This window comes from Pseudomonas sp. UYIF39, assembly GCF_029963765.1.
Lineage (GTDB): Bacteria > Pseudomonadota > Gammaproteobacteria > Pseudomonadales > Pseudomonadaceae > Aquipseudomonas.
On the sequence record NZ_JALBYU010000005.1, the window covers coordinates 224570 to 281346 of the forward strand.

Below are 56777 nucleotides of genomic sequence, written 5' to 3' on the forward strand. Positions count from 1 at the left end.
GCCAACGCTACGTCTGGGTCACCATGCTGCCAGCGGTGTGGTTGCTGATCTGCACCACCACCGCCGGCTTCATCAAGCTGTTCGACGCCAACCCGGCGATCGGCTTCCTGTCGCTGGCGAAAAAATACAGCGATGCCCTGGCCAACGGTCAGATCCTCGCGCCGGCCAAGGATATTACGCAGATGCAGCACGTGATCTTCAACGCCTACACCAACGCAACGCTGACGGCGCTGTTCCTGTTCGTGGTATTCAGTATCCTGTTCTACGCGCTCAAGGTCGGTATTTCCGCCTGGGGCAGCAAGGAACGTACGGATAAAGAAGCACCATTCCAGGCTCTGCCGGATGCGTAATCGAGGATTGCACCATGTTCAATGACCTGAGTCGCCTCGGTAAGTACCTCGGTCAGGCCGCGCGCCTGATGGTCGGGATGCCCGACTACGACAATTACGTCGAGCACATGCAAACCAAGCACCCGGACAAACCGGTGATGACCTACGAAATGTTCTTCCGGGAACGCCAAGAGGCTCGTTACGGTGGCAAGGGTGGGCCGAAGTGCTGTTGATCCAGTTGTTGGATTAACAGCGATACCTGTGGGAGCGAGCTTGCTCGCGATGGCGGACTGTCAATCAACAGTGATGTTGAATGTTAAGCCGCCATCGCGAGCAAGCTCGCTCCCACATTTGTTTTGTGTTGATACTTTTATTCAGTGAGTCAGGAGATTCAGTTTGTCCTCTCCCATCCCGGTAACAATCCTCAGTGGCTTTCTCGGCGCGGGAAAAACCACGCTGTTGCGCCACCTGCTCAAAGCCGAACACGGCCTGAAAATCGCCGTGATCGAGAACGAATTCAGTGACGCCGGTATCGACACCCAACTGTTGGGCGACGAGCCAGTGCAAGTGATGACGCTGTCCAACGGCTGCGTCTGCTGCACCATCCACACCGACCTGACCAAGGCTTTGTACCTGCTGCTAGAACGCCTGGACAGTGGCGAAATCGCCTTCGACCGTCTGGTGATCGAATGCACCGGCCTGGCTGACCCTGCACCCGTGGCCCAAACCTTTTTCATCGATGAAGAGCTGCGCGAGCGCTACATCCTCGACGGCATCATTACCCTGGTCGATGCGGCGCACGCTGACACTCACCTGACTCAAACCATCGCCCAGGCGCAGATCGGTTTCGCCGACCGCTTACTGGTGAGCAAGCGCGATCTGGTGGACGAGGCGACCTTTACCGCGCTGAGCGAGCGTCTGACCCGCATCAACCGTCGCGCACCGATCCGCGTGGTCGAGCACGGCAAGATCGATCTGGCCGAATTGCTCGACGTGCGCGGTTTCAATCTCAATGCCGACCTGGGTGGTGGCGTCAGCCTGCGCCCGGTGAGCAAAGCGCCGTCCATCGACCGCATTTCCAGCCTGGTGCTGCGCACCGACAAGCCGCTGGATATCGACAAGCTCAGCGAGTTCATGAACGAACTGCTGGAGGACCATGGCAAGCAATTGCTGCGCTACAAAGGCGTGTTGAACATCCTTGGCGAGCCGCGGCGCATGGTGTTTCAGGGCGTGTTGAAGTTGTACGGTTTCGATTGGGATACCGAATGGGCAGAGGATGAAACGCGCGAAAGCGTGATCGTATTCATTGCCGATGATTTGCCGGAAGAGAAGATTCGCGAGGGGTTTGCGCGGGTGGCAGCAACCTGAAGCATTGTCGGCGTCTGCTATGAGCCCATCGCGAGCAAGCTCGCTCCCACATTTGGAATGCATTCCCCTGTGGGAGCGAGCTTGCTCGCGATAGCGATCTAACCGGCAGCACGATCTTGGCTGGATCTCGATCCAGCGTTCAGCAATGTCGCCTCTAGATGATTCAGATGCTGGTTCATTAGTGTCTCGGCCTTCCGAGCATCCCCACGCTCAACCGCATCCAGAATCCCCTCATGCGTCTGCCATGCGCAATAGCCCTCTGCCTTCGCATCAAACTGCGCAATCGCCAATGAAGTAAGCGGCACCAGGCTGCCAAGAAAATGCGCCAAAGGTGCATTCCCCGCCATTTCGGCCAACTGCAAATGAAACTCCCCGGACAACCGAATCGCCGGGCCATGCTGATCGCGCTCCAGACACCGACGCTCACTATCAATCAAGTCGCGCAGACGATTCAGGTCTCGCGGGCGAGGCTGCTGACAGGCCAGTCGCACCAGTGTGAGTTCGGTCAGTCGCCGGGCGTGAAGCGTCTGCCGAGTCTGCTCGACATCTGGCGCGGCGACCCGGGGACGATGGTGGGTGCGAAGGATGATGATCTGCTGATGTGACAGCTGCGTCAGTACCTGGCGGATGCTGCTGCGGCTCACCCCGAATATGTCCCCCAGGCTTTCTTCGGTGAAGCGACTGCCGGGGGCGATGCGCTGTTCGAGAATGGCATCGAATACCCGTGAGTAGAGATCATCTGCCGATGGCTTCCCGGTGTTCGTTCGGGGGAAGGGCAGGGCAGTGAGTGTTTGCGGTGAGGCGAAGCTGTTCATGGCCTGTCTCCAGTTCGAAGCGGACTCAACTGACGAGGTTGTCGTCCGGAATATTCAATTCGATGCCCATCCGCTGACCTTCCCGAAGGATGTGCCGACGCATTTCGGCGCTGGCCTGGGCGCTGTTTTTGCTGCGGATCGCCCGCACCACCGCTTCGTTCTCCTCAAGGCGCTCAGCCAAATGCTCCGGGGAGTTGCGCAGCACGTCGGCGCTTTGCTTGAGGGCGTTGCTGGTCTGTTGCACCACACTCTGGAAAATCGGGTTCGAGGTCAGCGTGAACAGCTCTTCGTGGAACGCGATGTAGGCGTTCACGCCGGCTTCGCTGTCGTTGGCTTCCAGCGCTTCGCGCATGTCCATCAGGGTCAGGCGCAGTTGCCCGACTTCCTTGCTGCTGATCGACTGCGCCACCAGGCCGACAATGAACGGTTCAAGCGTGTAGCGCAGTTGCAGCACGTCTTCCAGGCTCGCACCGGCGACTGCGCTGTCATGGCTTTGGCTGTCGCTGAGATTGGCCTCCAGCACCACCACGCCTTTCCCCGGCATGGAGCGCACCAGGCCGAGAGTTTCCAGCACGATGACGGCTTCACGCAGGCTCGGGCGGCTGATGCCCAGTTGTTCGGCCAGCTCACGCTGCCCCGGCAGCATCTCGCCGGAGCGCCACTGACCACGGGCCAAAGCGGCCCGGAGTTTTTCTACGACTGAATTGACGACGGTTGATGTGGTGATCACTGTTCGCTCCATGAGCATCCAAAACGTTTGATGACCGTGCCTGCCCGTGGGGCAGGCACGGCGATTATTCAGAATTCCTGCTGATGCGCCGGGCCGACAGGCTTTCTCGGCTGGAAGGTATAACCCACCTGGCCGGAAAGAACTTTGTTCGCACGTTGGATATCGATGTCCTTTTCCCAGCGCGCGATGGCCACGGTGGCGACGCAGTTGCCGATCAGGTTGGTCAGCGCCCGGCCGATGCCCATGAACCAGTCCACTGCCAACACCAGCACCAGACCGACCACTGGAATCGCCGGGATCGCCGTCAGTGTCGCCGCGAGAATCACCAGTGCCGAGCCGGGAATCCCGTGGGCACCTTTGGAGGTGATCAACGACACCAGCAGAATGGTCAGCAGGTCGGTCATGGCCAGCGGCGTGCCGGTCGCATTGGCGATGAACACGATGGCGAGGGTCAGGTAGATCGAGAAACCGTCCAGGTTGAACGAGTAACCGGTAGGAATGACCAGCCCGACCGTCGAACTGCCGATGCCCAGATGCTCAAGCTTGCGCATGATTTGTGGCAGCACGGCGTCAGAAGAAGCGGTGCCCATGACGATCAGCAGTTCTTCGCGCAGGTACTTGAGCAATGGCCACATCCGCAGGCCGGACAGACGCATCACCAGGCCGAGAATCAGCGACACAAACGCTGCGCAGGTCAGGTAGAAAAGGCCGACCAGGCTGCCCAGGTGTTGCAACGAGTCCAGGCCATATTTGCTGGTGGTGAAGGCAATCGCGCCGAACACACCAATCGGCGCCAGGCGCACGATCATGCCCATGATGCGGAAGATCACGTGGCTGAGTTCGTTGATCAACCGGGAAATCCCGGAGGCCGCTTCGCCCACCAGATTCAGGGCGCTTCCGAACAGCACCGAAAACAGCAGCACTTGCAGAATGTTGTTGTCCGCGAAGGCGCCGATCACCGAGGTCGGGATCAGGTCCATCAGGAACTGCGTGGTGGTGTGCATGTGCTGACCGCGCTGGGCGATGTCGCCCATGTCGGCAGCGGAGAGCTGTTCCAGATGAATGTTCGCGTCGCTGCCGATGCCGGTGCTGAAGGCGAACACCAGGCCGATCACCAACGCGATGGTGGTCAGCACTTCGAAATAGATCACCGACTTCAGGCCGATGCGTCCGACCTTCTTCAGGTCGCCGGCACCGCTGATGCCGCTGACAACTACGCAGAACACGATCAGACCGATGAGCATCTTGATCAGTTTGATGAAGCCATCGCCGAGCGGTTTGAGCTGGGCGGAGTATTCAGGAAGGGTCAGCCCACAGACGATGCCGAGCACCAGTCCGAGAACCACTTGGAGGAAGATTGAACGCGAGCACCATCTGAGCATGGGAGGAATCCTGGTCGGTGTCCTAGCTGCCGACGCTTAAGCGCATCAGATTCAGGACTTAATTATTGTGGTCTTACCGGTATGTCCAGTGCAGGCGCAGTCTAGGCGCTGTTTTTGGGTGATCGCAAGCAAATTTTGAGTGATTGGCATGACCGGTCTTACCAGTTGGGCGCAATACCCCGACCTTGAGCCTTTCCGTTGTTTAAAAAAATCGCGGACGAAAAAAAACCGGCCATCACTGGCCGGTTTTTCATTGCTGCGGTTTTGCGGGCTGATTAGGCGCCGTATACCGGCAGCTTCTTGCAGATGGCCTTGACCTTCTCACGAACGGCGTCGATCACCGCTTCGTTGTTCAGGTCCGCCAGGATGTCGCAGATCCAGCCGGCCAGCTCTTTGCACTCTGCTTCCTTGAAGCCACGAGTGGTCACCGCCGGAGTACCGAAGCGCAGACCGGAGGTGACGAACGGGGAGCGTGGATCGTTTGGCACGGAGTTCTTGTTCACGGTGATGAACGCTTTGCCCAGAGCGGCGTCGGCGTCTTTACCGGAGATTTCCTGCTTGATCAGCGACAGCAGGAACAGGTGGTTTTCAGTACCGCCCGAGACCACGTCGAAACCGCGCTCGATGAACACGCCGGCCATGGCCTTGGCGTTCTTCACCACTTGTTGCTGGTAAGTCTTGAACTCAGGCTGCAGTGCTTCCTTGAAGCAGATCGCTTTGGCGGCGATCACGTGCTCCAGCGGGCCACCCTGGGCGCCCGGGAATACCGCGGAGTTCAGCTTCTTCTCGATGTCGGCGTTGGCGCGAGCCAGGATCAGGCCGCCACGTGGACCGCGCAGGGTCTTGTGCGTGGTGGTGGTCACGACGTCAGCGAAAGGCACCGGGTTCGGGTAGACGCCAGCGGCGACCAGACCGGCCACGTGGGCCATGTCGACGAACAGGTAGGCGCCAACTTTGTCGGCGATTTCGCGGAAGCGCGGGAAGTCCAGAATCTGCGAGTAGGCAGAGAAACCAGCCACGATCATTTTCGGCTTGTGCTCAACGGCCAGACGCTCGACTTCGTCGTAGTCGATCAGGCCGTTGCCGTCGATACCGTACTGAACGGCGTTGTACAGCTTGCCGGAGGAGGAAACGCTGGCACCGTGGGTCAGGTGACCACCGTGCGCCAGGCTCATGCCCAGGATGGTGTCGCCCGCTTGCAGCAGAGCCAGGTAAACGGCGCTGTTGGCTTGCGAACCGGCGTGCGGCTGAACGTTGGCGTAATCAGCGCCAAACAGTTCTTTTGCACGGTCGATGGCCAGTTGCTCGACCACGTCGACAAACTCGCAACCACCGTAGTAGCGCTTGCCCGGGTAACCTTCGGCGTACTTGTTGGTCAGTACCGAGCCTTGAGCTTCCATCACCGCAGGGCTGGTGTAGTTTTCCGAAGCGATCAGCTCAATGTGCTCTTCCTGGCGCTGAGCTTCTTGCTCCATGGCGGCAAAGAGATCGGCGTCGTACTTGGCAATAGTCAAATCACGGCTGAACATGGCGGTCCTCAAGGATCGGGGGCAGAAAAGGGGGGCATTCTAACCCATCGGGTTTTGGAAGGCATATGAAAGGACATCATGTCGCAGACAAGTGGGCTTCATGACGGGATCAGCGGTGATCATGCCGGCCTCATCGCGAGCAAGCTTGCTCCCACATTTGGAATGCGTTCCCCTGTGGGAGCGAGCTTGCTCGCGATAGGGCCATCAGCAGCGCTGAAGATTTCAGTCGAACATGAAGAGCGCATCATTGCTGAACTGCGCCTCAAACCGGTTCGCCGGCATCGGACGGCCGAACAGATACCCCTGAACCTCGTCGCAACCATGCTCACGCAGGAAGTCGAGTTGCTCTTGGGTTTCCACGCCCTCGGCGATCACCGCCAGATTGAGGCTGTGGGCCATGGCGATGATCGCGCGGGCAATCTGCGCATCCTGCTCGCCCGACGGCAGGCCGTCGACGAAGGTGCGGTCGATTTTCAGCACGTCGATCGGGAATTGCTTGAGGTAGTTGAGCGATGAGTAACCGGTGCCGAAGTCGTCGACCGCAATGCTCAGGCCGAGATTTTTCAGCCCGGCGAGAATCTGCATCGCTTCGCTGACTTCGCGCATCAGGATACTTTCGGTCAGTTCCAGCTCCAGGCACGCCGGCGGCAAGCCGGTTTCCTTGAGGATATTGGCGATTCGCGTCCCGAGTTGGCCGTCGGAGAATTGCCGGGCCGAAATGTTCACTGACACCTTGGGCACCCGGACCTTGGCCTGATGCCAGGTCTTGAGCTGACGGCAAGCCTCACTGATCACCCAGTCGCCGACATCCACCACCAGGCCGAGCTCTTCGAGCACCGGAATGAAGTCTCCCGGCGGCACCAGTCCACGTCGCGGATGGCGCCAGCGCAGCAAGGCTTCGGCGCCGGTCAGGCGCTTGCCATCGCCGCTGAACTGCGGTTGGTAATACAGCACAAATTCGTCTTGCTCCAAGGCATGACGCAAGTCGCTTTCCAGCTCCAGACGCTCCAGCGCGCTGGCGTTCATGTCGGCCTGATAGAACTGGAAGTTGTTCTTGCCACGCTCTTTGGCGTGATACATCGCGGTGTCGGCGTTTTTCATCAGCTGGCTGAGTTCGTTACCGTCCTGAGGGCTCAGGGCGATGCCGATACTGGCGGTGACGAAGAACTCGCGGCCTTCAAGCACGAACGGTTTCACCAGGCTGGCGAGAATTTGTTCGGCCACATGAATCGCCCGGTTCAAGGCAATTTCACGGTTGGCTCGCGGTTGCAGCAGCAAGGTGAATTCATCGCCACCCATGCGCGCCACGGTGTCGTCATCATCGACACAGCCGAGCAGGCGCGTGGCCATTTCCTTGAGCATACGGTCGCCGGCGGCGTGGCCGAGGGAGTCGTTGATCGGCTTGAAACGGTCCAGGTCGAGGAACATCAGCACCACCCAAGACTTCTGCCGTTCGGCCGATTGCAGCGCCGAGTGCAGGCGATCCTGAAACAGTGTGCGGTTGGGTAGGTGGGTCAGGGCGTCGTAATAGGCGAGGCGGTGAATCCGCTGCTCACTGGCCTTGCGTTCGCTGATGTCGCTGAAGAAGCACACGTAGCTGGCCAGATCGCCTTCGTCGTCCAGCACCGCCGTGATCCCGACCCAGGCCGGGTAATGCTCGCCATTGCGTCGTTTGAGCCAGACTTCGCCTTCCCATGTGCTGTGCTGATGCAGTTGCTTGAGCACATAACGCAGATGGGCTTCCTGCTGATCGTCGACGGTCAGCATGTTCGGCAACTGGTCGAGCACCTGTTCCACCGCATAACCGCTGACACGGCTGAAGGCTTCGTTAGCCTGGACGATGTAGCCGGCCGGGTCGGTGATCAGGATCGCCGAGGTCGAGTGCTCAAATACGGTCGCGGCCATGCGCAGGTCTTTTTCGGCCCGGCGTTGCTGGCTGATATCGCGACCGACGCCCAGTACGCCTTCGAAGGCACCGTGTTCGTCCCAGACCAGCACCAGCCGCAATTCGATCGGAATCTTGCGCCCGTCGGCCCGCAGACAGTCGAACAAAAACAGTTGGGTCTGCACCTGGCTGCGCAACAGCGCCAGTTGGTCGGGTTTGTTCAGCGCTTTACTGACCCGGTCCATCAGGTGGTAAATGCCGGTCAGCTGTTGCGGGTTGGCGATGGTCGATTGCCAGCCGTTCTGGAAAATCCAGTCGGCGTCGTAGCCCAGCACGGCTTGCACCGACGGGCTGACGTAGTTGAGCGCCATCTTGCTGTCGGTCGAGAAAATCACGTCACTGATGCTTTCGGCGAGCATCCGGTAACGCTGCTCGCTGTCGCGCAGGGACTCACTGGCTTCGATCTGTTCGGTGATGTCCTTGGCCACGCCGATGATCCGCGTGACCTGATCGTGCTTGTCCCGCGCCAGCGCCTGTTCGCGGATGTCGAAGCGCCGCCATTTACCGTCCCTGTGGCGGAAGCGCAGCTGGCATTGCATCAATTGTCTGTAACCGGCCTGGCGCTGGGTTTGGCGCGAGCGGTGGTAGAAGTCGGCATCTTCGGGGTGCAGCAGAATTTCCCAGAAATACTCGCCCATCTGGTGCAGTTCGGTTCGGTTGTAACCGAGCGTCTGGCCCAGGTGGTGGTTGCTGAAAATCATTCGCAGGCTGATCACATCTTGCACGTACAGATGATCCGGCACGGTGCGTACCACGTCGGACCAGAAACCTTCACGCTCCAACAGCGACAGTTCGACGAGCTTGCGGCTGGTGATGTCGGTGATGCTCAGGATTACCGCTTTATAGTCGTCCACGTCTTCCGGCAGACGCAGGACCAGCCACAAGTGCTGGTCGCGGCCATTGGCGTCCTGCAGTTTGATTTCCAGTTCAAGCTGTTTCTGCTGGTTGAGCACCGCGTCGAGCACTTGATCGCCGATGGCAGTGCCGTCCTGCGGGTTGCCGTTGATCAGCAGTTTCCAGGCTTGATCGCAAGCGTTGACGTTGAGCAGTTGCAGGGCGACCAGGTTGACCTCGGTGATGCGCAGTTCCTGCAGCAGTTGCTGGCGTTGTTGCGGTGTATCGAGCCAGGCCTTCAGTTGTTCGCTGCTGTGCAACTGAGCCTTGTCGAAGAGGCTTTTGAGCCCGGACACGTCGAGTACACACAGGGCGACGCCGGTGCCTTCGAAAATATCCTGGTAGCGTCGACGGCCTTCGTGCACCTGGCGCTGGCGGCGGCGCGTGTTCAGCAGGGCGATGAACGGCAGGAGCGAGAAGGCCAGGCCCAGAAGGCATTTGCCGATGAAGGCCGGCAGCAGCTGTTCGATCACCCGTTGCCGGTCGAACAACCCGCGCAGTTGCAAGTCGCTGCTGCTCAGGGGCACGGTCAGCACGCTGTTGGCCAGCTCATCCGGTGTCAGCACCGCCGGAGTGGTCGAAGGCTGCCCATCGTCGCGGCTGATGATCTGGTGATTGACGCGGTTTTCCACCACCCACAGCGGGCGAATACCGGTTTCGTTTTGTTTGGTCAGTGACGAGAAAAATGTCGGCCTCAGGCGCAGAGCCCAGTAGCCGCGGGTGCTGCCGCTGGCTTGATGCAGCAGCAGATGCACCACGGAGCCGTCATTGGCGTTGCTGAAGTAATGGGCCTGGGCGTGACTGCGCCGGACCAGTTCGCCCAGATACTCGGCGTCGTCGCTGTCGTCGGCACTGTCATTGAGGACTTTCCCGGAAGGGCTGAGCAGCGCGAGGCTGCGCAGGTCCGGCAAGGACTTTTGCAGTTTGCGCAACAGCGCCTGCTGTTCGTCGGCGCTTTTCGGTTGTTCGACGATTGGTAGCAGGTTGAGGGCGATCTGGGCGTTGAGCGCCATATTCAGGCTGACTTGCGAGGCCAGATCGGCGGTGTAGTCGATGGTGTACTGACGCTGGTTTTTCTGGGTTTCGCGCAGCTGATCCAGCAACTGCCAGAACAGCAGAGCGAGCAACAACAGGACGAGCGTCGCCAGCGCGCCCTTCAAGGAGCCGCGCAGGGGTGAGCCGGTCGCAGGATTGAGTGCGCTCACGGAAGAAGGGGGAGAGACATTAGACAAACTGTAATCCTGCGGTTTGGCTGGACTGGCGCGACGTGCACTATAAGCCGGACGCCCGGAGGGCGGCTAGCATGCCTTGAGTTGTGGCAAAGTGCCAGTCCCGCTCGGCTGGACTGCCTTCCGTCAATCAGGTAGCTTTGCCGGTTACGCGGGAGCGTTCCAGCTCTTAGAATTTGGCTTTTTCAGCGCGCACGCATTGATACCCATCAATCGGCCGACGCGCACGGCCTGGCCGGGCATCGCCCGCGCCCCAATCATTCATCGTTCACTGACCCTAGGTTCTCCATGGCTCAATACGTATTCACCATGCATCGGCTGGGTAAAGTTGTTCCGCCGAAGCGGGAAATCCTGAAAAACATTTCGCTGTCGTTCTTCCCGGGCGCCAAGATTGGCGTACTCGGCCTTAACGGTTCGGGTAAATCCACCCTGTTGAAAATCATGGCGGGCGTCGACACCGAGTTCGACGGCGAAGCCCGTCCGATGCCGGACCTGAACATCGGCTACCTGCCGCAAGAACCGATCCTGGACCCGACCAAGACCGTGCGTGAAGTGGTCGAGGAAGCGGTCAGCGTGATCAAGAACGCCCAGGCTCGTCTGGACGAGGTCTACGCGGCCTACGCTGATGAAGATGCCGACTTCGACAAACTGGCTGCTGAACAAGCCAAACTCGAAGCCATTCTGCAAGCCAGCGATGGCCACAACCTGGATCGCCAACTGGAAGTCGCTGCCGATGCGCTGCGTCTGCCGGCCTGGGATGCCAAGGTCGAATTCCTGTCCGGTGGTGAGAAGCGCCGTGTGGCCTTGTGCCGCCTGCTGCTGTCCGCACCGGACATGCTGTTGCTCGACGAACCGACCAACCACCTGGACGCCGATTCCGTCGCCTGGCTGGAGCACTTCCTGCACGATTTCCCGGGCACCGTGGTCGCGATCACGCACGACCGTTACTTCCTGGACAACGTTGCCGGCTGGATCCTCGAGCTCGACCGCGGCGCCGGTATCCCGTACGAGGGCAACTATTCGGGTTGGCTTGAAGCCAAGTCCGATCGTCTGGCTGCCGAGTCCAAGCAGCAGTCGGCTCACGAAAAAGCCATGAAGGAAGAACTGGAGTGGGTGCGCAAAGGCGCCAAGGCCCGCCAGTCCAAATCCAAGGCTCGTCTGCAACGCTTCGAAGAAATGCAATCGCAGGAATTCCAGAAGCGCAGCGAAACCAACGAGATCTACATCCCGGCTGGTCCACGCCTGGGCGACAAGGTCATCGAATTCAAGAACGTTTCCAAGGGTTATGGCGATCGCGTGTTGATAGACAACCTGTCGTTCTCCATGCCTAAAGGCGCCATCGTTGGCGTGATCGGCGGTAACGGTGCCGGTAAATCGACCCTGTTCCGCATGCTGATGGGCAAGGAAACACCGGATTCGGGCAGCATCGAAGTCGGCGAAACCGTGCAACTGGCGTGCGTCGATCAGAGTCGCGAAGACCTGGACGGCAGCAAGACAGTGTTCCAGCAAATCTCCGACGGTTCGGATCAGATCCGCATCGGCAACTACGAGATCCCGTCGCGCACCTACGTCGGTCGCTTCAACTTCAAGGGCGGCGATCAGCAGAAGTTCGTCAAGGACCTGTCCGGTGGTGAGCGCGGTCGCTTGCACCTGGCGCTGACCCTGAAAGAGGGTGGCAACGTCCTGCTGCTCGACGAACCGTCCAACGACCTCGACGTTGAAACCCTGCGTTCCCTGGAAGAAGCCCTGCTGGACTTCCCGGGCGCTGCCATTGTGATCTCTCACGATCGGTGGTTCCTTGACCGCGTCGCGACTCACATCCTGGCGTACGAAGACGACTCGCAAGCAGTGTTCTTCGAAGGTAACTACACCGAGTACGAAGCTGATCGCCGCAAACGCCTGGGCGAAGCCGCGACTCAGCCGCACCGTGTACGGCACAAGAAACTGGCCTGATTTCAGGTTGGTTGCATGAAAAAACGGAGCCTTCGGGCTCCGTTTTTTTATGGGGTTTTTTAGTGAGACCGCGGCGCGGCCATCGCGAGCAAGCTCGTTCCCGCAGGGATGTGCGTTGGCTACAAATCTGAAGCCCACTGAAGATCTACTGTGGGAGCGAGCTTGCTCCGGGCGGCGTTCCGACGATGGCGGCCTAAAGGTCAACCAACTTCGATGCCCAATACTTCAATCACCAAATCCCCCACCGGCCGCTTCCACAGCACCTCATCCCCGACCTGCGCACCCAGCAACGCCCGCCCAAGCGGCGAACCCCAATTGATCAGCCCGCTCGCGGCATCCGCCTGATCCTCGCCCACCAACTGCACACGCTGTTCATTGCCCTGATCATCGGCAAAGTTCACCCAGGCGCCCATCTGCACCTTGTCGGTCGAAGAGGCCGGTACAACCAGCTGAGCGCTTTGCAGTCGCTGATTGAAATACCGCCAGTCACGCTCAAGGTCAGCCTGGCGCTGTTTGTCTGCCAGTTCACCCTTCGCACTCTGTTCATTGAGCAGGTTTTGCACCTCAGCGACTTTCGCCTGAAGCTGCGCAAGGCCGGCGGGCGTGACGTAATTGGGCTGCGCACTGACTTGCCGTTCGACGGGCTGATCGGCTTGCGCGGCGGCGTTATCTTCATTGACGAAGGCACGACTCATGGTTTTCTCCCGTTACAGGGTTTGGGCCATGGTTGCAGGCTTTTAGTTTCGGCGGATGTCTGTGGGCGACTTATTGCGAGCGAAAAGCACGAGCGGCGTCCTGATCCTTTTGCTGCTGCCAGGCTTTTTCGCGTTCGTCCCAATGGTGGCTGCGGTAGTCCTCGCGGTCCTGGTTTTCCAGCATCGCCTGGCACTGGCGGAAGCCATCGCTCCAGCCCTCGGCGTACTGCTTGTCCTTGAGGTAACGCGGGACGTTTTTGCGAAATTCACCGGTCATCGCTCCGGCAGCCTGGCGGCCACTGCTGCAACCGTCATCGAAGCCATCGGCGAAGGCCGGTGGATAACCCTTGGCGATCAGATCTTCGTGGGTTGTCTGGCAACCCGCAATCAACATCAGCAAACCCACCACGCCCACGCAACGCCACATTTCAGACTCCCGGACCGTCAACGGCCAGTATGAGCAGTTTAGGAGTGGATTCGTGAGGCGGTTGTGAAAGGGCTGTGACTAATCTGTTGGCGTTGCGGCCAGGCGTGCGTGTTCAGACAATTCCTGTTCGATGAATGCGGCGATCATGGCGCGATAAACCTGCTCCGTTACCTCCGGGTTCGCGCCTGCGTTCTCAGCCAATGCGCGAACTTTGGCTATGACCTGCTCGACCCGCGCCGGGGCTTTTACTGCCTGAGTGTCCTTCTTGAAACGCGCAGCCTGCGACACGTAAGTACCGCGTTCGGCCAGCAGGGTAACTATCTGACGATCCAGTCGATCAATGTTTTGGCGAACGTCTTCGAGGGAATTGCAGGTAACGACCATGTTGTTCGAGCTCCATGTTTCTACAGGGGACGGGTTAGTAGTGATACCACTTCACCTCAAGCATCACTTCGTTCTCGGGCGAAGCCAGGTGGCTGAATTCTCGCTGGGCACTTAGGCGCAAACCCAGGTTGCGCGACAATTCCCACTGCTGGTTCAGACTCACGCTACGGCGCACTTCGCCGTTGGTGAAAAAGTCGCCCTTGGCTTCCAGGCTGAAGTTGCCCAGCGGGTTTCTCCACAGCAAACCGCTGTTGAAGCCCGCCGCTGGCGCGATGAAGCCGGCAAAATCGTTGTTGTGTTCAATGCGCACGGTGCCCAGAGCAAAGCCGAGCATGTCGTCGCCCAGTTGCCAGGTCCCGCCGCCACCGCCATTGACGTGGCTGACCAGGGTTTCGTCGTCATGCTTGCCCGGCACGCGCTCCAGGCCACCGGTGACTTGCCACGAGAGTGGTTGCAGCAATTCATTGCGCGGGGTCAGCGAGCGGATGGTCGCCAGGTCCAATTGCTGCAACTGCCAGTGATTGGCTTCGTACTGGCGCAGTTTCATTTGCAGGATTTCAATCTGTGCGCCGAGGGGGAAGCTCTCGGCGTTGTCGTTGAGGTCGTGATAAGCCATGCGCAAGCCATACTCGCCAAACGCCTTGTCGCCTCGAGTGCCGATACCGGCCTGCCAGGTGCGCGATTCATGGCCGTCCTCGGGCAAGCCGGGTTGCGGGATGTCCAGTTCCGGCGCAGGGTTCTGGTTGATCGCCCGCAGCAGTTCGAAGCTGCGCTGCGCCCGCTGCGGGTCACGTTCCTGACCGTTGGCGCGATAGCGCTCCAGGCGATAGGCGGCGTCGATAATTAACGCCTGACGATCCTTGGGTTGAGCCATGAACGCCGGCTCTTGCAGTTGCTTCTGGTCGGCGCTGACTTTCAGCACCCACTCCTGTTCTTCATGGGTCAACGGCTCGGCGCGGCTCAGCAGTTCACGTTCGCGAGACGGTCGATACTGAATGGATTCCACCAGTCCGGCTTCTTTCACCGCTTTGACGGTGTCCGTAGGAATCGCGGTCAGCGGGAATTGTTCGGTCAATCGCAGGCTCGGGCGGGCTACTTGCAGCAATTCCAGCAGACGATAAGAGCAGTTTTCGTCGAAGAAAAAATAGTCGAACTGGATCTGCTTGAGCTCCCAGACGTGCTCGACCATCCGTTCGGTTTCTGCCTGGGTCAGATTAAGGCGGTACTCCCACAGATCGCGGTTCTCGAGACTGCGGTACTCCGAGAGTTTTTCCTGATAAGGCACCAGGGCAAACAGACCAGGATAGCCGCCCATCAAGCCTTTCCAGGCATACAAGATGCTGTTGTCCGAGCCTTCGATGTATGCGCCGAAGTTGATTGCATAACTGAGCAGGGCGGTTTGATCGCTCTGTACATTGGCCTGGTCGATGCGCAGCAATGTGTGGCCGAACATCGATGACGGACTGTTCAGATACGCTGCCGGGAAAATCATCACCGCACTGTGGGGCGAAACATCCTTGAACCATTGCTTGAATTCAGTGCAGGGAAGCTCCGGCAGATCGGTCAGGTTGAGCTGTGCTTTGAGCCAGCGGGCGCGGGCCGGGTAGACGCATTGCGCATGTTTTTCGCCAGCACTGGCCGGGGCGTACAGCGCTTGTACGGTCGCCGCCAGCTCGCGGTCAGGATGTTCATTGCCGTCGGTGGCGAGGAAGAACTTCTTGTCGCTGACATAGCTGCGCCAGCCGCCGAGTTTGGCGGTTTCGTAGTGGCCCAGGGAAATCCAGAAGGGGTCATTGGCCAATTGCTGCAAACGTTGATTGTCGATTTTGGGCGTGGCAGACAGCGGGGCGCAGACACAGAGCGCCAGCCAGGCAAGGCGTTTGAGCATAGTGGGCAACTTAAGTCGAAAGAAACAAAGACCCAAAGGGGCAGGCCAAAAGGGCCAGGTTCAAAAAATAAAACCCGCCCCGAAAAGGAGCGGGCGGTTCGAGCTTAAGCTTGAGTGGCGTACTTGGCCAGACGCGGATCGCTCTTCAGAACGGCCAGGGTGTTGGTATGCACGTCGTCAGCGGTCACGTCAGCCTTGCTGAAGATCTGCTGGAAGTGCTCATGAGTGACGGCGGCGAAATGCGCACGGTCTTCCGGCGCCACGCCCAGTACCACAGCGTAAGTGGTCAGCGCTTCGCCCTGACCCTTGGCCATGTCTTCAGACAGCTCGTTCATCATGCCATTCATGGCAATCCAGGATTTGCCGCCATAGGTCAGCGACGCATTAGTCGCGCAACCGTTGGTACCGGAGGTCATACCGAAAGTTGCGTTGCCGGAAGTGCCGTTGGTGGTGGATGCCAGGAAGTGAGCAGGGGTGCCACGCTGACCTTCGAACAGCATGTTGCCCCAACCGCAATCCGGGCCGCCTGGCGCTTGAGCCATGGCATTGAGGGAAACAACGGTGAAGAGAGTACCGAGAAGAATCCGTTTCATAGCTTTGTTCTCTTTATGTGCATACCAATGGACAAGGGGTCTGGCCCAATCCGGCGCCAGTGGGCCAGTTATTAATCCAGCCGCGCAGTTTGGAGTTTAGGCACGATCCCGGGGTTCCGTGATTTTTTGCAAAACATTCGTTGTAAACATTGATTTGGGCCCGCCCCGCTTAGGGATGTCGCTTTGTCTATGCTTTGGCTAGAGGCGCGCCTTGCAAGTGAGGTATGGGCAGCGCCAGAATGCCGCTATCTGCCCCGCCTGATGTAAGGAAGCCCGATGCCTGATCCTGTTGCTGCCAGCTTGCGTCTAGCGCCCGAAGCGCTGACCCGTCCGTTTTCCGCTGAACAGTTTAGCTTCTCTACCACCAATGATTTGGAGCCCTTCCGCGGTGTGCTTGGCCAGGAGCGTGCGGTCGAAGCCTTGCAGTTCGGTGTGGCGATGCCACGCCCCGGTTACAACGTATTCGTCATGGGTGAGCCCGGCACCGGCCGGTTTTCGTTCGTCAAACGTTACCTGAAAGCCGAAGGCAAACGCCTGCAGACCCCGGCGGACTGGGTCTACGTCAACAATTTCGATGATCCTCGCGAACCTCGTACCCTGGAGTTGCCATCGGGTACCGCCGGTGCCTTTATCGATGACATCAACGGCTTGATCGACAACCTGCTGGCGACTTTTCCGGCCGTGTTCGAGCACCCGTCCTACCAGCAGAAGAAAAGCGCCATCGACCGCGCCTTCAACCAGCGTTACGACAAGGCGCTGGATGTGATCGAGCGCCTGGCGCTGGAGAAGGATGTTGCGCTGTACCGCGACAGCACCAATATCGCCTTTACGCCGATGAGCGAAGGCAAAGCGGTGGACGAAGCCGAATTTGCCCAGTTGCCGGAAGTCGATCGCGAGCGTTTTCACGACGACATTTCGTGGCTGGAAGAGCGGCTGAACGAAGAGCTCGCCAGCCTGCCGCAGTGGAAGCGTGAGTCGAGCAATCAAATGCGTCAGCTCAACGAAGAAACCATCACCCTGGCCTTGCAACCCTTGCTCGCGCCGCTGTCGGAAAAGTACGCGGAAAACGCCGGCGTTTGCGGTTACCTGCAAGCAATGCAGGTATATCTGCTCAAGACCGTGGTCGAGCAACTGGTGGACGACAGCAAGACTGACGCCATCGCCCGCAAGCTGCTGGAAGAGCAATACGCGCCGAGCCTGGTGGTCGGTCATCCGTTCAGCGGCGGTGCGCCAGTGGTCTTTGAGCCGCACCCGACTTACGAAAACTTGTTCGGCCGCATCGAGTACACCACCGATCAGGGCGCGCTCTACACCACGTATCGACAGTTGCGTCCGGGTGCGCTGCACCGCGCCAACGGCGGCTTCCTGATTCTTGAAGCGGAAAAAATGCTCAGCGAGCCGTTCGTGTGGGATGCGCTCAAACGCGCGCTGCAATCGCGCAAACTGAAAATGGAATCGCCGCTGGGCGAGATGGGCCGTTTCGCCACCGTGACCCTGACACCGCAACACATTCCGTTGCAGGTCAAAGTCGTCATCATTGGCGCCAGGCAGCTCTACTACACGCTGCAGGACCTCGATCCGGACTTCCAGGAGATGTTCCGCGTCCTGGTGGACTTCGACGAAGACATCCCGATGGTCGACGAAAGCCTTGAGCAATTCGCCCAGTTGCTCAAAACCCGCACTTCCGAAGAAGGCATGGCGCCGCTGACCGCTGGTGCGGTGGCGCGTCTGGCGACTTACAGTGCTCGCCTGGCTGAGCACCAGGGGCGTTTGTCGGCGCGGATCGGTGATCTGTTCCAACTGGTCAGCGAGGCGGATTTCATTCGCCAACTGGCCGGTGACGAAATGACCGACGCCGGGCACATCGAACGTGCGCTCAAGGCCAAGGCCACGCGGACCGGTCGCGTCTCGGCGCGGATTCTCGATGACATGCTGGCCGGGATCATCCTGATCGACACGGACGGCGCGGCGGTGGGCAAATGCAACGGGCTGACAGTGCTGGAGGTTGGCGACTCGGCGTTCGGTGTGCCGGCGCGGATTTCCGCCACGGTTTATCCGGGCGGTAGCGGCATCGTCGACATCGAGCGCGAGGTCAACCTCGGTCAGCCCATTCACTCCAAAGGCGTGATGATCCTCACGGGGTATCTGGGCAGCCGATACGCCCAGGAATTCCCGCTGGCGATTTCCGCGAGCATCGCCCTGGAGCAGTCCTACGGTTACGTCGACGGGGATAGCGCATCGCTGGGCGAGGCTTGCACGCTGATTTCGGCGCTGTCGAAAACCCCGCTCAAACAGTGTTTTGCGATCACCGGTTCGATCAACCAGTTCGGTGAAGTGCAGGCGGTGGGTGGGGTCAACGAGAAGATCGAAGGCTTCTTCCGACTCTGCGAAGCGCGCGGGCTGACTGGTGAGCAGGGCGCAATCATTCCCCACGCCAACGTTGCCACGCTGATGCTCGACGAGAAAGTGCTGACGGCGGTGCGCGCCGGGCAGTTCCACGTCTACGCCGTGCGCCAGGCTGATGAAGCCCTGAGCCTGTTGGTCGGGGAGCCGGCCGGTGCGCCGGACGCCGATGGCCAGTTCCCTGAAGGCAGCGTTAACGCGCGGGTGGTGGAACGCTTGCGGGTCATCGCAGAAATGATCAGCGAAGAAGACCTCAAGGAAGCCGAGAAAGAGATGGCGCAGGAAGCTTTGGTGGAGACGAAGCCCGCTTAAAAGGTGATCGTTCCCATGTTCTGCGTGGGAACGTTCAGTGCCATCAGTCTGGCGCCAATATTCACACAATGACCATTCGGCGCCTTCTGGTCTCACTTGACGTGCTAGTCAGACTTTTCTTCTATTCTCAGCTCAAGGATATCGACAGTAATCACTGGATCGAGACAGCCCTCCCGTGGGGGCTGAATACCGGATCTACCGAGGGTCGCCGCCATGTCGCGCAACCTCTGCCTCACCCGTCAATGCCTGGGTCTTGTGACCCGTATCGAGTGTGCCATCCGCCCATTGGCGGGGGATACGGGCATGTGGACCTTACTTTTCGCCGCTGGAATGGCTGGCGAACAACCTTCTGCCATCAAAGCCCAAGGCCCGTTTCATGGCCCCTTTGTGGCTGAGTCGATCCTCGACACTATCGTTGAAAGTCTCACCCTGCACGGCTATGAGCTGGCCGACGATCCGCAAATCTGGTGCCTGCACCTGCAAGCTCAGCTGCGGGAAATCAATGGTGGTCGCTGCCGCAACCCTGGTGGTTTCGAGTTTCGGCCCGAGCACTGAACAGGCTATTGAGCAAGGTTGGACGTGTCCGCCTTGTCGAGTTTGACCTCGAAACCATATTGCACGGTGGCGAGATCGGTTCGTTGATAGGTTTCCAGACGGGCAGGCTGCCCGTAGAAATAATGCACCCCCAATAATGCCGGGCCTTCTGCGCTCGCATCGTGGCTGACCGCCAGAATCTCCTTCAGATAATTGCCGCTGTCGTCCTTGGCGAAGAAACGCCAGTCCTGGGCGGGAAACTGCTTCAGATCAACCACCAGCGCATTGCCTTTGAGCACCAGCCCTTTGGGCAACTGGTGGGCGTCGATGGTTTTCTTTTCGACGGTGGCGAGAAACAGCGGCATGGAGCCCACCGCGTAAGCGGGGGTTTCTGGAAACAGGTTCAAGTCGTAGGTGATGGTGCCGCGCAGGGGATTGACCTGGTAAGCCTCTGGCGGCAATTCGATCGGCTCATCGCGTTTGCCGTTACCGTCCTCGGTAAAGAAACTTACCGGGCTTTCGCCTGGACTGAAAGATGTGCCCAGCAGCTCATCATTGAAGCTTTTGGGGTGATCGAATTCGATACGCGCGGCGCTGGGGTCTTCGACCGACTGGCTGATGCTGACGCTCTTTTTCAGTTGTTCCTCGTCAAGCGTTGCGCCCTTGAGCCAGGTCGGGGCCTGGTCGTCGTACACCACCACCGGCAACGTCAGTGGCTGGATGGCTTTTGCCGTGGTGTGTGGGTCCAAGCGACGGACTGGCAAGTTCAGGTCCTTGCGGGTCACTGTGGCGGTAGAAAAGTCCAGTACGCTGACCTCAAGAGTTTCGATCGGCCCGTTGAAGTACACCTTTGAATAATGGTGGATCTGCTGCTTCTCAAAGGCGTGCTGCTCTTCATCGATCTGTTTCTCGAAGCTCTCGCTCCAGGTTTTCTGCTGTTGCATTTTCGCCAGTTGCTTTTGATAGAAGGCTATTTGTGTATCGGTTTCGTTGATCGAGCCTGAGCGCGAGAGGAATTGCCCGGTGCTGTCCTTGGCCTGGACGATCAGCGGGTTCAACGGCGTTTCGCTGACCTCGGGGGCCAGTGGCGCGCTGTTGTTGAATTCGATTTCGGCGTAGTTGTTTGCGAGGTTCAGCAGGGTGACGCTGAGGTTGTCGTTGGTGCGAGTCTGGCCAACGTCCTTTTTCGTCAGGTCGAAGCTGAAGAGCCGGCGTGGCGCGATGACTTCCACCTTGCCTTGCAGGCTCACCGGTTGAGGCTGGTTTTTTTTGTCCACGTCCAGGCCGTCGATGAATGGATAGGTCACCGTCAAATCATCGGGGTTGGTCAGGTTGGAGCTCGACGGACTGAGCTGAATGCCCGGATCGGTTTCCGACCATTCCGGCTGAAACGGGATGATGCGTTTGTTGCTCAAGGTTACCGATTGCCATTCAAGGCCATGGGGAAAGAGAAACGCGGCCGGAATGTTGAAGTTGAAAGGGAACACCGGTTGCAGATCGGTCAGGTAGTCGGAACTGGAGTCTTTGTGCAGCACGAACAGACCGTTGATGTACGTGTCGACCAAGGCTTGTGGAGTGGGGTAGTGCTTGAGGACGGCGAGGGCGTCTGCGCCATATTCTGTTTCCACCGGTTTGCTGTCGAGCTTGAGTTGCGCACGCTCGAGCAACAACAGTGAGCCGCCGAGTTCAGCCACGGCTTCCTTGAGTTTTGGGTCCTGAATCGCATCCAGAGACTTCTCGAACTGCGCAGTCTTTTCCTCGAGGCTGACCTGGCGCTTCTCATCGCTGGGTGAGCAGGCGCTCATCAGCAAAGCCAGGCAAATGCCGGCGCTCGTTAAAGGCAATCGCACATCCATTTCCCGTCTTCCTGTCCGATGTCGCTGAGCTGTCAATGCTTTGGACACTAGCAGAAAAATCTTGTCACACATGCGCAGGTTGCGGATTTGCCAACGGTTTCTGGCTGCTTCTGGGTATAGACAGGTGGCTGTTATACTCGCGGCCATTTCCAGGCCTTGTGTGAGATTTAATGGAACGCTTTATCGAAAATGCAATGTACGCCAGCCGCTGGCTGCTGGCGCCGATCTACTTCGGTCTGTCCCTCGGGCTGCTGGCCCTGGCGCTGAAATTCTTCCAGGAAGTCTTCCACGTCATCCCTAACGTGTTCTCGATGGCCGAGTCGGATCTGATTCTGGTGCTGCTCTCGCTGATCGACATGGCGTTGGTAGGCGGTTTGCTGGTGATGGTGATGATTTCCGGTTACGAGAACTTCGTTTCTGAACTGGACATCGACGACGACAAGGAAAAGCTCAACTGGCTGGGCACCATGGATTCCTCTTCATTGAAGATGAAGGTGGCCGCTTCCATCGTGGCCATTTCGTCCATCCACCTGCTGCGGATTTTCATGGACGCCAAGAACGTCGATCCCGAGCATTTGAAGTGGTACGTGATTATCCACATGACCTTCGTGATTTCGGCGTTTGCCATGGGTTATCTGGATAAGCTGACCAAGCACTGATCGCTTTCCATCGCTGTACCAAACCGCCCGTCTGTTGCGAAACAGACGGGCGGTGTCGTTTTTGGCTTGTACTTTGATGCGCCGAGGCCTATGCCTGTAAGGATATTGGCTCGCCATTGCGTGAGGTGCGTTTATGGACCTGAAAGAGTTGAATGCTTATGCCATCGCCGGGAAGGTTGATGAGCTCAACCTGATCTCGATGGAAGGGGGGATCTACCTGTTGGAAGCGCGGATGCATGGCGCGGCGTATCCGCTGAGTGATAACCACGGCCAGATGTTTCATCTTCGTTCGGTCGAGCATGCGCGTGAAGTACTTCATGCCTTTCCCAGCTTGCCGTTCAACCTTGTGCATACCTCGGTTCATGACGAAATGTGCGGGCTCGGTGCCAGTGCCGGGGAAAATCTGAAGGTGCCGATCGCCTTCCGTTGAGCCTTGCAGCGCTGACGCACTCTCATCAACGCGACGGCATCTGTGCTAGTCTGCTCGCCCTTTTGGTTCCGGGCGCTCCGGGACGCGCTGTGCACGCACGGCAAGTTCCAGGGCCGTCCGCACAGCGGAGCAGTGTCATGTCCGAAGTAAATCTGTCCACCGACGAAACCCGCGTCAGCTACGGTATTGGCCGTCAGCTGGGCGATCAACTGCGCGACAACCCGCCACCGGGCGTTAGCCTGGACGCGATCCTGGCAGGCCTGACCGACGCTTTCGCCGGCAAGGAAAGCCGTGTGGGTCAGGAAGAAATGTCCGCAAGCTTCAAGGTTATCCGCGAAATCATGCAAGCTGAAGCAGCAGCCAAAGCTGAAGCAGCTGCTGGCGAAGGCCTGGCATTCCTGGCTGAAAACGCCAAGCGTGACGGCATCACCACCCTGGCTTCCGGCCTGCAATTCGAAGTGCTGACTCAAGGTGAAGGCGCCAAGCCTACCCGTGAAGATCAAGTGCGTACTCACTACCACGGCACCCTGATCGACGGCACTGTGTTCGACAGCTCCTATGATCGTGGTCAGCCTGCAGAATTCCCGGTTGGCGGCGTGATCGCTGGCTGGACCGAAGCCCTGCAACTGATGAACGCCGGCAGCAAATGGCGTCTGTACGTGCCGAGCGAACTGGCTTACGGCGCTCAAGGCGTTGGCAGCATTCCGCCGCACAGCGTACTGGTATTCGACGTCGAACTGCTCGACGTTCTGTAAGACCGTAACCCTGTAGGCGCTTTGCCCCTACAGGGTTTTTCAGCGTTTTTCATATTTCGATCTTGTGGTGCAGTTCGCTTGTCGGGCGCAATGCCCGTGCATAGCAGAACAGAAACAGATTGCGCACCAGTTCCTTGAGCACCACCGGCTCGCTGGAACTCAAGCCGTTGACGTCCAGATCGCCCTGATCCTGCAGCTCGTTCAAGGCTTCTTCTTCAAGCACCGCACAGACTTCCCCGGTTTCCCGATGCAGGATCCTGAGGCAAGGGTGTGGGCGGTCCAGCCAGGCGTCGATCAAATAAGTCATGGGTCTCATCTCCATTGATGGGTTTCAATGAGAATAATTCGTATTCATCAAATAGCAAGGACCTATTGGCGGTTTGTGTTTTTTTAAGGGCAAAGGTTGCGTAAGGTCAAAACGGCTGGCGTTTGGCTATTGCGAGGGATTGTTGGGCGACGCGGGGGAGGGTGAAGCACCATCCCACGCAGGGCGCGGGATGGAATGCAGCAGGCTCAGACTTTTCTGACGAACTCGGATTTGAGCTTCATCGGGCCGATGCCGTCGATCTTGCAGTCGATGTCGTGATCACCACCGCACAGGCGGATGTTCTTGACCTTGGTGCCGACCTTGACCACCAGCGACGTGCCTTTGACCTTGAGGTCCTTGATCACGGTGATGGTGTCGCCGTCCTGAAGGACGTTGCCGACCGAATCCTTTTTCACGGTGTCATCGGACACTGTTTCGGCTTCGCCGCTGGCGGACCACTCGTGGGCGCACTCAGGGCAGATCAGCTGGGCGCCGTCTTCGTAGGTGTATTCGGAATTGCATTTTGGGCAGGGTGGCAACGTGCTCACTAAAGCTCCTTGGATTGAGGATCGCTAAAAGTCGCACATTATATAGGGTTTTAGGCGGAGGAGGGGTGACAGCGAAAGATCGCAGCCTCGTACGAGCTGCCGCAGGCTGCGATCTTTTGATCTTGCTGTAAAAATCAGTGCGTACGGGCGACCGCAAACTCGCTCAGCTCGACCAGCGCATCGCGGTATTCGCTGGCAGGCAGCGCATCGAGGCACTTGATCGCACGGGCGACGTAGTCACGGGCCAGTTGTGCGGTGTAATCCAGCGAACCTGAGGCTTCCACGGCTTCGCGGATGCTTTCCAGGTCTTCGATGCCGCCTTTCTGGATTGCCTTGCGCACCAGTGCAGCCTGCTCCGGCGTGCCTTCGCGCATGGTGTAGATCAGCGGTAGGGTCGGCTTGCCTTCAGCCAGATCGTCACCGACGTTCTTGCCCAGGGTTTCGGCGTCGCCTTTGTAGTCCAGCAAGTCGTCGACCAATTGGAACGCCACGCCCAGATGATCGCCGAATGTACGCAGGGCTTCTGACTGTTCTGATGTCGCTTCGCAGAGCGCTGCAGCACTGTGGGTCGACGCTTCGAAGAGCATCGCGGTCTTGCCGCGGATGACTTCCATGTAGGTTTCTTCGGTGGTGCTGGCGTCACGAACCTTGGACAGCTGCAACACTTCGCCTTCGGCGATGATGCGCGTGGCTTGCGAAAGGATCTTCATTACCGGCATGGAGCCCAGTTCGACCATCATTTCGAAGGACCGCGAATACAGGAAGTCGCCCACCAGCACGCTAGGGGCGTTGCCCCACATGGCGTTGGCGGTCGAGCGGCCACGGCGCATGCCGGACATGTCGACCACGTCGTCATGCAGCAGGGTCGCGGTGTGCAGGAACTCGATGGTTGCGGCCAGCAGGCGCAGGTCATCGCCTTCGCGACCCAGAGCCTTGCCACACAGCAACACTAATAGAGGGCGCAGGCGTTTACCGCCAGCCGAGGTAATGTAATCGCCGATTTTCGATACCAGCGGCACTCGGGAAGTCAGCTGCTTCTTGATGATGCCGTCGACGGCGCTAAAATCGTCCGCCACCGCGCGGTAGAAAGCTTGGGGTTGCATCAGCGACAGTTGCTCCAGAAGGGTTGCGCGGCATGCTAGGACCCACGTCGGCGGGTGTCAAGGTACGATGGACGGCCTCTTGCATCGCCCCGGCAGCTTGCGTACAATCGCGCACCCTGAACTTCCTGGGCAGCACCTGCCTTACGCAATTGCAAACAGGCCTTCCAGCCCAATGCAGCCATGCCAGCCAATACCTCTTCTTATAAAGAGCTGGGTGAGCAGGATTATCGGAGAAATACCATGTCGTACGCAGTAATTGTTACTGGTGGCAAGCAATACAAGGTCGCCCCAGGTGAATACCTGAAGATCGAAAAACTGGAAATCGCTACTGGCGAATCCGTTACTTTTGATCGCGTTCTGTTGGTCGCCAATGGCGATGACGTGAACATCGGCGCTCCAGTTGTTGCCGGCGCTACCGTTGTGGCTGAAGTGATCTCCCAAGGTCGTCACGATAAAGTCCGCATCATCAAGTTCCGTCGTCGTAAGCACCACATGAAGCGTATGGGCCACCGCCAGTGGTACACCGAGATCAAAATCACCGGTATTCAGGCTTAATTTCAGCCTAATTCCTCACTAGGAGAATTGACTCATGGCACACAAAAAAGCTGGTGGTAGTACCCGTAACGGTCGCGACTCAGAAGCCAAACGCCTTGGCGTGAAGATGTATGGCGGCCAGGTTATCATTCCGGGCAACATCATCGTGCGTCAGCGCGGCACCCAATTCCACGCCGGTTACGGTGTTGGCATGGGTAAAGATCACACTCTGTTCGCTAAAATCGACGGCGTGATCAAGTTTGAAGTAAAAGGCGCTTTCAACCGCCGTTACGTGAGCATTGTCCCGAAGACTGCAGTCGTCGCGGCATAATTACGTAGTTGCTGGAAAAGCCCTGTCTCGCGACGGGGCTTTTTCGTTTGTGGGGTGAGTCTCTTGCAAAGCTGTTTGTGATGGGCGAAAGCAGCTGGATTTTCGGTCGTTGCTTGAGGTCGCTGCGCTCATTTTTGCAAGAGTCTTATGTCTTAGTGTTTTTCGGCTCGTCCGTATGACGAGAGGCGTTTTGTTATGAAGTTTGTTGATGAAGTATCGATTCGAGTAAAGGCCGGCGACGGCGGCAACGGTTGCATGAGCTTCCGTCGCGAGAAATTCATTGAGAACGGTGGTCCGAACGGCGGTGATGGTGGTGATGGTGGCTCGGTCTACATGATCGCCGACGAAAACCTCAACACCCTGGTGGACTACCGTTATACCCGGCACTTTGATGCCGAGCGTGGTTCCAACGGCGGCAGCACTGACTGCACCGGTAAGAAAGGTGAAGAGCTGGTCCTGCGTGTTCCGGTCGGTACTACCGTTATCGACTCTGCCACTCAGGAAGTGATCGGCGACCTGACCAAGGCTGGCCAGAAACTGCTGGTGGCTCACGGCGGCTGGCACGGTCTGGGTAATACCCGTTTCAAATCCAGTACCAACCGTGCTCCGCGTCAGACCACTCCGGGCAAGCCGGGTGAGGCGCGTGATCTGAAGCTGGAAATGAAGGTATTGGCTGACGTCGGCCTGCTGGGCTTGCCAAACGCTGGCAAAAGTACCTTCATTCGTTCGGTGTCGGCCGCCAAGCCGAAAGTCGCCGACTACCCGTTCACCACGCTGGTGCCGAACCTGGGTGTGGTCAGTGTCGATCGCTGGAAAAGCTTCGTGGTCGCCGACATTCCGGGTCTGATCGAAGGTGCTTCCGATGGCGCAGGCCTGGGGATTCGCTTCCTCAAGCACTTATCGCGTACCCGTCTGCTGCTGCACCTCGTGGACATGGCGCCACTCGATGACGCCAGCGCTCCGGATGCGGCTGAAGTGATCGTCAGCGAATTGACCAAGTTCAGTCCGTCTCTGGCTGAGCGTGATCGTTGGTTGGTGCTGAACAAGTGTGACCAGATCCTGGAAGAAGAGCACGAAGAACGCGTCAAGGAGATCGTTGATCGCCTGGAATGGACCGGTCCGGTCTACGTGATCTCGGCCATCTCCAAGCTCGGTACCGAGCGTCTGTGCCACGACATCATGCGTTACATGGAAGACCGTGCTGATCGCCTGGCTAACGACCCGGTTTACAAAGAAGAGTTGGCCGAGCTCGATCAGCGCATCGAAGACGAAGCCCGTGCTCAGCTGCAGGCCCTGGATGACCAGCGTGCCCTGCGCCGTAGCGGCGTGAAGTCGGTCCACGACATCGGCGACGATGATTGGGACGAAGAAGATGTGGATGACGAAGACGGTCCGGAAATCATTTACGTGCGTGACTGATTCGTTGCAGTAAACTTAAGCGCCGCTCAATCGAGCGGCGTTTTAGTATCTGGAAATCGATCGTTGGTCACGAATAACCACGATTAACGTCACGGGCAGTGCCAGGTCGCGCTGTCCTCAAGCTAAGGTTGAAGATGATGCGGAGCAAGGTGACAGGTGCGCAGCGTTGGGTCGTGAAGATCGGCAGCGCTTTGCTGACGGCGGACGGCAAGGGCCTGGATCGCGCGGCAATGAGTGTTTGGGTCGAGCAGATGGTGGCTTTGCATGAGGCTGGCGTCGAACTGGTGCTGGTGTCCTCCGGGGCGGTGGCGGCCGGCATGAGTCGCTTGGGCTGGACCGTGCGACCCAGTGCGATGCACGAGTTGCAGGCCGCTGCCGCCATCGGTCAGATGGGATTGGTGCAGGCCTGGGAGTCGAGCTTTGCCGAGCATGGCCGACATACCGCGCAGATTCTCCTGACCCACGACGACTTGTCCGACCGCAAGCGCTACCTGAACGCCCGCAGCACCTTGCGCGCGTTGGTCGAGCTGAAAGTTATTCCGGTGATCAACGAAAACGACACCGTGGTCACTGATGAAATTCGTTTCGGCGACAACGACACGCTCGCGGCGCTGGTGGCCAACCTGGTCGAAGCTGACTTGCTGGTGATCCTTACCGATCGCGATGGCATGTTTGACGCCGATCCGCGCAATAACCCTGACGCCAATCTGATTTACGAAGCGCGCGCTGATGATCCGGCGCTGGATGCGGTGGCGGGCGGCACGGGTGGTGCACTGGGTCGTGGCGGCATGCAGACCAAATTGCGTGCTGCGCGGCTGGCGGCTCGTTCCGGTGCGCACACCATCATCGTTGGCGGGCGTATTGACCGTGTGCTGGATCGCCTTAAGGCGGGCGAGCGCATCGGCACCTTGCTGTCGCCTGAGCGCGGCCTGTTGGCAGCGCGCAAGCAATGGCTGGCCGGGCACCTGCAAACCCGCGGCACGCTGGTGCTGGATGCTGGTGCGGTGACGGCGCTGTCCAAAGGCAACAAAAGTTTGCTGCCCGTGGGTGTCAAGCTGGTCCAGGGCAGCTTCCGTCGTGGCGAGATGGTGGTTTGCGTGGCGCCGGACGGTCGTGAAATCGCCCGAGGCCTGGCCAACTACAGCGCGCTGGAAGCACAAAAAATCATCGGTCAGTCGTCTGAGGCGATTGTCGGTCTGTTGGGTTACATGGCGGAGCCGGAACTGGTTCATCGCGATAACCTGATCCTGGTCTGAGGGAGTACCTGAATGCGCGTGGCAAAAGGATTGTTGGGTCTGTTGTTGGCGATGCCGCTGCTAGCCTCGGCCGAGGAGATTGGTCAGGTGTCGACGGTGTTCAAGTTTGTCGGTCCGAACGACCGCATCGTCGTCGAAGCGTTTGATGATCCAAAGGTCGAGGGCGTGACCTGCTACCTGTCGCGAGCCAAGACGGGTGGCGTGAAAGGTGGTTTGGGATTGGCTGAAGATCGCGCGGAAGCGTCTATCGCTTGTCGTCAGGTCGGGCCGATCAGCTTCAAAGGCGAGCTGAAGGATGGTGACGAGGTGTTCAAGGAGCGCACGTCGCTGGTGTTCAAGACCATGCAGGTAGTGCGATTCCTCGACAAGAAGCGCAATACGCTGGTGTACCTGGTCTATAGCGATCGTGTGATCGAGGGTAGTCCGCAGAATGCGGTGACGGCGATTCCGATTTTGCCGTGGGCGCAGGCTCAGTAAGCTAAAGAAGATCAAAAGTGTGGGAAGGGGCTGTCCCTTCCCATTTTTTTGCGCTGGGTTTGCTAAATCGCAGGCAATAAAAAACCGACCCTAGGGTCGGTTTTTTAACAAGCTTATCGCTTATGCGGCAACAGCAAGGTTCAGAGCCTTGACGTGACCGTTCAGGCGGCTCTTATGACGAGCAGCCTTGTTCTTGTGGATGATGCCTTTATCGGCCATACGGTCGATAACTGGCACGGCCAGAACGTAAGCAGCTTGAGCTTTTTCAGCGTCTTTTGCGTCAATGGCTTTAACTACATTCTTGATGTAGGTACGAACCATGGAACGCAGGCTGGCGTTGTGGCTGCGACGCTTCTCAGCCTGTTTTGCACGTTTTTTGGCGGAAGGTGTGTTGGCCACCGTCGAGCTCCTCGAAAGACTTTTTAGGAAATAGCAAACAAAATAGGCCGCGAATCATGCCGATGAGTTGATGTCTTGTCAAGGGCGGTTGAGACGTTCCGCTAAGTGGTAGGTATAAAGAGGCGGGATATTTATTTCCGGCGCTTGACCTGTAAACTCGCGAGCTTTGGCTCTGTGCTGCTGCGGCGCGGAGTATCGCATAAGTAGGCGCTTTGTTCGCCTGCTGTTTATCGACAGGCACAAACTCTTTCAATGAATCTGCTCAAATCGTTGGCCGCCGTCAGCTCTATCACGATGCTTTCCCGGATTCTGGGGTTCGTTCGTGACACCCTTATCGCACGTGCATTTGGCGCAGGGATGGCGACTGACGCCTTCTTTATCGCCTTCAAACTGCCCAATTTGCTGCGGCGTATCTTCGCTGAGGGGGCATTTTCCCAGGCATTTGTGCCAATTCTTGCTGAATATAAAAGCCAGAAGGGCGAGGAGGCGACGCGAACCTTCGTTGCCTACGTCTCGGGCCTGCTGACGCTGGTGCTGGCGTTGGTTACCGCGTTGGGCATGATCGCTGCGCCGTGGGTCATCTGGGCGACTGCGCCGGGTTTCACTGATACGCCGGAAAAATTCGAGCTGACGGCCAGCCTGTTGCGCGTGACCTTTCCTTATATATTGCTGATCTCCCTGTCTTCATTGGCCGGGGCGATCCTCAATACCTATAACCGCTTTTCGGTGCCGGCCTTCGTGCCGACCCTGCTCAACGTCAGCATGATCATCTTTTCGGTGTTCCTGACGCCGTACTTCGATCCGCCGGTCATGGCGCTGGGCTGGGCAGTGCTGGTGGGTGGTCTGGCGCAATTGCTCTATCAGCTGCCGCACCTGAAAAAGATCGGCCTGCTGGTGTTGCCACGACTGAACCTGCGTGACAGCGGCGTCTGGCGGGTCATGAAACAAATGCTGCCGGCGATTCTCGGCGTCTCGGTTAGCCAGATTTCGCTGATCATCAATACCATTTTCGCCTCGTTCCTGGTCGCCGGTTCCGTGTCCTGGATGTACTACGCCGACCGGTTGATGGAATTGCCTTCCGGCGTTCTGGGCGTAGCGCTGGGCACAATTCTCCTGCCGACCCTGGCCAAGACCTACGCCAGCAAGGATCGCCAGGAATACTCGCGAATCCTCGATTGGGGGCTGCGCCTGTGCTTCATGCTGGTGTTGCCGTGCTCCCTGGCGCTGGGGATTCTCGCCGAGCCGCTGACGGTTTCTTTATTCCAGTACGGCCAGTTCAGCGCGTTTGACGCCTCCATGACCCAACGGGCGCTGATCGCTTATTCGGTCGGTTTGCTCGGGATTATCGTGATCAAAGTGCTGGCGCCGGGCTTTTATGCGCAACAAAACATCCGCACACCGGTAAAAATCGCGATTTTCACCTTGATCGTTACCCAATTGTTCAACCTGGTGTTGATCGGCCCGCTGGCCCACGCCGGTCTGGCGCTGGCCATCAGCATCGGCGCATGCATTAACGCCGGGCTGCTGTTCTATCAACTGCGCAAGCAGCAGATGTATGAGCCGCAACCGGGTTGGGCGAAGTTCGGCTTCAAGCTAGTGATTGCAGTGTTGGTGATGTCTGCTGTGTTACTGGTCGGAATGCATTTCATGCCAGCCTGGGATCAGGGGCATATGCTGGAGAGGTTCCTGCGTCTGGGCGCATTGGTCGTTGCCGGCGTGGTCGCTTATTTCGGCATGTTGCTGTTGATGGGCTTCCGTTTGCGCGACTTCAATCGCAAGGCCTTGAGCTGAGGTCGCGGCCTCGATAAACACGGGCGAGCCGGCAGTTTTGTCGGCTCGATCACTTTGGGTTACGGTGTTGCCTGTCGTCGGCCGCCGGGTGTGGTTATAATCGACCACTTTATGAGCAAGAAGCGCGTTATGCAGCTGGTTCGAGGCCTCCACAACCTGCGCCCCCAGCATCGGGGCTGTGTCGCCACTATTGGCAACTTTGACGGTGTTCACCGTGGCCACCAGGCTATCCTGGCGAGGCTCCGTGAGCGTGCGCTCGAGTTGGGTGTGCCAAGCTGCGTGGTGATTTTTGAGCCGCAGCCGCGAGAGTTTTTCGCCCCTGATACGGCGCCGGCCCGTCTGGCCCGGCTGCGGGACAAACTGCAGCTGCTGGCCGAGGAAGGTGTCGACCGGGTCCTGTGCCTGGCCTTCAATCAGCGCTTGAGCAAGCTCAGCGCCGCCGAATTCGTCGACACCATTCTGGTGGACGGCCTCGGTGTGCAACATCTTGAGGTCGGTGACGATTTTCGTTTCGGCTGCGACCGGATAGGAGATTTCGATTTCCTGCAACAGGCCGGCGTCCTGCAAGGCTTTACCGTCGAAGCGGCGCAAACCGTCGAGCTGGACGGTATTCGCGTCAGCAGCACCCAGGTCCGCAATGCCCTGGCCGCTGCCGATTTTGCCCTGGCCGAGCGCCTGCTCGGTCGTCCGTTCCGGATTGCCGGGCGGGTCCTGCATGGCCAGAAGCTGGCGCGCCAATTGGGTACGCCCACGGCCAACATACAACTCAAGCGTCGTCGCGTGCCGCTGACCGGGGTTTACCTGGTCAACGTCGACATCGACGGCAAGACCTGGCCAGGCGTCGCCAATATCGGCGTGCGGCCAACCGTTCAAGGTGATGGCAAAGCCCACCTCGAAGTGCATCTTTTAGATTTTGCCGGCGATCTGTATGACCGGCGTTTGACGGTGGTTTTCCACCACAAGCTGCGTGAAGAGCAGCGTTTCGCCTCTCTGGAGGCGCTTAAGACGGCGATCAATGCGGATGTTGCCGCCGCCCGTGCCCTGTCGCACCTAGCGCCAATCGCTAATGAAGAGCCTTAAATGACCGACTATAAAGCCACGCTAAACCTTCCGGACACCGCCTTCCCAATGAAGGCCGGCCTGCCTCAGCGCGAACCGCAGATTCTGCAGCGCTGGGACAGCATTGGCCTGTACGGTAAGTTGCGCGAGATTGGCAAGGATCGTCCGAAGTTCGTACTTCACGACGGTCCTCCGTACGCCAACGGCACGATCCACATCGGTCATGCGCTGAACAAGATTCTCAAGGACATGATCATCCGCTCGAAAACCCTGTCGGGTTTCGACGCGCCGTATGTTCCGGGCTGGGACTGCCACGGTCTGCCGATCGAGCACAAAGTCGAAGTGACCCACGGTAAAAACCTGGGCGCGGACAAAACCCGCGAACTGTGCCGTGCCTACGCCACCGAGCAGATTGAAGGCCAGAAGTCCGAATTCATCCGTCTGGGCGTGTTGGGCGACTTTGCCAACCCGTACAAGACCATGGATTTCAAAAACGAGGCCGGTGAAATCCGCGCCCTGGCTGAAATCGTCAAGGGCGGTTTCGTGTTCAAGGGCCTGAAGCCTGTGAACTGGTGTTTCGACTGCGGTTCTGCTTTGGCTGAAGCGGAAGTCGAGTACGAGAACAAAAAGTCATCGACCATCGACGTGGCCTTCCCGATTGCCGATGAAGCCAAACTGGCTGCCGCTTTCGGTCTGCCGTCGCTGGGCAAACCTGCCTCGATCGTGATCTGGACCACCACCCCGTGGACCATCCCGGCCAACCAGGCGTTGAACGTTCACCCGGAATTCAACTACGCCCTGGTCGACGTTGGCGACAAGCTGCTGGTGCTGGCTGAAGAACTGGTCGAGTCGTGCCTTGCCCGTTACAGCCTGGAAGGCTCGGTCGTTGCGACCACCACCGGTAAAGAGCTGGAACTGATCAACTTCCGTCACCCGTTCTACGATCGCTTGTCGCCGGTTTACCTGGCCGAGTACGTTGAACTGGGCGCTGGTACCGGTGTGGTTCACTCCTCGCCAGCCTACGGCGTAGACGACTTCGTGACCTGCAAGAAGTACGGCATGGTCAACGATGACATCATCAATCCGGTACAAAGCAATGGCGTTTACGTGCCGTCGCTGGAGTTCTTCGGCGGCCAGTTCATCTGGAAGGCCAACCCGGCCATCGTCGACAAGTTGACCGAAGTGGGTGCGCTGCTGCACACCAGCATCATCGAACACAGCTACATGCACTGCTGGCGTCACAAGACCCCGCTGATCTACCGCGCCACCGCGCAGTGGTTCATCGGCATGGACAAAGAACCTGTGACCGGCGACACCCTGCGCAAGCGGGCGATCAAAGCCATCGAAGAGACCAAGTTCGTCCCGGCCTGGGGCCAGGCGCGCCTGCACTCGATGATCGCCAACCGTCCGGACTGGTGCATCTCCCGTCAGCGTAACTGGGGCGTGCCGATCCCGTTCTTCCTGAACAAGGAAAGCGGCGAGTTGCACCCACGTACCGCCGAGCTGATGGAAGAAGTCGCCAAGCGCGTCGAAGTCGAAGGCATCGAAGCCTGGTTCAAGATGGACGCCGCCGAGCTGCTCGGTGACGAAGCGCCGCAATACGACAAGATCAGCGACACCCTGGACGTCTGGTTCGATTCGGGCACCACGCACTGGCACGTTCTGCGCGGTTCGCACCCGATGGGCCACGAGACCGGTCCACGTGCCGACCTGTACCTGGAAGGTTCGGACCAACACCGTGGCTGGTTCCACTCGTCGTTGCTGACCGGTTGCGCCATCGACAACCACGCGCCATACCGCGAGCTGCTGACTCACGGCTTCACCGTCGATGAGTCGGGCCGCAAGATGTCCAAGTCCCTGGGCAACGTGATCGCGCCGCAAAAGGTCAACGACACCTTGGGCGCCGACATCATGCGTCTGTGGGTCGCTTCTACCGACTACTCGGGTGAAATGGCGGTTTCCGAGCAGATCCTGCAGCGCAGTGCGGACGCTTACCGGCGTATCCGTAACACCGCACGCTTCCTGCTCTCCAACCTGACCGGCTTCAACCCGGCCACCGACATCCTGCCGGCCGAAGAAATGCTGGCGCTGGACCGTTGGGCCGTGGACCGCACCCTGCTGCTGCAACGCGAGCTGCAAGAGCACTACAGTGAATACCGCTTCTGGAACGTCTACTCCAAAATCCACAACTTCTGCGTGCAGGAACTGGGCGGTTTTTACCTCGACATCATCAAGGACCGTCAGTACACCACTGGCGCCAACAGCAAGGCGCGCCGTTCGGCGCAAACCGCGCTGTACCACATCTCCGAAGCCCTGGTGCGCTGGATTGCGCCGATCCTGGCGTTCACCGCCGACGAACTGTGGGAATACCTGCCGGGCGAGCGTAACGAATCGGTGATGCTCAACACCTGGTACGAAGGCCTGACCGAACTGCCGGCAGACGTCGAGCTGGACCGCGCCTACTGGGAGCGGATCATGGCGGTGAAGGTCGCGGTCAACAAGGAAATGGAAATCCAGCGCGCGGCCAAGGCCGTCGGTGGCAACCTGCAAGCCGAAGTGACGCTGTTCGCCGAAGAAGCGCTGAGCGCCGACCTGGCCAAGCTGAGCAACGAACTGCGCTTCGTACTGATCACCTCGACCGCCACCGTTGCACCATTCGTTCAGGCGCCGGCCGATGCCGTGGTCACCGAAGTCAGCGGTTTGAAACTGCAAGTGGTCAAGTCGAGCCACGCCAAGTGCGCCCGTTGCTGGCATTGCCGTGAAGACGTCGGCGTGAACCCGGAGCATCCGGAAATCTGCGGTCGTTGCGTCGACAACATCAGCGGCGCTGGCGAGGTTCGTCACTATGCCTAATGCGGCTGGCCGTTTCGGACGGCTGAGCTGGCTCTGGTTGAGTTTGCTGGTCCTGGTTATCGACCAGGCCAGCAAGTTCTACTTCGAAGGCAAGCTCGAGATGTACCAGCAAATCGTGGTGATCCCCGATTTGTTCAGCTGGACTCTGGCCTACAACACGGGCGCAGCGTTCAGCTTCCTGGCCGACAGCTCCGGCTGGCAGCGCTGGCTGTTCGCCCTGATCGCGGTCGTGGTCAGTGCGGTGCTGGTAGTGTGGCTCAAGCGTCTGGGGCGCAACGAAACCTGGCTGGCCGTCGCTTTGGCGCTGGTGCTGGGTGGCGCGCTGGGCAATCTGTATGACCGCATAGCCCTGGGCCATGTGATCGATTTCATTCTGGTGCATTGGCAGAACCGCTGGTATTTCCCGGCGTTCAACTTTGCCGACAGTGCAATCACTGTCGGTGCCGTAATGCTTGCGCTGGACATGTTCAAAAGTAAGAAAACCGGAGAAGCCGTTCATGACTGAACAGGTATTGGCTGAGCAACGCATCCGCCAGAACACGGAAGTCACTTTGCACTTTGCACTGCGCCTGGAGAACGGCGACACCGTCGACAGCACCTTCGACAAAGCCCCGGCGACCTTCAAGGTCGGTGACGGCAACCTGTTGCCAGGGTTCGAAGCAGCGCTGTTCGGCTTCAAGGCTGGCGACAAGCGTACGCTGACGATTCAGCCGGAGAACGCTTTTGGCCAACCCAACCCGCAGAACGTACAGGTCATCCCGCGCTCGCAGTTCAAGGACATGGAGCTGTCGCCTGGCTTGCTGGTGATCTTCAACGATGCGGCTAATACTGAGTTGCCCGGTGTGGTGAAGGTATTCGATGACGAGCAAGTGACCATCGACTTCAACCACCCGTTGGCCGGCAAGACATTGACCTTTGACGTCGAGATCATCAACGTCAAATCGCTGTAAACACTTCGCCCGACTCTGGTCGGGCGGGGTCAGCATTCTTTCTGCGCGCAAGACACGAGGCACAGCATGCAAATCAAACTCGCCAACCCCCGTGGCTTCTGCGCCGGTGTGGACCGGGCGATCGAAATCGTCAACCGCGCCCTGGAAGTCTTCGGGCCGCCGATCTACGTGCGCCACGAAGTGGTCCACAACAAATTCGTCGTCGAAGACCTGCGTGCTCGCGGGGCGATCTTCGTCGAAGAACTGGATCAGGTGCCGGACGACGTCATCGTCATCTTCAGTGCCCACGGTGTTTCCCAGTCCGTGCGCACCGAAGCCGCCGGTCGTGGCCTGAAGGTGTTCGACGCCACCTGCCCGCTGGTGACCAAGGTACACATCGAAGTGGCACGCTACAGCCGCGACGGCCGTGAATGCATCCTCATCGGCCACGCCGGTCACCCGGAAGTCGAAGGCACCATGGGCCAGTACGATGGCAGCAATGGTGGCGCGATCTATCTGGTCGAAGACGAGAAAGACGTCGCCGCCTTGCAGGTGAACACCCCTGAAAAACTGGCGTTCGTGACCCAGACCACCCTGTCCATGGACGATACCAGCCGCGTCATCGACGCACTGCGTACGCGCTTCCCGGCGATCGGTGGTCCACGCAAGGACGACATCTGCTACGCCACGCAAAACCGTCAGGATGCGGTCAAACAACTGGCCGACGAGTGTGACGTGGTACTGGTGGTCGGCAGCCCGAACAGCTCGAACTCCAATCGCTTGCGTGAACTGGCCGAGCGCATGGCCACCCCGGCCTATCTGATCGACGGCGCCGAAGACCTGCAAAAGAGCTGGTTCGAGGGTGTCGAGCGAATCGGCATCACCGCTGGCGCCTCCGCACCGGAAGTCCTGGTGCGTGGCGTGATCCAGCAGTTGCAGGCGTGGGGCGCTACCGGTGCCGATGAACTGGCCGGTCGCGAGGAGAACATCACCTTCTCCATGCCTAAAGAATTGCGCGTCCGCTCCCTGCTTTAACGCTTTTGCCACCTGGGCACAGCGCCTGCTCAGCCTTATGGCTGCGCAGGCTGACGCGGCCGGTCGCGGCCAGCACCACCTGGAGCTGAGTGACCGGTTCGCGGGCTGCGCAAATGTGCAATGTCCCCGCTTGAAAGGCCCGTCCGGGCATCTGTGGCTCGCCAATACTGTTGAAACGTATGTATCGCCTGACCGGCCAATTGCCGACAATCGGCACCTGAGTGCCACTCGCGCGCTCAACCAGCAGCGGATTGCTGTTGTCCTCCGCCCCTTTACCGCTGATATCCAGAATGATCCGCCAGCCCTGGCTCCAGTTGCCGTTGATGGCGTGAATCACGACGCTCTGGTTGCGTGTGATGGCAACGGTTCTGGCGTTGCGTATACCGCTGATAAGCGACTGTGCCATCTGCTCGCGATGGTTCGATTCAGTCATTGCAGCAAATGCCGGACTGACCAATAGCAGAACAATCCCGACAATTGTCAGTCCCATGAGCAGTTCGATCAGGCTGAAACCTCGCTGATGCATGTCATCTCCCTCCCTGGAGTGCTGCGGCCCGCGCGATCCTGGCGCGAGTAATGGCAAAACAACCGAACATCTGCCGGTCGAATGTTCTAGCGTGTAGAAGCAGGTATAGCCGACGGCAACGGAGGGCACCGATGGATCATCGTACAAAAGGTTTCACGCTGATCGAGTTGCTGATCGCGCTCGCGGTATTTCTGATCTTGATCACTCTGGCCGTACCGGCGTTTACTCGTTCGGTGCAAAGCACCAAGGCCGACACCGAAGTAGGCGATCTGCAGCGTGGTTTGAATTTCGCCCGACTTGAGGCGATCGACCGGGGCATCACCACCCGGCTTCGTCCGACGACGGAGGGAGGCGCCTGGACCGGGGAGCTCTCGGTTTATGACGGTACTGGCAAATTGGCCAATGTATTGCGGGTTGTTCCAGCGATGAGCAGCGGGGCGAGTCTGACGCTAACCTCAGGAGTGACCGCCATCGATTTCAACAACCTTGGCGGGTTGTCGGCACCGTCCACGGCGGTGGTGATCAGCTACGTACAGGGAGCGCAAAACAGAACGCTGAATGTGTGTTTGAACGGACGAATTCTATTGGGTGGAAGCTGCGGATGAGGGGATGGAGCAAGCGTGCACAGGAGGGCATGACGCTGATCGAAGTCTTGGTTGCGTTGTTGATTCTGAGCGTGGGGCTGTTGGGCGCGGCAGCGATTCAGCTCAATGCGCTGAAGTACACGGACAGCGCGCGGATGACCAGCCAGGCGAGTTTTATCGCCTACGACATGATGGACCGCATTCGCGCCAACACCGGTGCCGACTACACCGTCACACCACCGACCTCAGGCAACCTGAGCGTCGCCCGGGATCAGGACCTCTACGACTTCACCACCAACATCGTTAGTTTCGGCGGCGCCACGGCCACCGGCAGCGTTACGCTCAATCAGCGGGTGTACACCATCACCATCACCTGGGATGACTCGCGGGCTGCGAACATCGCCAATTTGCGGCGCAGTTTCGTTCTGACCAGTCGCGCCACCGTCGATCCGGTGCCGACGCCATGAACCAGTCCAGCAGAGGTTTCGGCCTGATCGAGTTACTGATCGCCCTGGCATTGAGTTTGGTCGTGGTCCTGGGCGTGGCACAGATTTTCATCGCAGCCAAGAACACCTATGTCAGCCAGAACGCCGCTGCCGCCATGCAGGAAGATGCACGGTTCGTGCTGAGCAAAATGATTCAGGAAATCCGCATGGTCGGTATGTTCGGATGTCTGGGGGCGGTCACCGATTCAAGCTCGGCGGGTGACTTCAATGCCAGCCAGACAACGCCGATCAGTTGGGACAACGCCAACCTCAAACTGACCCTGGTGACTGCGGATGTCGGCGGCGGCGGGGTGCCGACCTGGACGGTGGTTTCCGATTGTCGGAACAATGCAACGGCCTACACGGGCGTCCGAGTTCCGGCGCCGGGAGAGCTGGCGTTTCCGATCCGGCGCTTGATCTACAGCTTCAGCAACAATCAACTGCTGATGGGTGTCGGTACCGGCACGCCGACTCAGGCGGTGCTGGTGAACAACGTCAGTGCCTTCAACGTGAGCTTTGGCCTCGCCAGTTCCGCCACTGATGTGGCCGCCTCCAGTTACAGCAGCAACCCCTCTGATCCGGCGCGCATTCGCAGTGTTCGCCTTACATTGACCCTCACCGACCCGAACAGCCGGGTACACAATCAAACCTTCAACGTGGTTGCCGCTCTGCGCAACCGCTTGCCGTGAGGGGAGGGCCGATGAGTATTTCTCCCGTGACCCCTCACGCCCAGCGGGGCATGGCGCTGCTGGTCAGCCTGGTGTTTCTTCTGTTGCTGACACTGATCGGCCTTTCATCGATGCAAAACGCCACCCTTCAGGAAAAAATGGCCGCCAGCGTGACCTTGCGTAATCAGTCGTTCCAGGGCGCCGAGTCGGCGTTGCGCGTGGGTGAAAGCGCGGTGCAACTGGATACATTTTCGTTGCCGGTCTGCAGCGGCACCACCCAATGCGCGCCACCAGCCGAGTCGTCGACCATCACCGGCGCCGGCTTCAATTCCACCTCGGGGGTGACCTGGATCGCCTCCGGCAGCGGTTTTTACGGGGTGCAGAACATCGGCACCACCTTGACTGCCGTGAATGTGCCGAGCAACACCTCGACAACGCTGTACCGGGTGACCGCTGTCGGCATCGCGGGCAACTCGCGCAGTGTGGTGGAGAGTATCTATGCGAAATATTGAGGCGCGCACAGGTTGGCGCCATCGGTTGTTGCAGTTGTTCTGCGGCGCGGTGTTGAGCCTTTATCTGGCAGCGCCGACTTACGCCTTCACGCCCTCGGATTCGCCGCTGTTGAACGCCGCCGCCGTGACCCCCAATGTGATGCTGTTACTCGATGACTCGGGGAGTATGAACAACATTATCTGGGCGGCAGGCTTCGACCCGACAATCGCGCGCACTCCGGTGACTATTTGCCTCTCGAATGGTTCTTGCTTGAGAGGGCGGGAACTTGACATGACCGATAGCAATATTTCCTTGTCGAGTTTGACTCGGGGAACCTGTTCGAAAGGATGGTACGGTTTTTATAACAACAGTTTCCTCGGTCTGGATTCACTCTGTCTGAAGCTTCCCGATCCGGTAGGGGGGGAGGACACGCGGTATACGGCAAATTACTTGTCCTTTCTGATCAGTCTGGCCAACAAATCAGATCGGAATTTCACTGATGGCTCGATCCCCAACGATTACCGGATGAACGTGGCGCGCAACGTTTCCACGATGTTGGTGGCCGGCAACCGCGATCTGCGCATCGGCCTGTCGACGTTCAATCTGGCGGTCGGCAACCACAAGAATGACGGCGGTTATATTGCCCGTTCGGTCAGTGATATGTCGGCGGTCAGCGGCGTAGTGACCCAGGCTCAGGCCAATACCAACTACAACGCACTGATCGACGCGATCAATGAACTGAGCGCGGAAGCCAATACACCGCTGGCAGAAGCCTATTACGAAATCACCCGCTATTTCCGTGGCATGGCGCCATACAACAACTCGACGCCCACCACCTATACCAGTCCGATTCAGTACCGTTGCCAGAAAAATTACGGGGTGGTGATTACCGATGGTCTGCCGACCTACGACCGAACCTTTCCCACCGGCGATCCGCTGGGTGGCAGCCAGTTGCCGAACTGGGACGGTGTCAGCAATAACGATGGCGCCAACCTCTCCGGCGACGATGAGGGCGACACCCTGTACCTGGATGACATCGCCAAGTTCGCCTTCGACATCGACATGCGCACCACCGGCACCGATTCTGCTAGCAAAAGCTGGGACGCAGCGGATTTTCCAAAGCAGAACATGAACACCTACACCGTCGGTTTCGCCACTGCGAACCAGATGTTGTCGGACGCGGCGACTTACGGGCAGGGCAAGTATTACCAGGCGACCGACAGTGCAGGACTCAACAGTGCACTGTCGTCGGCGCTGAGCGACATCACCTCCAAGGGCGGCTCCGGCGGGGGCGGCGTTGCCAGCGGTAGCATTCTGGCCAGCGGTTCGAGTTATTTCCAGACCAGTTACGATCCCAAGGATTGGCGCGGCACGATCAAGTCCTACGGATTTACCTCCGCTGGCGCGGTCAACACCGCCTCGGTGTTGTGGACCACTGATACCGCCATCGTGCCCGGCGCCACGGCGCCGACCTATCAATCCTGGAACACCTTGAATAATGCGGCCGTGACGCTGGCCTACGCCAGTTTTTCCCCTGCCCAGCAAACTTCTCTCAGCCAGAGTTTGCCCACCGGCATCACCGGCAGCGATCTGGTGGAGTGGAGCAAGGGCACCAACAAGGCCGGCCTGAAGGTGCGCAGTGTGCTGCTTGGCGACATCATCAATTCGCCGTTGGCCTTGGCATCGCCCACAGATAAAACCGCGTCCGATCTGTCAGGCGACACCACTTACAGCACGTATCTGGCAACCAAAGCGGCAAGCATGAACGCCAGTCTCGTGGTGAACGCCAACGACGGCTTTGTAAACGTCATCAGCACGGCCAACGGCACACGGCGTTACGCATTTATGCCGTCCAGTGTGTTGCCGTCACTGCGCTACATCGCCGACCCGACTTACATAAACGGGGTGAGCCACAAGTTTCTGGTGGACGGCCAGGTGGGCGTGTTCGATGCCCAGTTCAACAGTGCCTGGAAAACCTTCGCGTTGGGCGGGACAGGGGCGGGGGGGCGAACCTTCTATGCGCTGCAACTGTTCGACGCATCGGCCGGTAACGTAACCAAGGCGTTGTGGGAGATGAGCGCACCGGCCACAGCAAATACGGCGAACGTTTTCAATGATCTGGGTTATGCCTACGCACGACCGGAAGTGGCACGCTTGGCCGACGGTCGATGGGCCGCATTCATCTCCAACGGTTATGGCAGCAACTCAGGTGTGGCAGCGTTGTACGTGGTCGACATTCGCGACGGCACGCTGATCAAGAAGATAGTGGTCGACGGCGCCGAGACGACCAACGGCCTGTCGTCGGTGAAGCTCAGGGTGAACTCGCAGAATGTGGTGCAGGCCGCTTATGGCGGCGATTTGAAGGGGAGGCTGTGGAAGTTTGATTTGAGCGCCACTGCCCCGGAGTCGTGGGATCTGGCATTTTCCCGCAAACCGCTGTTTACCACCGCAGGTGGCGTCACCCAGCCGATTACCGCGCAACCATTGCTGGCGGATAATTTGTTGGGAGGGAAGGAAGTGTTTTTCGGCACCGGTAAATTCAATGAGACTGCCGACAAGACCAACAAAGACCTTCAAGCTTTCTATGCCGTGTGGGATGCGGAAGGTGGCTCCGGGCAAATAACAACGTCCAGCTTGCAGTCGCAGTCGGTGACTGGCGTGTTCTCGGGTAGCAGTGGGCAATTCATCACCACCAGCCAGAATGACGTTACCTATCCGGCGAAAAAAGGCTGGTACCTGCCGCTGGTGTACAACAACGTGCTAACCGGTGAGCGGGTGATCAATCAGGCCAGTCTGGCGGCCGGCCGGATTGTTTTCACCACTGCCAGTGTGGACACCACCGATCCTTGCGCCAGTTTCGGTTCCGGCAAACTGGTCGAGCTGGATGCATTCAGCGGTAAGATGCTCAATTACGCGGTGCTCGACAGCAACGGCGACGGGCTGGTCGATAACAAGGATTCGATTTCCAGCGGGGTGATTTTCACCGGTGGTATTCCGACGCTGAACGCGATCGTCAACAATGCGTCCCGCAAGATTGTGAACGACTCCAGCGGTGGCATCAGCTCCCTGGTGGAGAAACCCGGCGGTGGCGGCAGCCGTCGCATCATGTGGCGACAAATTCAGTAAGTGAGAGTTGAGGCATGCGCAGATCCAACCGAGGTTTTACCCTGATCGAAATCATGATCGTGATAGCGATCATCGGGATCGTCATCACCATTGGCTACCCAAGCCTCACCGAGTATGTGAACAAGGGCCGTCGAACTGAAGTGGCCGGGCTGCTCTCCGAGCAGGCGCAGATCCTCGAGCGTTTTTATTCGCAGAACAATGTCTACACCAACGTTGCCGGTCTGAGCCCAGGCAATGACTTTTACACTATTACCCAGACACTGACCGATCAGACCTTCCTGCTGACGGCCGTGCGCAAGCCCGGCAAGGCCATGGCCGCTGACAAGTGCGGTGATTTCACCATCACCAACACTGGCGTCAGAAGCATGGTCAATGCGACGGCCGCGACCAAGGATTGCTGGGGTCGCTGAGTTCTTTTTTTGGGTGCCTTTTTGTGCCCTCTGTCTATTTAACGGTTGGATCAGAACATGACCAGGCAACAGCAAGTGGTGATTGTCGGCGGCGGCGTGATTGGCCTGCTGACAGCGTTCAATCTCGCGTCCGAAGTGCAAAGCGTTGTGCTGCTGGATCGCTCGAACGTCGGTCAGGAGTCGTCCTGGGCGGGTGGCGGCATCGTTTCGCCACTCTACCCGTGGCGCTACAGCCCGGCGGTCACCGCGTTGGCGCATTGGTCCCAGGATTTTTATCCACAGCTGGGTGAGCGACTGTTTGCAGCCACCGGTGTCGATCCTGAGGTGCATACCACCGGGTTGTACTGGCTGGATCTGGATGACGAGGCCGAGGCGTTGGCCTGGGCCGAGCGGGAAAACCGTCCGTTGCGGGCTGTGGATATCTCGGCGGCTCACGACGCGGTGCCGGTGCTGGGGAGCGGTTTTTCCCGGGCGATCTACATGGCCGATGTGGCCAATGTGCGTAATCCGCGGCTGGTGAAGTCCCTCAAGGCTGCGTTGCTGGCGCTGCCGAACGTGACGATTCATGAGCAGTGTGAAGTCAGCGGGTTTATCCGTGAAGGCGCTACGGTGGTCGGGGTGCAGACCTCGGCGGGAGCGATTTATGGCGATCAGGTGGTTCTGACTGCGGGCGCCTGGAGCGGTGATTTACTCAAAAGCCTGGGCCTGGACCTGCCGGTCGAGCCGGTGAAAGGGCAGATGATTCTCTACAAATGCGCAGCGGATTTCCTGCCGAGCATGGTTCTGGCCAAGGGGCGTTATGCGATTCCTCGGCGTGACGGGCACATTCTGATCGGCAGTACGCTGGAGCATGAAGGCTTCGACAAGACGCCGACCGAATCTGCCCTGGAGAGTCTGAAGGCGTCGGCTGTGGCGTTGATTCCTGCACTGGCGGATGCCGAGGTCGTGGGGCACTGGGCCGGGTTGCGACCGGGTTCGCCGGAAGGTATTCCCTACATCGGTCGGGTGCCAGGGTTCGAAGGGCTTTGGCTTAATTGCGGGCATTACCGTAATGGCTTGGTGCTGGCGCCAGCGTCGTGTCAGTTGTTTGCGGATGTGATGCTGGGGCGTGAGCCGATCATTGATCCGGCGCCGTATGCGCCGGCTGGACGGATCTGAGACTCAATCGAGCCCCAGTTTCTTGAGCCTGTAGCGCATCGACCGAAATGAAAGATTCAACCGCTGAGCCGCCGCCGTGCGGTTCCAGCGGGTTTCTTCCAGGGCCTGGAGGATAAGGTTGCGTTCGATGTTTTCCAGGTAGTCTTCCAGGTTGTCGATCTGCGTCAGGTCCGGCACACCGCCTTCCGGGTTGCAGTTGCCTTCGGCCAGTCGCAGGTCGCTGGCTTCAATTTGTTTGTTTTCGCACAACGTGTGAGCCCGTTCGAGCACGTTCTCCAGTTCCCGCACGTTGCCGGGAAAGCGATAGCTTTTCAGCGCGTCGAGGGCTTGGGGGTGGAGCTTTGCGGCGGGCTGGCCAGTGCTGATAGCCAAGCGTTTGAGCACGTGGCAGGCGAGGGATTCGATGTCGTCACGGCGTTCGCGCAAGGGCGGCACCCGTAGTTCGATCACGTTCAACCGGTAGTACAAATCCTGTCGAAAGCGTTCGGCGGCGACTTCGGCGTCGAGGTCTTTGTGGGTGGCGCAAAGGATACGCACATCGACCACGGTTTCCTGTTGCTCACCGACACCGCGAACGGCTTTTTCCTGTATTGCCCGTAGCAGTTTGACCTGCATCGCCAGCGGCAAATCAGCCACTTCGTCGAGGAACAGGGTGCCGCCATGAGCCGCCTGGAACAGTCCGGGTTTGTCTTCGACGGCACCGCTGAAGCTGCCTTTGCGATGACCGAAAAATTCGCTTTCCATCAATTCTGACGGAATCGCCCCGCAATTGACCGGGATAAAGGGGCGGCGCGCGCGCGGTCCTTGCTCATGGATCAGTCGCGCGACCAACTCCTTGCCGCTGCCGGATTCGCCGCTTATGTATACCGGAGCCTGGCTGCGGGCCAGTTTGTCGATGTGTTTGCGCAAGGCGCGCATGGGCGGTGAATCACCCAGCAGCCGGCGATCGATGGCGACGCCAGTGCCGCCCGGCGCAGGCAACCGAAGCGCGCTGCTGACCAGTTCCCGCAGGCGAGTGAGGTCCACCGGTTTGGTCAGGAAGTCGAAGGCGCCGGCCTTGAGGGCGTTGATAGCCGTTTCCAGGCTGCCATAAGCGGTGATCATTGCCACCGGTACGAGTGGGTGGCGTTGCTGGATGTGTTGCACCAGCTCAAGGCCGGTGCCATCCGGCAGGCGCATGTCGGTGAGGCACAGGTCGAAGGTCTCTCGCGACAGCAGGGCCTGGGCTTCGCCGAGGTTGCGGGCACTGAAGGTGTCGAGTTTCATCCGGCCCAGGGTGATTTCCAGGAGTTCGCGGATATCCGGTTCGTCGTCGACGATCAGGACTTTTTGCCGTGGGCTCATGTTCAACTTTGTTTCCGTCCGTGAGCAAAGGTGATGCGAAAGCAGCCGCCGCCTTGGCGTGGTTTGAAGTCTAGGCGGGCCTGGTTGCTTTCGCACAGCTCACGGGACAGATAAAGCCCCAGGCCGGTGCCTTGGGTGCTGGTGGTGAAGAACGGTTCGAACAAGTGCACGTGATGCTCCGGTGCCACACCGGGGCCGTTGTCCAGGATCTCGAGGACCGGCAGCTGGCTGTCCGGTTCGACGAACAATTCGAGCCAGACCTGCGCCACGTCGTGATTCAAGGCGCTATGGCGCCAGGCGTTACGCAACAGATTGTCGAGAATCTGGGTCAGTTGGTCTGGATCCATCAGGGTTTTGAAGTCTCCTGAGCCGATGCGCAGATGAATCTGCTGATGCTCGGCCGCCCCCTCGCGGGTTTCGTTGAAGTACTGCTCCAGCCACGGCTTCAGATCAAGCCGTTGCGCTACGGTTTGCTGGCGGCGGGACAGTTGCAGGACGTTTTCGATTACCCGATTCATTCGCTGAGAGTGGTCTTGAATAATCTGTGTCAGACGTCGATCCGCGCGGTTCAGTTCCTCTGATTCTTGCAATAGCTGCGCGGCATGACTAACGGCGCCCAGTGGATTGCGGATTTCATGGGCGATACCGGCGGTCAGGCGACCGAGGGCGGCGAGCTTCAATTGCTGGGCTTGTTGAGCGATTTGCGCGAGGTCTTCGAGAAAGACCAGGGTCTGGTGGTGTGGGCTTTGGTCCAGAGCAATGAAGCTCGGTTGCAGCTCCAGACCACTACTGGCGACTTTCAGGCTCTGGGGGCGCAGCGTCGGATTGCTGAGCCACAGTTGCAGGCGTTCGACCAGGCTGGGTAAGTAGTCGTCGATCAGCTGGCCTGCCAGATTCTCCCTGCCCAACAGGTTCAAGGCGCTGTGGTTGGCCAGTTGAACCCGCCGCTTGTCGTCGAGTACCAGGATGCCGGTGCGCATGCGTTGCAGGATCAGTGCGTTGAGGGCTTCGAGGCCGACGACTTCGCTGGCCCGTTGTTCGGCGAGGGTTTCGCTGACCTCCAGACGTCGGATCAGCCCTTGCACCAGCAATGCCGCAGCAAAACACAAGGCGCCGAGTGTGCTGACTTGCAGGTAATCGTTGGGGGTGGCGTGATGGCTGAAACTCAGGAGGAAGCTCAGCCCGACGATGCCGAGTGCGCCAACGGCGGCAATCAGCAGGCCGATGCGCCCTCGCAACAAGGTGTTACTGATGGCGACCGATACGATCAGCAAGTTGCCGATGGCGCTGGCCACACCGCCGGCGGCGTAGAACAGACCGCACAGCAGCAGGACGTCGGTCAGCGCCAGGCTGAACAGTTGCGCCGGGCGCCGGGTGTTCCCGAGAAATACCACCAGCAGGATATTCAGCACCAGGTAAAACCAGCTGCCACTGCGCAGCAGGTCGTCATTGCTGAACGTCAGCAGCTGGTTGTCCATGTTGCTGGAGATCAACAGCACCAGGGTGATGCCGATGCTCAAGCGGTAAAGGTGATAGAGGCGCAGCAGTCGCTGGGCCTGTTTGCTGCCGGGACTGGAGGTCTCAGCGATCACTGGAGCCCGGGCCTTGCTCAAGATGAGCCTGGCTGCAATACCACTGTTGTTGAAGGCTCAGCGCGCGGTCGCGTGGCAGGTGTACGCCGCAATGGGCGCAGCGGACCATGGGCGCCGCCTCCAGCTCGGCAGGGGACTTGGGCACGGAAGCCTGGCCCTTGAACTTGCGCCAGAACCATACCGCAGCGGCAATCAGGGCGATCCAGAACAGTAAACGAAGCATGATGAGCTGCTATTCGACGAGTGATGAGCCAGTTTAGCCAAGGACATGACCAGCGCACAGCGTAATAATCGAGCCCATAAAAAAGGAGCCTCGAAAGGCTCCTTTTTGTACAACCCGATGTGTCAGTCAAACACGCCGAAGGTCATGTAGCTGAACCACGAGCGGTCGCTGTTATTGGCTTCGGACTCGTGTTGCTCTTCTTCGATCACGTCGCCATTTTCATCTTTAGGCTTGAGATCGTTCGGAATCGCGTCCTTGGCGTCCTGGAATTGCTTCTGCACGTCCTGGTTGGCGCGGGTTTCGCCCGGCGGCAGTGGCGGACGGGATTCGATCAGGCCCAGGGTCGCCTTGCTCAACCATGAACGGTTGTCGGCTTCGGCCACCGATGGCACGAACTGACCGTCCACCAGGCTTGGGTGCTTCGGGTAGTTGAGTTTCAGGGTTTCCAGGCTGGTGGCGGCCAGTTCGTCCAGGTGCAGACGCTGGTAGGCCTCTGTCATCACCGCCAGGCCGTCACCGACCGAAGGGGTTTCCTGGAAGTTTTCCACCACGTAGCGACCACGGTTCGCGGCGGCGACATAGGCCTGACGGGTCAGGTAGTAGTCGGCAACGTGAATCTCGTAGGCCGCCAGCAGGTTGCGCAGGTAGATCATGCGCTGCTTGGCGTCCGGCGAGTAGCGGCTGTTGGGGAAACGGCTGGTCAGCTGGGCGAACTCGTTGTAGGAGTCGCGAGCGGCACCCGGGTCACGCTTGGTCATGTCCAACGGCAGGAATCGCGACAGCAGGCCGACGTCCTGATCGAAAGAAGTCAGACCCTTGAGGTAATACGCGTAATCCACGTTCGGGTGCTGCGGGTGCAAACGAATGAAACGCTCGGCAGCAGACTTCGCAGCCTCTGGCTCGGTGTTCTTGTAGTTGGCGTAGATGAGCTCAAGTTGAGCCTGATCGGCGTAGCGACCGAAAGGATAACGCGACTCCAGCGCCTTCAGCTTGGCTGTGGCGGCAGTGTAGCTACTATTGTCCAGATCGTGCTGAGCCTGCTGGTACAGCTCGACCTCGCTCAGGTTTTCGTCTACGACTTCCTTCGATGAGCAAGCAGCGGTCAATGCGAGGATGGCGATCAGCAGCAGGTGTTTCACTTGCATGGCGGCTTGCGTCCCTATGACGGCCGCTGTCTTGGGCGGGGCCGTCCTGTTATGATGAGCGCCCCGTTGAATAGCCTCGGGGCAAAAGACGCCGTATTTAACCACAAGCGCGCAGCCGAAACCAAAGGCTGTGCCGACGCCTAGTCTGAGCATGTCCGATAAAATTGAACTTCGCGCAGAGGTGCCGTCCGAATTGGGCGGCCAACGCCTCGATCAAGTCGCCGCACAATTATTCGCTGAGCACTCGCGCTCGCGCCTTTCCGCCTGGATCAAAGACGGCCGCCTGACTGTGGATGGGGCGGTTATCCGCCCGCGAGACATCGTTCATGGTGGTGCCATTCTTGAACTCACTGCCGAGCAGGAAGCTCAGGGCGAATGGATCGCTCAAGACATCGAGCTGGACATCGTCTATGAAGACGACGACATCCTGGTGATCAACAAACCCGCGGGTCTGGTGGTGCATCCTGCCGCCGGTCACGCGGATGGCACCTTGCTCAACGCCTTGCTGCACCACGTGCCGGACATCATCAATGTGCCCCGCGCCGGTATCGTGCATCGCCTGGACAAGGACACCACCGGTCTGATGGTGGTGGCCAAGACCATTCAGGCGCAGACACAGCTTGTCACGCAATTGCAGAGCCGCAGCGTAAGCCGGATCTACGAGTGCATCGTGATCGGTGTGGTGACTGCCGGCGGCAAGATCAACGCGCCGATCGGTCGTCACGGCCAGCAACGCCAGCGCATGGCCGTGATGGAAGGTGGCAAGCAGGCCGTCAGCCATTACCGCGTGCTCGAGCGTTTCCGCTCCCACACTCACGTGCGGGTGAAGCTGGAAACCGGTCGTACGCACCAGATTCGTGTGCACATGGCCCACATCAACTTCCCGTTGGTCGGAGATCCTGCCTACGGCGGTCGCTTCCGCATTCCGCCGGCAGCCAGTGTGACCATGGTCGAATCGTTGAAGGCGTTCCCGCGTCAGGCGCTGCATGCGCGGTTCCTGGAACTGGATCACCCGACCACCGGTAAACGCATGAGCTGGGAATCGCCACTGCCGGACGATTTCGTCTGGTTGCTGACGCTGCTCAAGCAAGACCGCGAGGCGTTCATCGGATGAGTGACTGGCTGATTCCCGACTGGCCTGCGCCTGCCGGGGTGAAAGCCTGCGTTACCACCCGTGCGGGCGGCGTCAGTCTGGCGCCGTTCGACAGCCTCAACCTCGGCGATCACGTCGATGACAGCCCCGAAGCTGTTGTCGAAAACCGCCGTCGCCTCACCGATCATTTCTCTATTCAACCGGCCTGGTTAAAGCAGGTTCACGGCATTGCCGTGGCCCACGCAGACCCAAGCCTTACGGCCACTGCCGATGCCAGCTGGACGGCAACGCCCGGTATTGCCTGCACGGCGATGACCGCGGATTGCCTGCCGGCATTGTTCTGCGACCGTGCAGGCACTCGCGTCGCGGCGGCCCATGCCGGTTGGCGCGGGTTGGCGGCGGGTGTGCTGGAAGCAACCCTCGACAGCCTGGCCGTGCCGCCAGAAAACGTGCTGGTCTGGCTCGGTCCGGCCATTGGCCCGCAAGCCTTTGAAGTCGGTCCTGAAGTGCGCGAAACCTTCGTCGAGCAATTGCCCGAAGCCGCCAAAGCCTTTGTGTCGAGTGCCAATGCTGGCAAATTCATGGCTGACATCTACGAGCTGGCGCGTTTGCGCCTCGCCGCTCGCGGTGTCACCGCTGTTTATGGTGGCGGTTTCTGCACCGTGACCGATCCACGCTTCTTTTCTTACCGCCGCAGCCCACGCACTGGTCGGTTTGCCTCTTTGATCTGGCTCGAAGACTAAGCTTCGCTGATCTACATCAACTGAACGACGCTTGAAACTCCCAGAATCGACCGCATCTAGTGAGGTATCTGGCAGGTTTCTTCATTCAGGATGATTTATAGGTCCGGCCTGCTCAAAAGGAAGGTGACCCATGCGTATAGACCGTTTAACCAGCAAGTTGCAGTTAGCCTTGTCCGACGCCCAGTCCCTGGCCGTCGGCCTCGATCATCCGGGTATTGAGCCAGCGCATTTGATGCAAGCCATGCTTGAACAGCAGGGTGGTTCGATCAAACCCCTGTTGATGCAGGTGGGCTTCGACGTCAACAGCCTGCGTAAAGAGCTGACCAAAGAGCTCGACCAACTACCAAAAATCCAGAACCCGACCGGCGACGTCAACATGTCACAGGATTTGGCGCGCCTGCTCAACCAGGCCGATCGCTTGGCCCAGCAGAAGGGCGACCAGTTCATCTCCAGCGAGTTGGTGTTGCTCGCCGCCATGGACGAGAACAGCAAGCTCGGCAAATTGTTGCTCGGTCAGGGCGTCAGCAAGAAAGCCCTGGAAAACGCGATCAACAACCTGCGTGGTGGTGAGGCCGTCAACGACGCCAACCACGAAGAGTCGCGCCAGGCACTGGATAAATACACCGTCGACCTGACCAAGCGTGCCGAAGAAGGCAAGCTCGATCCAGTGATCGGCCGTGACGACGAAATTCGCCGGACCATTCAGGTCCTGCAACGCCGTACCAAGAACAACCCGGTGCTGATCGGTGAGCCTGGCGTGGGTAAAACCGCCATCGCCGAAGGTCTGGCCCAGCGCATCATCAACGGCGAAGTGCCGGATGGACTGAAAGGCAAACGCCTGTTGTCCCTGGACATGGGGTCGCTGATTGCCGGTGCCAAGTACCGTGGCGAGTTCGAAGAGCGCCTCAAATCCCTGCTCAACGAACTGTCGAAGCAGGAAGGGCAGATCATTCTGTTCATCGACGAACTGCACACCATGGTCGGCGCCGGTAAAGGCGAAGGCTCGATGGACGCGGGTAACATGCTCAAGCCTGCATTGGCCCGTGGTGAGCTGCACTGCGTCGGCGCGACCACGCTCAACGAGTACCGCCAATATATAGAGAAGGATGCGGCCCTCGAACGGCGCTTCCAGAAAGTGTTGGTGGACGAACCTAGCGAAGAAGACACCATCGCGATTCTGCGTGGCCTGAAAGAGCGCTACGAGGTTCACCACAAAGTGGCGATCACCGACGGCGCGATCATCGCCGCGGCCAAGCTCAGTCATCGCTACATCACTGACCGTCAGTTGCCGGACAAGGCCATCGACCTGATCGACGAAGCAGCTAGCCGCATCCGCATGGAGATCGACTCCAAGCCGGAAGTGCTCGATCGTCTGGAGCGTCGACTGATTCAGCTGAAGGTGGAATCCCAGGCGCTGAAGAAAGAAAGCGACGAAGCCGCGATAAAACGTCTGGAAAAACTCCAGGAAGAAATCGTCCGCCTCGAGCGTGAATACTCGGACCTGGAAGAAATCTGGAACGCGGAAAAAGCCGAAGTCCAGGGTTCTGCGCAGATCCAGCAGAAAATCGAACAGTCCCGTCAGGAACTGGAAGCTGCCCGGCGCAAAGGCGACTTGAACCGCATGGCCGAGCTGCAGTACGGGATCATCCCGGACCTGGAGCGCAGCCTGCAAATGGTCGACCAGCATGGCAAAAGCGAAAACCAGTTGTTGCGCAGCAAGGTGACCGAAGAAGAGATCGCCGAAGTTGTGTCCAAGTGGACCGGCATTCCGGTGTCGAAAATGCTCGAAGGCGAGCGCGACAAGCTGATGAAGATGGAAAGCCTGTTGCACCAACGTGTGATCGGCCAGGACGAAGCGGTGATTGCCGTTTCCAATGCCGTGCGGCGGTCCCGCGCCGGTTTGTCCGACCCGAATCGCCCGAGCGGTTCGTTCATGTTCCTCGGCCCGACCGGTGTCGGTAAAACCGAGCTGTGCAAGGCGCTGGCCGAGTTCCTCTTTGATACGGAAGAGGCGATGGTGCGGATCGACATGTCCGAGTTCATGGAGAAACATTCCGTGGCTCGTCTGATCGGCGCGCCACCAGGCTACGTAGGCTATGAAGAGGGCGGTTACCTGACCGAGGCGGTGCGTCGCAAGCCTTATTCGGTGATCCTCCTGGACGAGGTCGAGAAGGCCCACCCGGACGTCTTCAACATTTTGCTGCAAGTGCTGGAAGATGGCCGACTGACCGACAGTCATGGCCGCACGGTGGATTTCAAAAATACCGTGATTGTCATGACCTCCAACCTCGGTTCGGTGCAGATCCAGGAACTGGTCGGTGATCGTGAGGCGCAGCGTGCGGCGGTGATGGATGCGATTTCCACGCACTTCCGGCCGGAATTCATCAACCGGGTCGATGAAGTGGTGATCTTCGAACCGTTGGCTCGGGATCAGATCGCGGGCATTACCGAGATCCAGTTGGGTCGTCTGCGCAGTCGCCTGACCGAGCGCGAGCTGAAGCTTGATCTCAGCCCTGAGGCCATGGATAAGCTGATCGCGGTGGGTTATGACCCGGTTTACGGCGCACGGCCGCTCAAACGAGCGATCCAGCGCTGGATCGAAAACCCGCTGGCGCAGCTGATTCTGTCCGGTCGTTTCATGCCGGGCGATACCGCCAAGGGTGTCGTGGAAAACGACGAAATCGTCTTCGTCTGAATCCCCGATGGCAGCAAAACCTACGAGGCCTCGCGTTGCGAGGCCTTTTTTTCGCCAGGCTGTTGAACTCTAAGGAAAAGGCTTGTAAAGTGCGCCCCGCAGTAAGTCGCCCTGAAGGGTTCCAGCTCCCCAAGCAGGAATCTGAAATAAGTTGCAAATCATTAACTTGAAAGCAATTTAGGGGGTTGACAGAGGTGCTTAAGATTGTAGAATAGCGCGCCTCAGACACACGAACGCAGCGATGCGAACGGGTCGAAGAGGTGAAGCAAGCTTCACAGTTTTAAATTGAAATATGTAGTTCCGTGATAGCTCAGTCGGTAGAGCAAATGACTGTTAATCATTGGGTCCCAGGTTCGAGTCCTGGTCACGGAGCCAATTTCAAACCGGGGTATAGCGCAGTCCGGTAGCGCGCCTGCTTTGGGAGCAGGATGTCAGGAGTTCGAATCCCCTTACCCCGACCATTTTTGGGTCGTTAGCTCAGTTGGTAGAGCAGTTGGCTTTTAACCAATTGGTCGTAGGTTCGAATCCCACACGACCCACCATTTTTGAAACCAGTTCACGCTGGGATCAGATCTTAAGATCAGAGGCCAAAAGCACTGATCGAAGAAGGCGACTTTTAAAAAGTCGCCTTTTTATTACCGGGGTATAGCGCAGTCCGGTAGCGCGCCTGCTTTGGGAGCAGGATGTCAGGAGTTCGAATCCCCTTACCCCGACCATATTAAAAATCCTCGTATCGAAAGATACGGGGATTTTTTTTGCCTTCGAAAAATGTTCCAGACGCAAAAAACCGCGCTTCTCGACGGAAAAGCGCGGCAGGGTTCTCGGAAGCTTAGGCGCCGTCTTGGTCTTTCAAGTGCTCGAACAAACCTTTTGGCATTTTCTTGCCATTGGCTTCGTAGTTGGCTTTCACGTTATCGAAAGCCTCTTGCTCGTCGATGAAGCCGTCATGGTTGGTGTCGATCTTGTCGAAATTGGACTTTGGCGCGACTTTCAGGAATTCCGCACGGGAAACCTTGCCGTCGCCATCCGTGTCGGTTTTTGCCATCGATGCATCGCCACACTTGCCTTCGCCACATTTGCCTTCTGGGGTCTTCACCACCTGTTCGGCCGAGGCCAGCAGGTAGCCCTGAGTCAGAGGTTGCGAGGCGAACACAGCGCCGGACAACATCATGCCGCCGGCCAAAACAGCGCCGAGCAGACCGATAGTGTTTTTGGTGGTACGGGACATTTCAAATCTCCTGGGTTGCACGACACAACCGTTCGATAAAGGACGCCACGTAAGTGCGGCGATAACCGTAGCTGGCGGGGTGCCTTGCTCGGATGTGGCCATTTAGCGGGCGTGGTGTATCGCTACTGTGTCGCGCAAGGGGGGAGTTTGTAAGCGAAGGGGATGAAACGGCAGGGGAGATACAGTGAGACACAGATATCCAAATCAATGGAGATCAAATGTGGGAGCGAGCTTGCTCGCGATAGCGGTCTGACATTCAGCACATGTGTTGAATGTTAATCCCTCATCGCGAGCAAGCTCGCTCCCACAGGGTGGATGTATGTCAGTGCAGCTTGAGTCGCGGCTCAGTCCCGCGCCCGATCTTGCTCCCCAACATCAACATCGCCGTACGAAACGCGCCATACAACGCCATCTGGTGCATGCGGTACAGCGACACGTAAAACATCCGCGCCAGCCAGCCTTCAAGCATCACGCTGCCGGTGAGGTTGCCCATCAAGTTACCCACAGCCGAAAAACGCGACAGCGAGATCAGCGAGCCGTAGTCGGTGTATTTGTACGCAGGCAGAGGTTTGCCTTCGATTCGCAACTTCAGCGATTTGGCCAGCAACGATGCTTGCTGATGCGCAGCCTGGGCGCGCGGCGGCACATTGCGATCGGTGCCCGGCTGCGGGCAGGCCGCGCAATCACCGAAGGCGAAGATGTTCTCGTCGCGGGTGGTTTGCAGGGTCGGCAGCACTTGCAGCTGATTGATCCGGTTGGTCTCCAGGCCATCGATGTCCTTGAGAAAACCCGGCGCCCGAATCCCGGCCGCCCAGACCTTCAGGCTGGCGTTGATGACTTTGCCATCGGCGGTAACCAGGCTGTCAGCCGTCACCTCACTGACGGCGGCATTGGTCATGACGTTAACCCCGAGTTTCTCCAGGGTTTTATGCACCGGCCCGCCGATACGTTCCGGCAGGGCGGGCAGCACCCGTGGCCCGGCTTCGATCAAGGTGATGTGCATGTTTTCCGGTTTGATCCGGTCCAGGCCGTAAGCCGCCAGTTCATGGGCGGCGTTGTGCAGTTCGGCGGCCAGTTCGACACCGGTGGCACCGGCACCGACGATGGCGACGCTGATCTGCTCGACCTTGTCGGTCTGCCCGGCATGGGCGCGCAGGTAGTGGTTGAGCAATTGCTGGTGGAAGCGCTCGGCCTGTTTACGGGTGTCGAGGAACAGGCAGTGTTGCGCCGCGCCCTGAGTCCCGAAATCGTTGGTGGTGCTGCCGACCGCGATCACCAGCGAGTCATAACCCACTTCGCGCGCCGGGACCAGTTCAATGCCGGCTTCGTCGTAGGTGGCGGCCAGCTGGATTTTCTTCTGTGCGCGATCAAGCCCGCTCATGCGCCCCAGCTGGAACTCGAAGTGGTTCCATTTTGCCTGGGCAACATAGTTGAGTTCGTCTTCGGAAGAGTTCAGCGACCCGGCCGCCACTTCATGCAACAGCGGTTTCCAGATGTGGGTCAGGTTCGCGTCGACCAGCATCACACTGGCCGTGCCGCGCTTGCCCAGAGTCTTACCCAGACGGGTAGCCAACTCCAGACCGCCGGCGCCGCCGCCAACGATGACAATACGATGAGTCATGGGGATATCTCGCAAGGCTAAAAGAAATCGGTGCGATTACCCGAGCGAGCGCGATGCAGCTCATAGCGTCAGGTAACTGATAAGTCGGCTCAACAGGCCTAAACCAATGGTCACTGCCAACACCACCACCAGGAGCATCCACGGCCGGAAAGGCCGGCGCTCGACTTGGTGCTGGGACAGTTGCAGGTACTCTTCGACATGCTTTTGGTCGTCGGGGTTCAGGCGGCTGGTCATATTGTGCCTCGTCAGGGGTAGACGTTGCTGAATGTGTAGAAGCTACAAGCAGGCTGCTGTGTCACACGTTAGCCCACATTGAACGGAGCATAGCCGCTGGCAGGAATGGGCTCGACGCTCACCGTGTCGTCCAGGCGAATGATTCCACTTTGTAACACCCGGGCGGTGATTCCGCCATGTCCGCGAACGGCCTGAAAGGTCCCGGGGCCGAGGTTATTTTCGAGGCGGGCGCAGGGTTGGCACCAGCCGGTGGTTTCGA

At 58.8% G+C, this 56777-nt stretch carries 54 protein-coding genes and 4 tRNA genes (2 of these 58 running past the window's edge); 34 read left to right on the forward strand and 24 right to left on the reverse strand.

The features are described 5' to 3' along the window. The 3 genes from MO767_RS09215 to yjiA all read left to right on the forward strand — a co-directional run. On the forward strand, positions 1-350 hold the end of the coding sequence (locus tag MO767_RS09215) for a carbon starvation CstA family protein (protein ID WP_282480229.1). 1717 nt of this gene lie to the left of the window's left edge; only the last 350 of its 2067 coding nucleotides appear in the window; its start codon lies off the left edge, out of view; it ends in the stop codon at positions 348-350. 14 nt (positions 351-364) lie between these two features. After that, positions 365-562 carry a YbdD/YjiX family protein gene (locus MO767_RS09220; protein ID WP_008154232.1) on the forward strand — a complete coding sequence of 66 codons (198 nt, stop codon included), beginning with the start codon at positions 365-367 and terminating at the stop codon, positions 560-562. Positions 563-725: 163 nt separating this feature from the next. Beyond that, a complete protein-coding gene (gene yjiA / locus MO767_RS09225) occupies positions 726-1697 on the forward strand; it encodes a GTPase (RefSeq protein ID WP_282480230.1) in 972 nt (323 codons plus the stop codon). Between the two features lie 98 nt (positions 1698-1795). Here yjiA and MO767_RS09230 read toward each other — a convergent pair whose 3' ends face one another. The 5 genes from MO767_RS09230 to MO767_RS09250 form a co-directional block, all read right to left on the reverse strand. Next, positions 1796-2512, reverse strand: a complete 717-nt coding sequence (locus tag MO767_RS09230) for a GntR family transcriptional regulator (RefSeq protein ID WP_282480231.1) — start codon at positions 2510-2512, stop codon at positions 1796-1798. A gap of 25 nt (positions 2513-2537) precedes the next feature. After that, a complete protein-coding gene (locus MO767_RS09235; RefSeq protein ID WP_123367761.1) occupies positions 2538-3242 on the reverse strand; it encodes a FadR/GntR family transcriptional regulator in 705 nt (234 codons plus the stop codon). Between the two features lie 68 nt (positions 3243-3310). Beyond that, positions 3311-4624, reverse strand: a complete 1314-nt coding sequence (locus MO767_RS09240) for a C4-dicarboxylate transporter DctA (RefSeq protein WP_282480232.1) — start codon at positions 4622-4624, stop codon at positions 3311-3313. A 275-nt stretch (positions 4625-4899) separates the two neighbouring features. Continuing rightward, positions 4900-6153 (reverse strand): serine hydroxymethyltransferase, encoded by a 1254-nt coding sequence (glyA, locus tag MO767_RS09245; RefSeq protein WP_123367763.1) that lies wholly within the window; start codon positions 6151-6153, stop codon positions 4900-4902. 222 nt (positions 6154-6375) lie between these two features. Beyond that, positions 6376-10224 carry a bifunctional diguanylate cyclase/phosphodiesterase gene (locus tag MO767_RS09250; protein WP_282480233.1) on the reverse strand — a complete coding sequence of 1283 codons (3849 nt, stop codon included), beginning with the start codon at positions 10222-10224 and terminating at the stop codon, positions 6376-6378. Positions 10225-10509: 285 nt separating this feature from the next. Between MO767_RS09250 and ettA the strand changes: the two genes are divergently transcribed. Beyond that, on the forward strand, positions 10510-12174 hold the full coding sequence (gene ettA / locus MO767_RS09255) for an energy-dependent translational throttle protein EttA (RefSeq protein ID WP_059402021.1): 1665 nt from the start codon (positions 10510-10512) through the stop codon (positions 12172-12174). Positions 12175-12374: 200 nt separating this feature from the next. On the opposite strand, the gene MO767_RS09260 is transcribed toward ettA, so the two are convergent. The 5 genes from MO767_RS09260 to MO767_RS09280 form a co-directional block, all read right to left on the reverse strand. Continuing rightward, the gene (locus MO767_RS09260; protein ID WP_282480234.1) at positions 12375-12869 is read right to left on the reverse strand and encodes a GreA/GreB family elongation factor; all 495 of its coding nucleotides are present in this window, start codon (positions 12867-12869) and stop codon (positions 12375-12377) included. A 70-nt stretch (positions 12870-12939) separates the two neighbouring features. Beyond that, positions 12940-13296, reverse strand: a complete 357-nt coding sequence (locus MO767_RS09265) for a hypothetical protein (protein ID WP_282480235.1) — start codon at positions 13294-13296, stop codon at positions 12940-12942. Positions 13297-13374: 78 nt separating this feature from the next. Further along, on the reverse strand, positions 13375-13680 hold the full coding sequence (locus MO767_RS09270) for a chorismate mutase (RefSeq protein WP_282480236.1): 306 nt from the start codon (positions 13678-13680) through the stop codon (positions 13375-13377). Positions 13681-13714: 34 nt separating this feature from the next. Further along, complete coding sequence (locus MO767_RS09275) at positions 13715-15568, reverse strand: DUF4105 domain-containing protein (RefSeq protein ID WP_282480237.1); 1854 nt, start codon at positions 15566-15568, stop codon at positions 13715-13717. A gap of 104 nt (positions 15569-15672) precedes the next feature. Beyond that, complete coding sequence (locus tag MO767_RS09280) at positions 15673-16161, reverse strand: DUF3015 domain-containing protein (RefSeq protein ID WP_111451104.1); 489 nt, start codon at positions 16159-16161, stop codon at positions 15673-15675. Positions 16162-16437: 276 nt separating this feature from the next. Between MO767_RS09280 and MO767_RS09285 the strand changes: the two genes are divergently transcribed. Next, positions 16438-18876 (forward strand): ATP-binding protein, encoded by a 2439-nt coding sequence (locus MO767_RS09285; RefSeq protein WP_282480238.1) that lies wholly within the window; start codon positions 16438-16440, stop codon positions 18874-18876. Between the two features lie 213 nt (positions 18877-19089). Next, positions 19090-19431, forward strand: coding sequence for a hypothetical protein (locus MO767_RS09290; protein ID WP_046048783.1), 342 nt, complete (start codon positions 19090-19092; stop codon positions 19429-19431). A gap of 5 nt (positions 19432-19436) precedes the next feature. Here MO767_RS09290 and MO767_RS09295 read toward each other — a convergent pair whose 3' ends face one another. Beyond that, positions 19437-21266 (reverse strand): hypothetical protein, encoded by a 1830-nt coding sequence (locus tag MO767_RS09295; RefSeq protein ID WP_282480239.1) that lies wholly within the window; start codon positions 21264-21266, stop codon positions 19437-19439. 170 nt (positions 21267-21436) lie between these two features. Here MO767_RS09295 and MO767_RS09300 point away from each other — a divergent pair, with 170 nt between their 5' ends. From MO767_RS09300 to MO767_RS09310, 3 genes are all read left to right on the forward strand, one after another. Continuing rightward, entirely contained in the window at positions 21437-21925 is a 489-nt protein-coding gene (locus tag MO767_RS09300; RefSeq protein WP_282480240.1) for a TIGR00645 family protein, read from the forward strand. Positions 21926-22058: 133 nt separating this feature from the next. Then, positions 22059-22355 carry a DUF6482 family protein gene (locus tag MO767_RS09305; RefSeq protein ID WP_149628162.1) on the forward strand — a complete coding sequence of 99 codons (297 nt, stop codon included), beginning with the start codon at positions 22059-22061 and terminating at the stop codon, positions 22353-22355. 137 nt (positions 22356-22492) lie between these two features. Continuing rightward, positions 22493-23110 (forward strand): FKBP-type peptidyl-prolyl cis-trans isomerase, encoded by a 618-nt coding sequence (locus MO767_RS09310; RefSeq protein WP_046048787.1) that lies wholly within the window; start codon positions 22493-22495, stop codon positions 23108-23110. Between the two features lie 49 nt (positions 23111-23159). On the opposite strand, the gene MO767_RS09315 is transcribed toward MO767_RS09310, so the two are convergent. From MO767_RS09315 to MO767_RS09325, 3 genes are all read right to left on the reverse strand, one after another. Further along, positions 23160-23417 carry a hypothetical protein gene (locus MO767_RS09315; protein WP_282480241.1) on the reverse strand — a complete coding sequence of 86 codons (258 nt, stop codon included), beginning with the start codon at positions 23415-23417 and terminating at the stop codon, positions 23160-23162. Between the two features lie 206 nt (positions 23418-23623). Next, positions 23624-23965 (reverse strand): zinc ribbon domain-containing protein YjdM, encoded by a 342-nt coding sequence (locus MO767_RS09320; RefSeq protein ID WP_282480242.1) that lies wholly within the window; start codon positions 23963-23965, stop codon positions 23624-23626. A 134-nt stretch (positions 23966-24099) separates the two neighbouring features. Next, positions 24100-25068: a polyprenyl synthetase family protein gene (locus MO767_RS09325; RefSeq protein ID WP_033054288.1), complete on the reverse strand. Its 969-nt coding sequence runs from the start codon at positions 25066-25068 to the stop codon at positions 24100-24102. A gap of 240 nt (positions 25069-25308) precedes the next feature. Between MO767_RS09325 and rplU the strand changes: the two genes are divergently transcribed. The 5 genes from rplU to MO767_RS09350 all read left to right on the forward strand — a co-directional run bounded on the left by rplU (position 25309) and on the right by MO767_RS09350 (position 29085). Then, complete coding sequence (gene rplU / locus MO767_RS09330) at positions 25309-25623, forward strand: 50S ribosomal protein L21 (protein WP_003176051.1); 315 nt, start codon at positions 25309-25311, stop codon at positions 25621-25623. 34 nt (positions 25624-25657) lie between these two features. After that, entirely contained in the window at positions 25658-25933 is a 276-nt protein-coding gene (rpmA, locus tag MO767_RS09335; protein WP_046048788.1) for a 50S ribosomal protein L27, read from the forward strand. Between the two features lie 195 nt (positions 25934-26128). Further along, positions 26129-27352, forward strand: a complete 1224-nt coding sequence (gene cgtA / locus MO767_RS09340) for an Obg family GTPase CgtA (RefSeq protein WP_282480243.1) — start codon at positions 26129-26131, stop codon at positions 27350-27352. Positions 27353-27489: 137 nt separating this feature from the next. Beyond that, the gene (gene proB / locus MO767_RS09345) at positions 27490-28608 is read left to right on the forward strand and encodes a glutamate 5-kinase (RefSeq protein WP_134103575.1); all 1119 of its coding nucleotides are present in this window, start codon (positions 27490-27492) and stop codon (positions 28606-28608) included. Positions 28609-28620: 12 nt separating this feature from the next. After that, complete coding sequence (locus MO767_RS09350; protein WP_033054290.1) at positions 28621-29085, forward strand: CreA family protein; 465 nt, start codon at positions 28621-28623, stop codon at positions 29083-29085. 120 nt (positions 29086-29205) lie between these two features. Here the strand turns inward: MO767_RS09350 and rpsT are convergent, their stop codons facing one another. Continuing rightward, entirely contained in the window at positions 29206-29484 is a 279-nt protein-coding gene (gene rpsT / locus MO767_RS09355; protein ID WP_008154937.1) for a 30S ribosomal protein S20, read from the reverse strand. 252 nt (positions 29485-29736) lie between these two features. On the opposite strand from rpsT, the gene murJ reads away from it, so the two are divergent. The 6 genes from murJ (at position 29737) to ispH (ending at position 37151) form a co-directional block, all read left to right on the forward strand. After that, on the forward strand, positions 29737-31275 hold the full coding sequence (murJ, locus tag MO767_RS09360; protein ID WP_282480244.1) for a murein biosynthesis integral membrane protein MurJ: 1539 nt from the start codon (positions 29737-29739) through the stop codon (positions 31273-31275). 129 nt (positions 31276-31404) lie between these two features. Beyond that, positions 31405-32355 carry a bifunctional riboflavin kinase/FAD synthetase gene (gene ribF / locus MO767_RS09365; RefSeq protein ID WP_282480245.1) on the forward strand — a complete coding sequence of 317 codons (951 nt, stop codon included), beginning with the start codon at positions 31405-31407 and terminating at the stop codon, positions 32353-32355. Then, positions 32356-35187 (forward strand): isoleucine--tRNA ligase, encoded by a 2832-nt coding sequence (gene ileS / locus MO767_RS09370; RefSeq protein ID WP_282480246.1) that lies wholly within the window; start codon positions 32356-32358, stop codon positions 35185-35187. Then, positions 35180-35692 (forward strand): signal peptidase II, encoded by a 513-nt coding sequence (gene lspA, locus MO767_RS09375; protein ID WP_033054294.1) that lies wholly within the window; start codon positions 35180-35182, stop codon positions 35690-35692. The genes ileS and lspA overlap by 8 nt, the downstream gene beginning before the upstream one ends. 7 nt (positions 35693-35699) lie before the next feature. Continuing rightward, a complete protein-coding gene (gene fkpB / locus MO767_RS09380; protein ID WP_282480305.1) occupies positions 35700-36137 on the forward strand; it encodes an FKBP-type peptidyl-prolyl cis-trans isomerase in 438 nt (145 codons plus the stop codon). A gap of 66 nt (positions 36138-36203) precedes the next feature. Beyond that, positions 36204-37151, forward strand: coding sequence for a 4-hydroxy-3-methylbut-2-enyl diphosphate reductase (gene ispH / locus MO767_RS09385; protein WP_282480247.1), 948 nt, complete (start codon positions 36204-36206; stop codon positions 37149-37151). On the opposite strand, the gene MO767_RS09390 is transcribed toward ispH, so the two are convergent. Continuing rightward, complete coding sequence (locus MO767_RS09390; RefSeq protein ID WP_282480248.1) at positions 37120-37677, reverse strand: GspH/FimT family pseudopilin; 558 nt, start codon at positions 37675-37677, stop codon at positions 37120-37122. The genes ispH and MO767_RS09390 overlap by 32 nt on opposite strands. A gap of 131 nt (positions 37678-37808) precedes the next feature. Between MO767_RS09390 and MO767_RS09395 the strand changes: the two genes are divergently transcribed. Genes MO767_RS09395 through thiO form a run of 7 tightly spaced genes read left to right on the forward strand, consistent with a single transcriptional unit; the run spans position 37809 to position 44600 of the window. Next, positions 37809-38282, forward strand: coding sequence for a GspH/FimT family pseudopilin (locus MO767_RS09395; protein ID WP_282480249.1), 474 nt, complete (start codon positions 37809-37811; stop codon positions 38280-38282). Continuing rightward, positions 38279-38728, forward strand: coding sequence for a type IV pilus modification protein PilV (pilV, locus tag MO767_RS09400; RefSeq protein ID WP_282480250.1), 450 nt, complete (start codon positions 38279-38281; stop codon positions 38726-38728). Before MO767_RS09395 ends, pilV begins: the two co-directional genes overlap by 4 nt. Further along, complete coding sequence (locus tag MO767_RS09405; protein ID WP_282480251.1) at positions 38725-39435, forward strand: prepilin-type N-terminal cleavage/methylation domain-containing protein; 711 nt, start codon at positions 38725-38727, stop codon at positions 39433-39435. The genes pilV and MO767_RS09405 overlap by 4 nt, the downstream gene beginning before the upstream one ends. A gap of 11 nt (positions 39436-39446) precedes the next feature. Then, positions 39447-39926 carry a PilX N-terminal domain-containing pilus assembly protein gene (locus MO767_RS09410; protein ID WP_134422334.1) on the forward strand — a complete coding sequence of 160 codons (480 nt, stop codon included), beginning with the start codon at positions 39447-39449 and terminating at the stop codon, positions 39924-39926. Continuing rightward, the gene (locus tag MO767_RS09415; RefSeq protein WP_282480252.1) at positions 39913-43032 is read left to right on the forward strand and encodes a PilC/PilY family type IV pilus protein; all 3120 of its coding nucleotides are present in this window, start codon (positions 39913-39915) and stop codon (positions 43030-43032) included. The genes MO767_RS09410 and MO767_RS09415 overlap by 14 nt, the downstream gene beginning before the upstream one ends. Before the next feature lie 14 nt (positions 43033-43046). After that, positions 43047-43442, forward strand: coding sequence for a type IV pilin protein (locus MO767_RS09420; protein WP_282480253.1), 396 nt, complete (start codon positions 43047-43049; stop codon positions 43440-43442). 57 nt (positions 43443-43499) lie between these two features. After that, positions 43500-44600, forward strand: a complete 1101-nt coding sequence (thiO, locus tag MO767_RS09425) for a glycine oxidase ThiO (RefSeq protein WP_282480254.1) — start codon at positions 43500-43502, stop codon at positions 44598-44600. A gap of 3 nt (positions 44601-44603) precedes the next feature. Here thiO and MO767_RS09430 read toward each other — a convergent pair whose 3' ends face one another. The 4 genes from MO767_RS09430 to MO767_RS09445 all read right to left on the reverse strand — a co-directional run bounded on the left by MO767_RS09430 (position 44604) and on the right by MO767_RS09445 (position 48904). Further along, positions 44604-45944 carry a sigma-54 dependent transcriptional regulator gene (locus MO767_RS09430; RefSeq protein ID WP_282480255.1) on the reverse strand — a complete coding sequence of 447 codons (1341 nt, stop codon included), beginning with the start codon at positions 45942-45944 and terminating at the stop codon, positions 44604-44606. 2 nt (positions 45945-45946) lie between these two features. After that, a complete protein-coding gene (locus MO767_RS09435) occupies positions 45947-47536 on the reverse strand; it encodes an ATP-binding protein (RefSeq protein WP_282480256.1) in 1590 nt (529 codons plus the stop codon). Beyond that, entirely contained in the window at positions 47526-47759 is a 234-nt protein-coding gene (locus tag MO767_RS09440) for a PP0621 family protein (protein WP_008037883.1), read from the reverse strand. Before MO767_RS09440 ends, MO767_RS09435 begins: the two co-directional genes overlap by 11 nt. Before the next feature lie 122 nt (positions 47760-47881). Further along, positions 47882-48904, reverse strand: coding sequence for an outer membrane protein assembly factor BamD (locus tag MO767_RS09445; protein ID WP_282480257.1), 1023 nt, complete (start codon positions 48902-48904; stop codon positions 47882-47884). Between the two features lie 151 nt (positions 48905-49055). Between MO767_RS09445 and rluD the strand changes: the two genes are divergently transcribed. The 7 genes from rluD to MO767_RS09480 all read left to right on the forward strand — a co-directional run bounded on the left by rluD (position 49056) and on the right by MO767_RS09480 (position 54151). After that, positions 49056-50018, forward strand: a complete 963-nt coding sequence (rluD, locus tag MO767_RS09450) for a 23S rRNA pseudouridine(1911/1915/1917) synthase RluD (RefSeq protein WP_140681055.1) — start codon at positions 49056-49058, stop codon at positions 50016-50018. Continuing rightward, complete coding sequence (pgeF, locus tag MO767_RS09455; RefSeq protein WP_282480258.1) at positions 50015-50740, forward strand: peptidoglycan editing factor PgeF; 726 nt, start codon at positions 50015-50017, stop codon at positions 50738-50740. Before rluD ends, pgeF begins: the two co-directional genes overlap by 4 nt. A gap of 130 nt (positions 50741-50870) precedes the next feature. Then, positions 50871-53435, forward strand: a complete 2565-nt coding sequence (clpB, locus tag MO767_RS09460) for an ATP-dependent chaperone ClpB (protein WP_282480259.1) — start codon at positions 50871-50873, stop codon at positions 53433-53435. 299 nt (positions 53436-53734) lie between these two features. Then, positions 53735-53810 (forward strand) — tRNA-Asn (locus tag MO767_RS09465). A gap of 9 nt (positions 53811-53819) precedes the next feature. Then, a tRNA-Pro gene (locus MO767_RS09470) sits at positions 53820-53896 on the forward strand. A gap of 5 nt (positions 53897-53901) precedes the next feature. After that, positions 53902-53977: transfer RNA gene (locus MO767_RS09475), tRNA-Lys, on the forward strand. A gap of 97 nt (positions 53978-54074) precedes the next feature. Further along, positions 54075-54151: transfer RNA gene (locus MO767_RS09480), tRNA-Pro, on the forward strand. Positions 54152-54264: 113 nt separating this feature from the next. Here MO767_RS09480 and MO767_RS09485 read toward each other — a convergent pair. The 4 genes from MO767_RS09485 to MO767_RS09500 form a co-directional block, all read right to left on the reverse strand. Beyond that, on the reverse strand, positions 54265-54663 hold the full coding sequence (locus MO767_RS09485; protein ID WP_046048811.1) for a hypothetical protein: 399 nt from the start codon (positions 54661-54663) through the stop codon (positions 54265-54267). 322 nt (positions 54664-54985) lie between these two features. After that, a complete protein-coding gene (locus MO767_RS09490) occupies positions 54986-56284 on the reverse strand; it encodes an NAD(P)/FAD-dependent oxidoreductase (RefSeq protein WP_282480260.1) in 1299 nt (432 codons plus the stop codon). 60 nt (positions 56285-56344) lie between these two features. Next, complete coding sequence (locus MO767_RS09495; RefSeq protein WP_008154890.1) at positions 56345-56518, reverse strand: DUF3094 domain-containing protein; 174 nt, start codon at positions 56516-56518, stop codon at positions 56345-56347. Between the two features lie 68 nt (positions 56519-56586). Next, a protein-coding gene (locus tag MO767_RS09500) for an MOSC domain-containing protein (RefSeq protein ID WP_282480261.1) crosses the window boundary here: on the reverse strand, positions 56587-56777 show its final stretch. Its footprint extends 337 nt past the window's final position; the window shows 191 of its 528 coding nt (coding positions 338-528); the start codon falls outside the window, past its right edge; it ends in the stop codon at positions 56587-56589.

Coding starts and splice junctions, on each gene's coding strand:
- MO767_RS09230 (WP_282480231.1), bottom strand. CDS start 2,512: ATGAACAGCTTCGCCTCACCGCAAACACTCACTGCCCTGCCCTTCCCC.
- MO767_RS09490 (WP_282480260.1), bottom strand. CDS start 56,284: ATGACTCATCGTATTGTCATCGTTGGCGGCGGCGCCGGCGGTCTGGAG.
- proB (WP_134103575.1), top strand. CDS start 27,490: ATGCGGAGCAAGGTGACAGGTGCGCAGCGTTGGGTCGTGAAGATCGGC.
- ileS (WP_282480246.1), top strand. CDS start 32,356: ATGACCGACTATAAAGCCACGCTAAACCTTCCGGACACCGCCTTCCCA.
- murJ (WP_282480244.1), top strand. CDS start 29,737: ATGAATCTGCTCAAATCGTTGGCCGCCGTCAGCTCTATCACGATGCTT.
- MO767_RS09275 (WP_282480237.1), bottom strand. CDS start 15,568: ATGCTCAAACGCCTTGCCTGGCTGGCGCTCTGTGTCTGCGCCCCGCTG.
- MO767_RS09310 (WP_046048787.1), top strand. CDS start 22,493: ATGTCCGAAGTAAATCTGTCCACCGACGAAACCCGCGTCAGCTACGGT.
- MO767_RS09415 (WP_282480252.1), top strand. CDS start 39,913: ATGCGAAATATTGAGGCGCGCACAGGTTGGCGCCATCGGTTGTTGCAG.
- glyA (WP_123367763.1), bottom strand. CDS start 6,153: ATGTTCAGCCGTGATTTGACTATTGCCAAGTACGACGCCGATCTCTTT.
- lspA (WP_033054294.1), top strand. CDS start 35,180: ATGCCTAATGCGGCTGGCCGTTTCGGACGGCTGAGCTGGCTCTGGTTG.
- MO767_RS09350 (WP_033054290.1), top strand. CDS start 28,621: ATGCGCGTGGCAAAAGGATTGTTGGGTCTGTTGTTGGCGATGCCGCTG.
- MO767_RS09305 (WP_149628162.1), top strand. CDS start 22,059: ATGGACCTGAAAGAGTTGAATGCTTATGCCATCGCCGGGAAGGTTGAT.
- MO767_RS09265 (WP_282480235.1), bottom strand. CDS start 13,296: ATGTGGCGTTGCGTGGGCGTGGTGGGTTTGCTGATGTTGATTGCGGGT.
- MO767_RS09295 (WP_282480239.1), bottom strand. CDS start 21,266: ATGGATGTGCGATTGCCTTTAACGAGCGCCGGCATTTGCCTGGCTTTG.
- pilV (WP_282480250.1), top strand. CDS start 38,279: ATGAGGGGATGGAGCAAGCGTGCACAGGAGGGCATGACGCTGATCGAA.
- MO767_RS09260 (WP_282480234.1), bottom strand. CDS start 12,869: ATGAGTCGTGCCTTCGTCAATGAAGATAACGCCGCCGCGCAAGCCGAT.
- MO767_RS09270 (WP_282480236.1), bottom strand. CDS start 13,680: ATGGTCGTTACCTGCAATTCCCTCGAAGACGTTCGCCAAAACATTGAT.
- rpmA (WP_046048788.1), top strand. CDS start 25,658: ATGGCACACAAAAAAGCTGGTGGTAGTACCCGTAACGGTCGCGACTCA.
- MO767_RS09440 (WP_008037883.1), bottom strand. CDS start 47,759: ATGCTTCGTTTACTGTTCTGGATCGCCCTGATTGCCGCTGCGGTATGG.
- cgtA (WP_282480243.1), top strand. CDS start 26,129: ATGAAGTTTGTTGATGAAGTATCGATTCGAGTAAAGGCCGGCGACGGC.
- thiO (WP_282480254.1), top strand. CDS start 43,500: ATGACCAGGCAACAGCAAGTGGTGATTGTCGGCGGCGGCGTGATTGGC.
- MO767_RS09220 (WP_008154232.1), top strand. CDS start 365: ATGTTCAATGACCTGAGTCGCCTCGGTAAGTACCTCGGTCAGGCCGCG.
- rluD (WP_140681055.1), top strand. CDS start 49,056: ATGTCCGATAAAATTGAACTTCGCGCAGAGGTGCCGTCCGAATTGGGC.
- MO767_RS09395 (WP_282480249.1), top strand. CDS start 37,809: ATGGATCATCGTACAAAAGGTTTCACGCTGATCGAGTTGCTGATCGCG.
- clpB (WP_282480259.1), top strand. CDS start 50,871: ATGCGTATAGACCGTTTAACCAGCAAGTTGCAGTTAGCCTTGTCCGAC.
- rplU (WP_003176051.1), top strand. CDS start 25,309: ATGTCGTACGCAGTAATTGTTACTGGTGGCAAGCAATACAAGGTCGCC.
- pgeF (WP_282480258.1), top strand. CDS start 50,015: ATGAGTGACTGGCTGATTCCCGACTGGCCTGCGCCTGCCGGGGTGAAA.
- ettA (WP_059402021.1), top strand. CDS start 10,510: ATGGCTCAATACGTATTCACCATGCATCGGCTGGGTAAAGTTGTTCCG.
- MO767_RS09430 (WP_282480255.1), bottom strand. CDS start 45,944: ATGAGCCCACGGCAAAAAGTCCTGATCGTCGACGACGAACCGGATATC.
- MO767_RS09280 (WP_111451104.1), bottom strand. CDS start 16,161: ATGAAACGGATTCTTCTCGGTACTCTCTTCACCGTTGTTTCCCTCAAT.
- MO767_RS09405 (WP_282480251.1), top strand. CDS start 38,725: ATGAACCAGTCCAGCAGAGGTTTCGGCCTGATCGAGTTACTGATCGCC.
- MO767_RS09315 (WP_282480241.1), bottom strand. CDS start 23,417: ATGACTTATTTGATCGACGCCTGGCTGGACCGCCCACACCCTTGCCTC.
- MO767_RS09300 (WP_282480240.1), top strand. CDS start 21,437: ATGGAACGCTTTATCGAAAATGCAATGTACGCCAGCCGCTGGCTGCTG.
- MO767_RS09325 (WP_033054288.1), bottom strand. CDS start 25,068: ATGCAACCCCAAGCTTTCTACCGCGCGGTGGCGGACGATTTTAGCGCC.
- MO767_RS09445 (WP_282480257.1), bottom strand. CDS start 48,904: ATGCAAGTGAAACACCTGCTGCTGATCGCCATCCTCGCATTGACCGCT.
- MO767_RS09290 (WP_046048783.1), top strand. CDS start 19,090: ATGTCGCGCAACCTCTGCCTCACCCGTCAATGCCTGGGTCTTGTGACC.
- ispH (WP_282480247.1), top strand. CDS start 36,204: ATGCAAATCAAACTCGCCAACCCCCGTGGCTTCTGCGCCGGTGTGGAC.
- MO767_RS09285 (WP_282480238.1), top strand. CDS start 16,438: ATGCCTGATCCTGTTGCTGCCAGCTTGCGTCTAGCGCCCGAAGCGCTG.
- MO767_RS09410 (WP_134422334.1), top strand. CDS start 39,447: ATGAGTATTTCTCCCGTGACCCCTCACGCCCAGCGGGGCATGGCGCTG.
- MO767_RS09485 (WP_046048811.1), bottom strand. CDS start 54,663: ATGTCCCGTACCACCAAAAACACTATCGGTCTGCTCGGCGCTGTTTTG.
- MO767_RS09240 (WP_282480232.1), bottom strand. CDS start 4,624: ATGCTCAGATGGTGCTCGCGTTCAATCTTCCTCCAAGTGGTTCTCGGA.
- MO767_RS09390 (WP_282480248.1), bottom strand. CDS start 37,677: ATGCATCAGCGAGGTTTCAGCCTGATCGAACTGCTCATGGGACTGACA.
- MO767_RS09495 (WP_008154890.1), bottom strand. CDS start 56,518: ATGACCAGCCGCCTGAACCCCGACGACCAAAAGCATGTCGAAGAGTAC.
- ribF (WP_282480245.1), top strand. CDS start 31,405: ATGCAGCTGGTTCGAGGCCTCCACAACCTGCGCCCCCAGCATCGGGGC.
- MO767_RS09420 (WP_282480253.1), top strand. CDS start 43,047: ATGCGCAGATCCAACCGAGGTTTTACCCTGATCGAAATCATGATCGTG.